General features: G+C 40.5%; 56 protein-coding genes (2 of these 56 running past the window's edge). 30 read left to right on the top strand and 26 right to left on the bottom strand.

Translation table 11 applies throughout. The annotated features are described in order from the left end of the window. Positions 1–245, bottom strand: the start of a protein-coding gene (locus B9A58_RS04845; RefSeq protein ID WP_084371285.1) for a DinB family protein. The gene continues 271 nt to the left of window position 1, outside the view; the window shows 245 of its 516 coding nt (coding positions 1–245); it begins with the start codon at positions 243–245; its stop codon lies beyond the left edge, outside the window. A gap of 484 nt (positions 246–729) precedes the next feature. Here B9A58_RS04845 and B9A58_RS04840 point away from each other — a divergent pair, with 484 nt between their 5' ends. The 3 genes from B9A58_RS04840 to B9A58_RS04830 are packed head-to-tail and all read left to right on the top strand — an operon-like array spanning position 730 to position 4040. Next, positions 730–1611 (top strand): UDP-2,3-diacylglucosamine diphosphatase, encoded by an 882-nt coding sequence (locus B9A58_RS04840; protein WP_084371284.1) that lies wholly within the window; start codon positions 730–732, stop codon positions 1609–1611. Between the two features lie 11 nt (positions 1612–1622). Further along, entirely contained in the window at positions 1623–2675 is a 1053-nt protein-coding gene (locus tag B9A58_RS04835) for a glycosyltransferase family protein (RefSeq protein ID WP_084371283.1), read from the top strand. Between the two features lie 3 nt (positions 2676–2678). Next, complete coding sequence (locus B9A58_RS04830) at positions 2679–4040, top strand: GH1 family beta-glucosidase (RefSeq protein WP_084371282.1); 1362 nt, start codon at positions 2679–2681, stop codon at positions 4038–4040. Between the two features lie 86 nt (positions 4041–4126). Here B9A58_RS04830 and B9A58_RS04825 read toward each other — a convergent pair whose 3' ends face one another. The 3 genes from B9A58_RS04825 to B9A58_RS04815 are packed head-to-tail and all read right to left on the bottom strand — an operon-like array spanning position 4127 to position 5531. Then, the gene (locus B9A58_RS04825) at positions 4127–4660 is read right to left on the bottom strand and encodes a hypothetical protein (RefSeq protein ID WP_084371281.1); all 534 of its coding nucleotides are present in this window, start codon (positions 4658–4660) and stop codon (positions 4127–4129) included. A gap of 17 nt (positions 4661–4677) precedes the next feature. Next, positions 4678–4965, bottom strand: a complete 288-nt coding sequence (locus B9A58_RS04820) for a winged helix-turn-helix domain-containing protein (RefSeq protein WP_084371280.1) — start codon at positions 4963–4965, stop codon at positions 4678–4680. After that, positions 4962–5531, bottom strand: a complete 570-nt coding sequence (locus B9A58_RS04815) for a hypothetical protein (RefSeq protein ID WP_084371279.1) — start codon at positions 5529–5531, stop codon at positions 4962–4964. Before B9A58_RS04815 ends, B9A58_RS04820 begins: the two co-directional genes overlap by 4 nt. Before the next feature lie 381 nt (positions 5532–5912). Between B9A58_RS04815 and B9A58_RS04810 the strand changes: the two genes are divergently transcribed. Continuing rightward, complete coding sequence (locus B9A58_RS04810; protein WP_084371278.1) at positions 5913–6569, top strand: hypothetical protein; 657 nt, start codon at positions 5913–5915, stop codon at positions 6567–6569. A 152-nt stretch (positions 6570–6721) separates the two neighbouring features. Here the strand turns inward: B9A58_RS04810 and B9A58_RS04805 are convergent, their stop codons facing one another. Beyond that, positions 6722–8506, bottom strand: coding sequence for an acyl-CoA dehydrogenase family protein (locus B9A58_RS04805; RefSeq protein WP_084371277.1), 1785 nt, complete (start codon positions 8504–8506; stop codon positions 6722–6724). Positions 8507–8797: 291 nt separating this feature from the next. Here B9A58_RS04805 and B9A58_RS04800 point away from each other — a divergent pair, with 291 nt between their 5' ends. From B9A58_RS04800 to B9A58_RS04790, 3 genes are read left to right on the top strand one after another with little or no spacing between them, the layout of a single operon-like run. After that, positions 8798–9178 carry a c-type cytochrome gene (locus B9A58_RS04800; RefSeq protein WP_084371276.1) on the top strand — a complete coding sequence of 127 codons (381 nt, stop codon included), beginning with the start codon at positions 8798–8800 and terminating at the stop codon, positions 9176–9178. A 1-nt stretch (position 9179) separates the two neighbouring features. Beyond that, positions 9180–9644 carry a (2Fe-2S)-binding protein gene (locus tag B9A58_RS04795; protein ID WP_084371275.1) on the top strand — a complete coding sequence of 155 codons (465 nt, stop codon included), beginning with the start codon at positions 9180–9182 and terminating at the stop codon, positions 9642–9644. Continuing rightward, entirely contained in the window at positions 9641–11860 is a 2220-nt protein-coding gene (locus tag B9A58_RS04790) for a xanthine dehydrogenase family protein molybdopterin-binding subunit (protein WP_084371274.1), read from the top strand. Before B9A58_RS04795 ends, B9A58_RS04790 begins: the two co-directional genes overlap by 4 nt. Before the next feature lie 45 nt (positions 11861–11905). On the opposite strand, the gene B9A58_RS04785 is transcribed toward B9A58_RS04790, so the two are convergent. The 4 genes from B9A58_RS04785 to B9A58_RS04770 all read right to left on the bottom strand — a co-directional run bounded on the left by B9A58_RS04785 (position 11906) and on the right by B9A58_RS04770 (position 16936). Then, on the bottom strand, positions 11906–13138 hold the full coding sequence (locus B9A58_RS04785; protein WP_084371273.1) for a GAF domain-containing sensor histidine kinase: 1233 nt from the start codon (positions 13136–13138) through the stop codon (positions 11906–11908). A gap of 292 nt (positions 13139–13430) precedes the next feature. Beyond that, entirely contained in the window at positions 13431–13922 is a 492-nt protein-coding gene (locus tag B9A58_RS04780) for an MOSC domain-containing protein (RefSeq protein ID WP_084371272.1), read from the bottom strand. Between the two features lie 86 nt (positions 13923–14008). After that, complete coding sequence (locus B9A58_RS04775) at positions 14009–16363, bottom strand: ABC transporter permease (RefSeq protein WP_084371271.1); 2355 nt, start codon at positions 16361–16363, stop codon at positions 14009–14011. 99 nt (positions 16364–16462) lie between these two features. Further along, positions 16463–16936, bottom strand: coding sequence for a hypothetical protein (locus B9A58_RS04770; protein ID WP_084371270.1), 474 nt, complete (start codon positions 16934–16936; stop codon positions 16463–16465). 371 nt (positions 16937–17307) lie between these two features. Here B9A58_RS04770 and B9A58_RS04765 point away from each other — a divergent pair, with 371 nt between their 5' ends. From B9A58_RS04765 to B9A58_RS04755, 3 genes are all read left to right on the top strand, one after another. Beyond that, a complete protein-coding gene (locus tag B9A58_RS04765) occupies positions 17308–18009 on the top strand; it encodes a sulfite exporter TauE/SafE family protein (RefSeq protein ID WP_221407810.1) in 702 nt (233 codons plus the stop codon). Positions 18010–18080: 71 nt separating this feature from the next. After that, positions 18081–19592 (top strand): M28 family peptidase, encoded by a 1512-nt coding sequence (locus B9A58_RS04760; protein WP_084371268.1) that lies wholly within the window; start codon positions 18081–18083, stop codon positions 19590–19592. A 126-nt stretch (positions 19593–19718) separates the two neighbouring features. Further along, a complete protein-coding gene (locus B9A58_RS04755) occupies positions 19719–20267 on the top strand; it encodes a hypothetical protein (RefSeq protein WP_084371267.1) in 549 nt (182 codons plus the stop codon). An 8-nt stretch (positions 20268–20275) separates the two neighbouring features. Here B9A58_RS04755 and B9A58_RS04750 read toward each other — a convergent pair whose 3' ends face one another. Next, positions 20276–22621 (bottom strand): family 20 glycosylhydrolase, encoded by a 2346-nt coding sequence (locus B9A58_RS04750; protein ID WP_084371266.1) that lies wholly within the window; start codon positions 22619–22621, stop codon positions 20276–20278. Positions 22622–22810: 189 nt separating this feature from the next. Here B9A58_RS04750 and B9A58_RS04745 point away from each other — a divergent pair, with 189 nt between their 5' ends. Then, on the top strand, positions 22811–23929 hold the full coding sequence (locus B9A58_RS04745) for a DegT/DnrJ/EryC1/StrS family aminotransferase (RefSeq protein WP_245826987.1): 1119 nt from the start codon (positions 22811–22813) through the stop codon (positions 23927–23929). A gap of 177 nt (positions 23930–24106) precedes the next feature. After that, positions 24107–25588, top strand: coding sequence for a hypothetical protein (locus tag B9A58_RS04735; RefSeq protein ID WP_139793743.1), 1482 nt, complete (start codon positions 24107–24109; stop codon positions 25586–25588). Positions 25589–25736: 148 nt separating this feature from the next. Here B9A58_RS04735 and B9A58_RS04730 read toward each other — a convergent pair whose 3' ends face one another. Beyond that, on the bottom strand, positions 25737–26858 hold the full coding sequence (locus tag B9A58_RS04730; RefSeq protein WP_084371262.1) for a hypothetical protein: 1122 nt from the start codon (positions 26856–26858) through the stop codon (positions 25737–25739). A 166-nt stretch (positions 26859–27024) separates the two neighbouring features. On the opposite strand from B9A58_RS04730, the gene B9A58_RS04725 reads away from it, so the two are divergent. The 7 genes from B9A58_RS04725 to B9A58_RS04695 all read left to right on the top strand — a co-directional run bounded on the left by B9A58_RS04725 (position 27025) and on the right by B9A58_RS04695 (position 33396). Beyond that, positions 27025–27792, top strand: coding sequence for a LiaF transmembrane domain-containing protein (locus B9A58_RS04725; RefSeq protein ID WP_084371261.1), 768 nt, complete (start codon positions 27025–27027; stop codon positions 27790–27792). Positions 27793–27904: 112 nt separating this feature from the next. Beyond that, positions 27905–28615 carry a LiaF transmembrane domain-containing protein gene (locus B9A58_RS04720; RefSeq protein ID WP_084371260.1) on the top strand — a complete coding sequence of 237 codons (711 nt, stop codon included), beginning with the start codon at positions 27905–27907 and terminating at the stop codon, positions 28613–28615. Positions 28616–28623: 8 nt separating this feature from the next. Continuing rightward, complete coding sequence (locus tag B9A58_RS04715) at positions 28624–29682, top strand: sensor histidine kinase (RefSeq protein WP_084371259.1); 1059 nt, start codon at positions 28624–28626, stop codon at positions 29680–29682. A gap of 6 nt (positions 29683–29688) precedes the next feature. Further along, positions 29689–30432: a LytR/AlgR family response regulator transcription factor gene (locus tag B9A58_RS04710; RefSeq protein WP_084371258.1), complete on the top strand. Its 744-nt coding sequence runs from the start codon at positions 29689–29691 to the stop codon at positions 30430–30432. 32 nt (positions 30433–30464) lie between these two features. Continuing rightward, positions 30465–30875, top strand: coding sequence for a VOC family protein (locus tag B9A58_RS04705; RefSeq protein ID WP_084371257.1), 411 nt, complete (start codon positions 30465–30467; stop codon positions 30873–30875). Between the two features lie 42 nt (positions 30876–30917). Then, entirely contained in the window at positions 30918–31955 is a 1038-nt protein-coding gene (locus tag B9A58_RS04700) for a serine hydrolase domain-containing protein (RefSeq protein WP_084371256.1), read from the top strand. 148 nt (positions 31956–32103) lie between these two features. Beyond that, the gene (locus B9A58_RS04695; RefSeq protein ID WP_084371255.1) at positions 32104–33396 is read left to right on the top strand and encodes a YCF48-related protein; all 1293 of its coding nucleotides are present in this window, start codon (positions 32104–32106) and stop codon (positions 33394–33396) included. Between the two features lie 130 nt (positions 33397–33526). On the opposite strand, the gene B9A58_RS04690 is transcribed toward B9A58_RS04695, so the two are convergent. Then, positions 33527–34624 carry an alpha/beta hydrolase family protein gene (locus B9A58_RS04690; RefSeq protein WP_084371254.1) on the bottom strand — a complete coding sequence of 366 codons (1098 nt, stop codon included), beginning with the start codon at positions 34622–34624 and terminating at the stop codon, positions 33527–33529. 103 nt (positions 34625–34727) lie between these two features. On the opposite strand from B9A58_RS04690, the gene B9A58_RS04685 reads away from it, so the two are divergent. Beyond that, the gene (locus B9A58_RS04685) at positions 34728–35294 is read left to right on the top strand and encodes a winged helix-turn-helix domain-containing protein (protein WP_084371253.1); all 567 of its coding nucleotides are present in this window, start codon (positions 34728–34730) and stop codon (positions 35292–35294) included. A 122-nt stretch (positions 35295–35416) separates the two neighbouring features. On the opposite strand, the gene B9A58_RS04680 is transcribed toward B9A58_RS04685, so the two are convergent. Next, positions 35417–36307, bottom strand: a complete 891-nt coding sequence (locus B9A58_RS04680) for a DMT family transporter (RefSeq protein ID WP_084371252.1) — start codon at positions 36305–36307, stop codon at positions 35417–35419. Positions 36308–36400: 93 nt separating this feature from the next. On the opposite strand from B9A58_RS04680, the gene B9A58_RS04675 reads away from it, so the two are divergent. The 3 genes from B9A58_RS04675 to B9A58_RS04665 are packed head-to-tail and all read left to right on the top strand — an operon-like array spanning position 36401 to position 37538. Then, complete coding sequence (locus tag B9A58_RS04675; RefSeq protein WP_084371251.1) at positions 36401–36742, top strand: ArsR/SmtB family transcription factor; 342 nt, start codon at positions 36401–36403, stop codon at positions 36740–36742. Beyond that, complete coding sequence (locus tag B9A58_RS04670) at positions 36723–37187, top strand: SRPBCC family protein (RefSeq protein ID WP_221407809.1); 465 nt, start codon at positions 36723–36725, stop codon at positions 37185–37187. Before B9A58_RS04675 ends, B9A58_RS04670 begins: the two co-directional genes overlap by 20 nt. A 24-nt stretch (positions 37188–37211) precedes the next feature. Continuing rightward, positions 37212–37538: a hypothetical protein gene (locus tag B9A58_RS04665; protein WP_084371250.1), complete on the top strand. Its 327-nt coding sequence runs from the start codon at positions 37212–37214 to the stop codon at positions 37536–37538. Between the two features lie 63 nt (positions 37539–37601). Here the strand turns inward: B9A58_RS04665 and B9A58_RS04660 are convergent, their stop codons facing one another. The 7 genes from B9A58_RS04660 to queD form a co-directional block, all read right to left on the bottom strand. After that, positions 37602–38546 carry a type IV pili methyl-accepting chemotaxis transducer N-terminal domain-containing protein gene (locus B9A58_RS04660; protein ID WP_084371249.1) on the bottom strand — a complete coding sequence of 315 codons (945 nt, stop codon included), beginning with the start codon at positions 38544–38546 and terminating at the stop codon, positions 37602–37604. Between the two features lie 128 nt (positions 38547–38674). Next, on the bottom strand, positions 38675–39955 hold the full coding sequence (locus B9A58_RS04655; protein WP_084371248.1) for an alginate export family protein: 1281 nt from the start codon (positions 39953–39955) through the stop codon (positions 38675–38677). 405 nt (positions 39956–40360) lie between these two features. Then, positions 40361–40624, bottom strand: coding sequence for a hypothetical protein (locus B9A58_RS04650; RefSeq protein ID WP_139793742.1), 264 nt, complete (start codon positions 40622–40624; stop codon positions 40361–40363). A gap of 234 nt (positions 40625–40858) precedes the next feature. Then, entirely contained in the window at positions 40859–41566 is a 708-nt protein-coding gene (locus tag B9A58_RS04645) for a Crp/Fnr family transcriptional regulator (RefSeq protein WP_084371246.1), read from the bottom strand. A 120-nt stretch (positions 41567–41686) separates the two neighbouring features. Beyond that, positions 41687–41914 (bottom strand): ferredoxin, encoded by a 228-nt coding sequence (locus tag B9A58_RS04640; protein WP_084371245.1) that lies wholly within the window; start codon positions 41912–41914, stop codon positions 41687–41689. 2 nt (positions 41915–41916) lie between these two features. After that, positions 41917–43158, bottom strand: coding sequence for a peptidase U32 family protein (locus tag B9A58_RS04635; protein WP_084371244.1), 1242 nt, complete (start codon positions 43156–43158; stop codon positions 41917–41919). 8 nt (positions 43159–43166) lie between these two features. Next, positions 43167–43523, bottom strand: a complete 357-nt coding sequence (queD, locus tag B9A58_RS04630) for a 6-carboxytetrahydropterin synthase QueD (RefSeq protein ID WP_084371243.1) — start codon at positions 43521–43523, stop codon at positions 43167–43169. 228 nt (positions 43524–43751) lie between these two features. On the opposite strand from queD, the gene B9A58_RS04625 reads away from it, so the two are divergent. Continuing rightward, the gene (locus B9A58_RS04625) at positions 43752–44228 is read left to right on the top strand and encodes a hypothetical protein (protein WP_139793741.1); all 477 of its coding nucleotides are present in this window, start codon (positions 43752–43754) and stop codon (positions 44226–44228) included. A 110-nt stretch (positions 44229–44338) separates the two neighbouring features. Here the strand turns inward: B9A58_RS04625 and B9A58_RS04620 are convergent, their stop codons facing one another. Continuing rightward, a complete protein-coding gene (locus B9A58_RS04620; RefSeq protein WP_084371241.1) occupies positions 44339–45244 on the bottom strand; it encodes a LysR family transcriptional regulator in 906 nt (301 codons plus the stop codon). Between the two features lie 114 nt (positions 45245–45358). Here B9A58_RS04620 and B9A58_RS04615 point away from each other — a divergent pair, with 114 nt between their 5' ends. After that, positions 45359–46108 (top strand): SDR family oxidoreductase, encoded by a 750-nt coding sequence (locus B9A58_RS04615; protein ID WP_084371240.1) that lies wholly within the window; start codon positions 45359–45361, stop codon positions 46106–46108. A 61-nt stretch (positions 46109–46169) separates the two neighbouring features. Here the strand turns inward: B9A58_RS04615 and B9A58_RS04610 are convergent, their stop codons facing one another. The 3 genes from B9A58_RS04610 to B9A58_RS04600 form a co-directional block, all read right to left on the bottom strand. Further along, positions 46170–47420: a hypothetical protein gene (locus B9A58_RS04610; RefSeq protein ID WP_084371239.1), complete on the bottom strand. Its 1251-nt coding sequence runs from the start codon at positions 47418–47420 to the stop codon at positions 46170–46172. A gap of 155 nt (positions 47421–47575) precedes the next feature. After that, positions 47576–47866 carry a DUF1801 domain-containing protein gene (locus B9A58_RS04605; protein WP_245826985.1) on the bottom strand — a complete coding sequence of 97 codons (291 nt, stop codon included), beginning with the start codon at positions 47864–47866 and terminating at the stop codon, positions 47576–47578. A 63-nt stretch (positions 47867–47929) separates the two neighbouring features. Continuing rightward, a complete protein-coding gene (locus tag B9A58_RS04600; RefSeq protein ID WP_176214674.1) occupies positions 47930–49903 on the bottom strand; it encodes a PAS domain-containing sensor histidine kinase in 1974 nt (657 codons plus the stop codon). Positions 49904–50069: 166 nt separating this feature from the next. Between B9A58_RS04600 and B9A58_RS04595 the strand changes: the two genes are divergently transcribed. Together B9A58_RS04595 and B9A58_RS04590 are read left to right on the top strand one after the other, a co-directional pair. Then, on the top strand, positions 50070–50960 hold the full coding sequence (locus B9A58_RS04595; protein ID WP_084371236.1) for a DMT family transporter: 891 nt from the start codon (positions 50070–50072) through the stop codon (positions 50958–50960). A 196-nt stretch (positions 50961–51156) separates the two neighbouring features. Then, entirely contained in the window at positions 51157–52341 is a 1185-nt protein-coding gene (locus B9A58_RS04590; protein WP_084371235.1) for a PAS domain-containing sensor histidine kinase, read from the top strand. Here B9A58_RS04590 and B9A58_RS04585 read toward each other — a convergent pair. Together B9A58_RS04585 and B9A58_RS04580 are read right to left on the bottom strand one after the other, a co-directional pair. Further along, positions 52334–53119, bottom strand: coding sequence for a hypothetical protein (locus B9A58_RS04585; RefSeq protein WP_084371234.1), 786 nt, complete (start codon positions 53117–53119; stop codon positions 52334–52336). The two genes, B9A58_RS04590 and B9A58_RS04585, sit on opposite strands and share 8 nt — an antisense overlap. A gap of 68 nt (positions 53120–53187) precedes the next feature. Next, positions 53188–54702: a lipopolysaccharide biosynthesis protein gene (locus B9A58_RS04580; protein ID WP_176214673.1), complete on the bottom strand. Its 1515-nt coding sequence runs from the start codon at positions 54700–54702 to the stop codon at positions 53188–53190. 81 nt (positions 54703–54783) lie between these two features. On the opposite strand from B9A58_RS04580, the gene polX reads away from it, so the two are divergent. The 3 genes from polX to mgrA form a co-directional block, all read left to right on the top strand. Then, positions 54784–56481, top strand: a complete 1698-nt coding sequence (gene polX / locus B9A58_RS04575) for a DNA polymerase/3'-5' exonuclease PolX (protein WP_084371232.1) — start codon at positions 54784–54786, stop codon at positions 56479–56481. A 104-nt stretch (positions 56482–56585) separates the two neighbouring features. Continuing rightward, positions 56586–57092 (top strand): SixA phosphatase family protein, encoded by a 507-nt coding sequence (locus tag B9A58_RS04570; RefSeq protein ID WP_084371231.1) that lies wholly within the window; start codon positions 56586–56588, stop codon positions 57090–57092. Positions 57093–57207: 115 nt separating this feature from the next. Continuing rightward, positions 57208–57671, top strand: partial view of an L-glyceraldehyde 3-phosphate reductase gene (mgrA, locus tag B9A58_RS04565; RefSeq protein ID WP_084371230.1) — the 5' portion only. It continues 529 nt past the right edge of the window; the window shows 464 of its 993 coding nt (coding positions 1–464); it begins with the start codon at positions 57208–57210; the stop codon falls past the right edge of the window.

The following is a 57671-nucleotide window of genomic DNA, read 5'->3' as shown; positions in this document are numbered from 1 at the left end:
ATGCCAGCCTTAATTTGTTTGATGCGCTCCAGCCAAAGGGGCTCCAGATCGCCAAGATGGCCGATCTGTTTTTTGATGGACCATTTGTGATTGGCAGTGGATTGCAAATAGGCGCTGCCGCTATTGTGGAGCTTGTGCTCTATTCTAAGTCCAGTACCTTCTAATCTTTCGATAATGTCTAATAGGAGTGAGCTGTCTGTGATGGTTTCGAATTTTCTATCAAACCATTTGGTTCTTGTTATCATAAGTTCGCAGTTGTACTCCTGTTCTAATCGTAAGAACCACAGATTTGGTTTCAGGAATTGTGGTTTAAATCTTATGAATGGTCTTCATCACTGGGTTTCAATTCGCGTGATCTACCAGAGGAAAGAGTTGCTGCCCTTGATTATCCGAAAGGGATTACCTAAATAAACCAGACAATAACGTGCTCATCTCTTAATAATAGGCCCTTGTTTCGTAAAATTACGATAATACAGACCTCAAATACTTAATAAAAGGTTAGTCCTCTGACAATCAGTAGATAATACCCATAGGCTTTATTTGCAAAAAGCAGATGATGATCACAACACAACTAAAACCGAGCCTGTCCTTGTCCAATCCCAAGCTGTCTTTCAATTTTAAAAGACCAAAGACAAGAGTTTTTAACGCGATGCAGCATTTCGTAGAGGTGCTGACCCTAAACCTCCTTCTAAACTTAATTAGACCATTACACTCTCCATTCAAAACCAAATGAAGAGCAGCAAGCCTCGAAAAAGAAAAGTAGATATTCTGGTGCTATCGGATATCCACTTAGGTACCTATGGCTGTCGCGCCAAGGAGCTGCTCAACTATCTGCGTAGTGTCTCTCCCAAGCAGGTTATCCTCAATGGTGACATCATAGACATCTGGCAATTCAGCAAGCGCTATTGGCCCAAGAGCCACATGAAAGTGGTGAGCCACCTATTCAAATGGATGTCGAAAGGTGTAAAAATGCATTACATCACAGGCAACCATGATGAAATGCTCCGCAAGTTTGAAGGATTCAAAGTGGGTTCGTTTCGATTGCAAAACAAGCTAGTATTGGAGTTGGAAGGCGAAAAGGTATGGGTATTTCATGGCGACGTGTTCGACGTGACTATGCAGCATTCCCGCTGGCTGACCAAACTCGGCGCGATTGGATATGATACGTTGATCCTGATCAATCAAGTGGTCAATACGATCAGCGAGTTTTTTGGAAAGGGTAGAATCTCTTTGTCCAAAAAAGTGAAAAATAGTGTAAAAGGCGCTGTGAAATTCATCAATAAGTTTGAAGAAACGGCGACAACTATAGCCGCTGAAAATGGATACAAATACGTGATGTGTGGACATATTCACCATCCTGAAATCAAGGAATACGAAACGGAACACGGCCGTGTGACATATTTGAATTCTGGGGATTGGATTGAGAATCTGTCCGCCTTGGAATACAAAAAGGGAGAGTGGTCGATCTACAAATACACGGATGAGGAATTTGAGAAAATCGAAACCCAGTCAGAAGAAATATATGAAGCAGACTATCACTCAGACTTTTCTCCAAAAGAACTCTATGGTAAGATGCTTCAGGAAATGCTCATTGTAGCACCTAAAAATTAATCAATCAGATCATGAAAATACTTTACGCGATACAAGGAACAGGTAATGGCCACTTGAGCCGTGCCAAAGACGTAATTCCTGCTTTGATGAAACGGGCACATGTAGATATACTGATCAGTGGTGTACAGGCTGATATCGACTTGCCCTTTCCGGTAAAGTACGCCTACAAAGGCCTCAGTTTCATTTTTGGTAAAGGCGGAGGCGTGGATATGCTAGCCACTTACAAAGCCAATCGGGTAAGACGTGTTTGGAATGAAATCAAAAACTGTCCTGTAAAAGACTACGACTTGGTGATCAACGACTTCGAGCCTATTTCGGCCTGGGCTTGCCGATTAAAGGGTGTAAAATGCATTGGCTTAAGCCACCAAAGTGCTTTGCGCTCTAAGAAGGTACCAGTACCTTCTCATAGTGATCCCATGGGTTGGGCTGTGCTTAAATTCTACGCCCCATGCAATAGCTACTACAGTTTTCATTTCAAGAAATATGACGATCAGATTTTTACGCCAATTATTCGAACAGAGATTCGTGAGCAGGAAATGTCTGACGAAGGGCATTATACAGTTTACCTACCTGCCTATGGAGATAATAAGCTCATCAAATTTTTGTCTCAGGTGAAACGAGCCGAATGGCAAGTATTTTCCAAACACACTAAAACGGCCTATAATGTAGGCAATGTAAAAATAGAACCTATAGACGCAGAGAAATTTGGTAGGAGCATGGCGTCAGCTACGGGCGTGCTTTGTGGTGCTGGTTTTGAGACGCCAGCAGAGGCACTCTACCTTAGTAAGAAACTGTTGGTAATCCCAATGAAGCGTCAATATGAGCAGCACTTTAATGCAGAAGGCTTGAAAGACCTGGGCGTGCCTGTCGTGAAAAAGCTCAATAAGAAAAATGTAAAAAACATTCGGAAGTGGGTGAAATCGGATCAGCATGTGTCGATTCACTTTCCGGATGAAACTCAGTTCATCGTGGACAAAGTATTGGAAGAGCACATCCAATCACAGCTGGCACCAGCGATCACCAAATCCAGCTTTTTCTCTTTTTTAAAATTGAAATTATCATAACGAGTGGGATATTCTAAGTTTGATTTTGGCGAGGACTTTCAATGGGGAGTCTCTACCGCCGCGTACCAAATCGAAGGAGCACACAATATACATGGCAAAGGGGTATCCATTTGGGATAAATTTGTGCAAAACAGTTCGAAGATTAAGGACGGTTCACATGCGGATGTCGGCTGCAATTTCTATGAACATTTCGAAAAAGATCTTGATATAATCAGGGAATTGCACATTCCAAATTATAGATTTTCTATTGCCTGGTCTCGGATTTTACCGAATGGTATAGGCGAGGTAAATCAGAAAGGCATTGATTTTTATAACCGATTGATTGATGGCTGTCTGGAAAGAAATATCACCCCTTGGGTCACTTTGTATCACTGGGATTTGCCTCAGGCTCTGGAGGATCAAGGGGGCTGGACCAATCGTGAAATATTGAATTGGTTTGAAGAGTTTACCACACTGTGCGCTAGAAGCTTTGGAGATAGAGTAGTCAATTGGATGATCCTTAATGAGCCTATGGTATTTACAGGAGCGGGGTATTTCTTGGGCTATCACGCGCCAGGTAGAAAGGGTATGAGCAATTTTTTGTCGGCGATGCACCATGCCACACTTTGTCAGAGTTTGGGTGCTCGAATTTTGAGAAACGAATTGGAGGACGCTAAAATCGGTACCACCTTTTCTTGTTCGCATATCGACCCTATGACCAATGATGAAAAAGATGTAGCAGCGGCCAATCGTTTTGATGCCTTGCTCAATCGTTTGTTTATAGAGCCAGCACTTGGTTTGGGATATCCATTAGACGATTTGCCAATCGCCAAACGAGTAGAAAAATACATGATGCCACACGACGAAAGTCGCATGCATTTTGATTTTGATTTTATTGGTGTGCAGAATTATACCAGAGAGGTTGTGAAATCCAATTGGATGATTCCATACATGAAGGGTCAGATTGTGAATGCTGATGAGCGTAATGTCCCGTTGACTACCATGAATTGGGAAGTGTACCCCAAATCAATCTACAATGTACTCAAGAAGTTTGATGCTTACGAAGGAGTAAAGGAACTCATCGTCACAGAAAATGGAGTAGCTTTTCCTGAAACAGTTGTTGAAGGACGGATAAAAGATTTGGATAGAGTGCAGTTCATCCAGCAATATCTCCATCAGGTGTTAAAAGCGCAGCGTGAGGGAGTGAATGTAACTGGCTACTTTCTGTGGACACTGCTTGACAATTTTGAATGGGCAGAGGGCTATACTCAACGTTTTGGCCTTATCCATACTGACTTCGATACGCAAGAGCGAATCATCAAGGATTCTGGACATTGGTACAAACGATTCTTGCAGTCGGCTAAGGTGAGGAATTTGGTGGTATAAGAATGAGGCAAGCGTTGCAAACGCGCCAGTATATGTTGGTTATTTCATAGGTCAGGGTTCAAACCCTGACCTATGAATTGATAGGATTAACTTACCTTTTTCAACTTCATCTCAAAAAACTGCTGCCAATTTTCACCTTTGTCCATGGAGCGTTCGCCGATTTCTATCCATTCATCATCCTTGATGGTTAATGAATAACGCATAGTAGCAGGCCCTGCCTCAATCCACCAAACCACGCTGTTGGCGTCCTTGATTTCCAGTTTGGCTTGGGTACTCATGCCTTTGGCAATAAACGAATTCATTTGATACTGCTGAGTGAATGGATTGAAGGAAATAATCCCAAGAGCATTGTGAACAACTTTTTCGCTTCCGTCTCCCATGATTTTAGTACCACGACCTTCAGCCATGATAACCGTGCCGTCTAGTTGGTATTGAAGATTCTCTTTGACTTTGGAGGATTCTTTACCAGCTGGAGTATTCATGTAGCCAGTGCCTTCCCAGGTGCCGATCATCATATCGAGCGCGGCAATCTTCTGTTTGGCTAATTCTGAGAAATCAGGTTGAGCTACCAAACCTAATGGCAATAGACTAAGGGCGAGAACTAAGGTTTTAATTTTCATGATTTTGGTGTTTATGGTTATTCTATATAATTTTTTAGTGCCTGCACATAGGCTTCAAAAGCTGAAATGCCTGCTTTGGAAATCTTACAAGTAGTTAGGGGCTTCTTTCCTTTAAAACTCTTAGCCACTGTGATGTATCCTGCAGTAGAAAGTTTGTCGATCTGCACGCTGAGATTGCCTGCTGTGGCACCTGTTTTTTCCTTGATAAAAGTAAAATCAGCAGATTCCAGACTGATGAGCAAGCTCATCACTGCCAGTCTGAGTTGAGAATGCAATAGCGGATCGAGTGGACTGAACCCTTTCATTTTTCTGCGGATTTCAGTAGATATCCTGGGATTAGGTACCCGGCCAATATGCCTATCGCACCTACCAGGTATTGATCTGTCATGGGTAGACTGAAGCAAATAATGGCAGCCAGCCAAAGCGCAAATGCCCCTAAAATGAGCGGTCTGAATTTTAGCATTTGTCCAGACAAGTAGGTGCCAGCTCCTGCCAGCATCATGATAATGGCCGAGTGATTAAAATTGATCTTGGACATAAACAGGAGAGAAAGCACCATACATATTCCCATGGCGACCCAAACCTCTCCATAAAGTCGTGAAAAGTGGGTTTTTATGTTGGTCTTGCTTTTCTGGCGCGAACCATACCAGGCGGCCACTATAGCTGCGGGCAAAGTCAATGTCCAGAAAATAAATGGATATTCAAATGAAGTGAATTTTTCAAGGATATAATGTCCAAGGTTGGCGGTCATCACCACCCATCCCCACAACAAGAAGTAAAAACTTCCGCTTTGTTCATAGTTGTTTTTCGCTGCTGAAATCATCTCGTTAATGATTTTTAGACTTTCTGTATGTGATAGTTCTTCTTTCATAGCATGAATATAAACTAGTTTATATTATAAACCAAAAATAAATATTGATTCCAAAAGGTTGCGCAGGGTATGGGTTTTTAAAGATTGATGTGGGAGACAATTCCTGAAAGTACAATCAAGTCTTTTCGGAATGACCTAATGCGACAGAAAATAAAACAGCGTCATTACCTGATATAATGAAGGAGTATTCGGATAATCTGTAGGCGTAGGGCTAGCATCTTGTCAGAAGGAGCAGATTGCCTGGACTGCGGACCTATGGGTTGATCAAAACCCCAATCGTCTGACTATGCGATCCGTGACAGTCATTGCGTTAATTATTCCAACCATCAATCAAAGTGTCCTACATAATGTTTAGTTTAGAATCTTGAGCTTATTAATGAGATGAAGAATTTTAGCCTAGCCTTTATAATTTTAGTTGCTTGCCAACCTCTACAAAAAGAAGACTTGGTAGGCCTTTGGGAACTAGAAACTGCGCTAAGAGATAAAATGGTGGTGTCAGATGACGCCACGTATTTACAAATTCACTCTAATGGAAGCTATTCTGTTTCACGAACGACCGGGGATATGAGTGGAGTGTATCAGTTGGGGGAAACCAAGATTTATTTTCAAGGCGCAGATACAAAAGGCTGGTTTAATTCGCCTTGGAAAGCGCAGCGAGTAAAAGACCATCTGCTGTTGGCTGGGAGGGATGAAATGAATAGGAGAATAGAACTAAAATTCATGAAGGTAGAGCAAATTCCTGCATTTACCGAATTTGAAAAACAAGTGGTTGGTAAGTGGGAGATGTTTCTCATGATGAAAGATGGTATTCCAGAGAAAATACCAACAACTTTCATGACCATTGATGATACTGGCAGTTATATCATTTCAGATACTACTGGTATTCGAGATCAAGGCCAATCTGTCATCAATACCCGTCATCACAAGGTGATTTTCGAAAGAGATGATACCCATTGGGATGTTTGGTTTTGGGGCAAAGAACTACGACTACTCAATAAAGAAATGGACATCCAGTATCATCTGAAGCGGGTGGGGTGACATTGCTTAGAGAACTGTCATATCGTAATGCAATGAAGATATCTTGTCAGTCGATCAACCGCCTACAAGGAAAATGCAGAAGGGTTAGCAAAGAGGATTTCTCTGTAAAGTCGAAATGACACTTTTTATTAAATATTGCTTTTGGTTGATTATCAAAACATCTCCTCACCCATATTGATTGTCACTTCTGAATCACTACAAATGGTTTTTTGCAATCCTTTGCATCTGGACATTTCATACTTGAAGAAATAGTCCAACGTATTCAATTTGCCAGCTTTGAAAGTTTCGTCAGATTGATTCAAAGCCGCCAAACCCATTTTTAACCATTGCCAGCCGATCACAATCGTGCTGAACAGATCCATAAAGAGGGTGGCGTCAGCGAGGTATTTCTCGTGATTGCCTTTCATAGCAAAAGGAACCAAATGCCCTAAACAGGATTGAATGAGTTGTGAGCTTTCTCCTAGTGTTATGGCGTAACCTTTTAATTCTTCTTTTTCCATTGCTGCCAAAATTGTATTTTCCATTTCTTTTGCCAGCAACTGCAAGGCCTCACCCTTATTCATTGTCACTTTTCTACCCAGCAGGTCGAGTGATTGGATGCCCGTCGTACCTTCATAAATCGAAATGATTCTAATATCTCTTAGGTATTGCTGGAGGATGAAATCCATCATGTAGCCGTAGCCACCAAGTATTTGTAAACCAGTATCCACGGCATCTTTACCAGCCTCAGAGGGGTAAGTTTTAGCCACGGGATTGAGAATTTCTGTGAGTTGATGGTACTTGTTTTTTTCAGCACTAGACGTTGTAGCGTATTTGTCCAAGTAATAGGAACATTGTAATACTAAACTCAAACAGCCTTCTACTGTTGCCTTTTGATGCAGGAGCATGCGCTTCACATCAGGGTGATTGATGATGAGTGTTTGTTCTGCTGTTGGGTCTTTCTTGCCAGAACTTTGGAGTTTTCGGCCTTGTGGCCGTTCCTTGGCATACTCTAAAGAAGCATAATAGGCTGCGGAGGCAATACCCGTGCCCATTCGACCTGTGGCGATTCGAGCTTCATTCATCAATTGAAACATATAACTCAATCCATGGTTGGCATCGCCAATGAGGTAACCAGCACTCTCGCCACCATCCCCAAAGCTCAGGTGATTTGTACAATAACCTCTTTGGCCCAACTTCACAAATTCACCAACCACATCTACGTGGTTGTACTCTCCTTTTGAGCCGTCGTCATTCACGTGATACTGTGGAACCACAAACAGAGAAATGCCCTTGGTACCAGCGGGTGCACCTTCTATTCGCGCCAATACCAAATGGATGAAATTATCAGCAAATTGATGATCACTAGCTGAGATAAATATCTTTTGCCCTTTGATGGAATAAGAACCATTGTCAAGTGGTTTGGCAGAAGCTGTAATGTCAGACAGTGAACTTCCAGCTTGTGGCTCTGTCAGGCACATGGTACCGCCCCACTGCATACTGAGCATATTGGGCACATATTTTTGCTTCAGTGCTTCCGATCCGAAGGTCAGAATCACATTGGCTGCGCCAGCCGTAAGTCCCAAGTAGCCCGTCACATGATTATTAGCGGCTTCCATGATGAAATACAACGCATTGACAACGAGCATTGGCATTTGCAAACCACCGCCTTCTTCATTCATGGCAGCACTGACTAAGCCCATTTCTCCTGCTTTTTTCAATATGGGGCCAAACTGCTCATGCACGTGAACGCGGCCATTCTTGAAAACTGAAGGTTTTTCATCCATTTCCTGGATGTAAGGAAAGAGGGCTGTGTCGCTAAAATCTTTGACTGCATCTAGCAGTAAATCAATAGAGGCCTTGTCATAGGCGGCATATCGTTCTGATTTTAGTAATTCATCCAGATGATGCACGTCAGACAAAAGGAAGGAAAGCGTTTGCGGATCGTAGTATTTCATTATTGACAGGGGTTAAAGCCTTAAATTAATGCTGTTTTGCAACAATTCCTTTGTGTGGGAATAATTTATCAAGAGAAGGTTTTTAGTTTCATCAGATCTAATTATTTGAATCACTAAAAAAATCTATCATGTTATGCTAGTTCGTCATTTCAAAAAAATGAAGATATAGTATTTCCCACCTTATGAAGCCTAATTTATCCACCTGTCATTGATCGTCCTAATTCTGTCGTACGTAGGGAGTGGTTTTACTTCGTCTGTATTTTGCGTTACCTTTTTTTAAAAGAACTCAACATGAAACCAAAACTGACGAACGCAATCTTTCTTGTGGCGCTGATTATATCCAGTGCCTGTAGTCGAATGACAGATGAGCAGCAATTGGAGTGGGCCAGAGGCCAGGAAGTATATATAGCTAATTGCTTGAGTTGTCATGGTGCAGACGGCAAAGGTTTAGGCGGAACCTATCCCAGCTTGACAAGAACAGAAATCACACCTGACTTTACTGCCCGTACCAGATATCTGATAGAAAATGGATCTCCCAATGCGGGTGGGATGTGGCCCATTTCTATTTCTAAAAAGGAGACAGTAGAAGTCATCAACTATATCCAAAACGCTTGGGGCAACAAGGCTGACTTCGAAACACTACAATCTTCAACCCAATTATCAACGAACTAACATGGCAACCCATCAACTCAACATCAATGGAAAGCAAATGACTGTAGAAGCAGATGCGGATACTCCCTTGCTTTGGATCATTAGAGATCAGCTCAAATTATACGGAACTAAATACGGTTGTGGAATCGCGCAATGTGGCGCCTGCACGGTACACATAGATGGAACACCAGTTCGTTCATGTGTGGTGCCTATCGAACGTATACAAAACAGAGATGTGGTAACCATAGAAGGTCTTTCTGAAAATGGAGACCATCCCGTGCAAGAGGCCTGGAAGGAAATAGATGTGCCACAGTGCGGCTATTGCCAAACTGGCCAAATGATGTCTGCAGCTGCTCTGCTTGAGCGAATTCCCCAGCCAACTGATGAAGAAATCCATCGGGCTATGAAAGGCAACATTTGCAGATGTGGCACTTACCCAAGAATTATGAAGGCTATCAAGTCAGCAGCTAAAATACAAGAGGCATGAAAACGAATAGAAGGGATTTTTTGAAAGTGACCTCATTAGCAGGGGGAGGTTTGATGCTGGCCATTTCCATACCAAGTATGGCGAATTTGATACAAGGAGAAAGAGAATCTGGCTTGGCTGAACTGAATCATTTTCTAAGTATTGACCTGAAAGGTAATATCGTTTTTCAGCTAACTGCTCATGAAATGGGTCAAGGATCTGGGACAGGTTTACCCATGATTTTGGCTGAAGAGTTAGGAGCAGACTGGTCAAAAGTGAAAGTAGAACGAGCTGGATATGACAAAAAATTCATTGGCGTTATTCGAGAGACCACTGGAGGGAGTGGCACGATACAAGATCAATGGGATTTGATGAGGCGCATGGGTGCTACGGCGAGAGAAATGCTCAAATCTGCTGCTGCAGATCGTTGGCAGGTGGCTGAAGGTCAGTTGACAGTTGATAACGGATTCGTTTGGGAGACTGGCACAGATAGGAAATTGAGCTTTGGAGAATTGGCAGAAGCGGCTTCGAAATTAGAGGCACCAGAAAATGTGGAGTTCAAGAAATCAAGCGATTTTAAGATTGTAGGTAAACCCATTAGGAATTTGATAACTAATCAAGTAGCCGTAGGAAAAGGCAACTATGGTATCAATGTAGATTTGCCCGATATGGTATATGCTTCTATCGAAAAGTGCCCAGTTTACAAGGGCAAGCTCAAGTTTTTTGACGACTCAAAAACACGACAAGTAAATGGAGTGATACAAGTGTTTGCCATGCCATCACTCGAACCAGCTGAGGATATGAATCACATTCAGGAGGGTGTGGTCGTGGTAGCAACTTCGACTTGGGCTGCATTCAAGGGGCGAAAGGCACTGAAGGTAGAATGGGACTTGGGAGAGAATGTGTCAAATAGTAATCAAAAAATAGAGGAAGAATTTTCTAAGGCAGGAAATCAATTTGAAAACCCCGTTTATACCCAGGGTAACTACGAAAAATTGAAGCGTGAGGAAGGCTATCGTGAAATTGAAGCTACTTATATCAATCCACATCAGACGCATGCTTTGATGGAGCCCATGAATGCCACAGCGCATTTCAACGGGGACACATGCCAGATTTGGGTAGGCACCCAAAATGCAAGTAGTGTGGTGCTAAACGTGGCCAAAGCAGTCGATATTCCTGAAGACAAAATAGAAGTGTACACACAGAATTCTGGCGGGTCATTTGGGAGAAGGTATTATCCAGACACGTCTATTGAAGTGGCATACATTTCTAAGCAAATCAAAAAGCCTGTAAAGCTGACTTGGAGTCGGGAAGATGGCATTCAACATGACTATTTCCATCCTTATCAGGAATCAAGATTTAGTGCTTTACTCAAAGAAGATCAGTTCGCAGGCATGCAAGTCAAGCTGATCAAAACAGTGGATTATGGCTCTGGAGATCACCTATGGGAGCAGCCTTATTACGTAGAACATTTGGACACTTATTTGAATGCTGTAGATGGACTGGTTCATCAAGGGGCTTGGCGGAGTGTTCAGGTGCATTCCAGCTCCATGGGCAAGGAATGTTTTATAGATGAGGTAGCTCATGAATTAGGTAAGGATCCTGTTGAGCTTAGGAAGCAATTATTGGCACGAGAAATTGGGGACGTAAAATTCAACAGGCCAAATCGGCCTGAGCAGAAGGGCTTTGATGAGATAGTCAAGGAATATAGAATACAGATTAGAGAGAAGTATCTCAGCGTATTAAATTATTTGGACAAAGAAAAGTTATGGGCAAGTGCCCAGGCTCCTGGCGTAGGCAGGGGCTTTGCTATGGAGGACTTTTTTGCCAATACCGTTTGTGCTCATATAGTTGAGGTGGAAAAGAATGATTCTGATTGGGGCATTAGGATCAAAAAAATTACTAGTGTTTTAGATTGTGGGATTGTGGTGAATCCTCACTTAGGTAGAGGACAGGTAGAAGGCAGTATTATCTATGCCCTGTCTGCTTTGAAATATGGCGGAATTGAGATCAAAAAGGGTGTTGTTCAGCAGAGCAATTTTCATAACAACAAGTTGCTTCGTATAGATGAGGTGCCTGAGATTGAGGTGCATTTTGTGCCTAGTGAAGAGCCACCAACAGGATTGGGAGAACCAGCCACTCCACCATTGGCTCCAGCCGTACTCAATGCCATATTTGATGCGACTGGCCGACGCATTAGAAAACTCCCAGTTACAAGAGAAGATATTTATGTTTAGTGACTGATGTTAGTTTGGATTAGCGACAACTGATTTTTGTTGTCGCTAATCTTTTTCCACTTTAAGTGGAACTGATACAGTGAAGGCTGTTCCTTCATTGAGTTCACTTTCTACAACGATGCTTCCATTAAGGATTTTGCAATTCTCCATAACGATGTACAGACCTAATCCAGATGAGTGTTCATTGGCTGTGGGTTGAGGAGTCAGTCGTTGAAATCTTCCAAAAAGTTTGGTTTGATCTTCTTGGCTTATGCCTGGGCCTTCATCTTTTACTCTATAGTGCAGCTGATCATTTTTCTGAAATACACTCAATTCAACGTTCGAGTTCGGCTCCGAAAATTTAATGGCATTGGATATCAAATTATTCAATGTGCTGCAAAGCAACTTTCTATCAGATTCTATATTGTTAGATTTTTCAGTCGTTTTAAGGGTCATTTTGATACCTTTTTGTTGCGCACTTACAGCAAATTGATCTAGGGCAGATTTAGCAATATCCACACCATTGAGAGGGGCTGGTTTAAATTCTACTAACCCTTGATCCAGCTGGTTAATCTGCTGAAGATCAGCGATCAGCCCAAAAGCCTGATTGAGCGAATCTTTCATCATGTCAGCAATCGCGCGATCGTCAGTCATGGCTTTGGATATATCGAGCAAACCACTCAAGTTGTTTAGGGGTGATTTAAGATCATGGATGAGCATAGCACTGAATTTCTCACGTTCGTCTAGCAGTGTACGCAATTGTTCGTTTTTCTTACTTAGTTTTTTTTCATATTCCAATCGGGTGATGTGCTGGCTGAGCCATTGACCTAGGTATAGTACAAAATCTCTGTCAAATTGATTGAAATAAACTTTTCTAGGGCTGGGTGATGAAAAATTCAGTGTGCCATATTTCGCGCCATTTACCATAATTGGGACTCCAATGTATGCCTCTAACTTTGAATTTTTATAACACGGGTGTCCCTCATGCTCGGATATTCCGATGTGATTGAGGTCTACCAAACGGCTACTGGCAAAGGTGAGGCTGCAATAGGTGTCACTCAACTCAAATTCCTGACCTTTTACTATACCTACACCTTCTGGCGAATACACTTCCTTTACTTCATAAAAACCGTTTTTAATTTGACTAACGATCCCAATATCCATCTCCACAAGTTCGGTCGCTCGCTTTAGTACCTTGTCGAGCTGGTAGGACTGGTCAGAGGATAACTCAGTAAAAAGATCAAAGATTTGCTGCATTCTTTCTTTGGCCTTGTTCTCCTTATGTTTCGTAATCGTCATAATCTTCAATTGGTCATAATTAATTAAACTCAGGAATAATCTAATGGATGGAATTCAAAAGTAGTTTTGATGAAAGATAAAAAAACGATTGCTCGACGAACTACAGTGTTTGCTCGGTGATTAATTTAGGGCACTTCACTCTGCTGTATAAATTTATAACAAAACGTGGAATAGTTATAAAATAGTATCAGATGAATATCATCTGGTGAAGAGACAAACCGGAATTGAAGAATGTTGAACTTGTTTCCGAGTGTTGAATGCAGGTATTAATCAGAATGGGTAAAAGAGATATTTAAACCAGAGATATGGCATCTCCAATCTTTATTCCCCCACCATTTATAACTCGGGCAGTGATGCCTCCATGGCCTCTCATGGCGTTATAGCCACCAGGTCCGAGGTTTTCCTCCATGCGATTGCATGGTGCACAGATTCCAGATGTTTCTAAAATTGCATTTCCAATTTTGAACTTCTGAGATTTCAACGACAACAGGTTGATACCTGATACCACAATATTTCTACGGGTAAGCCACGGGTCAATTGATGCTTTGCCAAGAATCTTGGCTACTACTTCTAAATGCTCTTGTTGTATCAGGGTGACTTGTCTTTTTCCTGATAGACTGCCTTTGAAGTGATCACCTTCTAAACCTGTTTTTTCCTTTGCTTCTACTTGTTCTACTGCTATAGGTAAGGCCTTGCGTTCTTTTCGAATACCTATCCACTCTACTTTTCCCTCTTGAGGAATAGACCGGAGTAGTTGCTTCATTACAGGTTCATCGTAGGACATTGGCTTTCAATTTCAACAAATATAAGATGGAATAAAAAAACGACTGCCAAAAGCAGCCGTTCAATATAACCATCAATCAAAAATCTTTATTCATCTCGCAAACATTCAGCTGGATTGACATGAGCTGCTCTCAATGCCTGAGACCCCACAGTGAGCCAGGCAATGAGCAGAGATAAGCAGCCAGCACCAATGAAAAACCAAGCCTCTAGGCTAATGCGGAAAGCAAATTGATCTAACCAATCACTGATCAAATAATAGCTTATGGGAAGTGCCAGCAGAATGGATAAGCCAACCAGTTTGGTAAAATCTGAAGAAAGTAGGTAGACAATATTCATGACACTGGAACCTAGCACTTTTCTGATTCCAATCTCTTTTTGTCTGCGTTCTGCAGTGAAGCTTGCCAAACCAAATAACCCTAGACAAGATATGGCAATGGCCATTCCAGCAAAATACCTGGATAAAGTAGATACACGTTGTTCGGCGGCATAGTGAGCTTTATAAGTTTCGTCCATGAATTCAAATTCAAAGGCAAATCCAGCGTTGAAATCTTCATAAAATGTCTTGAGCTCTGCCAGGGTTTGCTTTTCTATACCAGCCTGAATTCGTGCCATGATATGCCAGGTATTCTCAGGAGCCAGTATAAAAAACAGAGGCTTTACTTCATTGTGGAGAGACTGAAAGTGGAAGTCTTTGACCACTCCAATTATTTCCATTTTATTTTCTTCCCAAAGAGTGATCGTCTGTCCAATGGGGTTTTCCAGGTTCATGGCTTTGATTGCCGCCTCGTTAAAAATGATTTTAGTAGTATCTGTACTAAATGCTCTGGAGAAAGGTCGCCCTTCTTTGAACTCCATGCCAAGGGTTTCAAATATGCCATAATTGGTTCTTACGTTTTCAAAAAGAATGTTGGCATCTGGGTCTTTGCCTTCCCATTCTAATCCAGAAGTGTTGTTGTTTCTGTTCAAAAGTGTATGCCCCGTACTGGTTGCTGATACGATGCCAGGAATGGATTTGAGTTGGGTAAGAAAAGTCTCAACGTTTTTTTCCACTTTACCCTCTTGAGAAAAATAGATCATGTTGTCTTTGTTATAACCGAGACTTTTGGATTGCACATAATCAATCTGTTTGTAAATAACCAGTACGGAAACTATGAGAATTATCGAAAGTGTAAATTGAAAAACCACCAGCCCCTTTCTAGCCCATAGTTCTGCCAAAGTGCCCTTCATATCTCCCTTTAGTACCTTCACTATAGTAAAACTTGATAAATAAATGGCAGGGTAACTTCCTGAAATGATGCCTGTGAAAATGGTTAGGCCAAAAAATACGGATAGGATGTTGAGGCCAAAGGCTGTTGATATTTCCTTTCCAGTGATGTCATTGAACTGGGGCAAGAATAAATAGACGATCACTATGGATGTTACAAATGAAATCAAAGACATGATCAAGGACTCTGTCATGTACTGGGTGATGATGGTTGATTTTGGCGCGCCTACGGCCTTTTTTATACCTACTTCTTTGGCACGGCGAGATGCTCTTGCTGTGGATAGGTTCATAAAGTTGATGCACGCAATCAATAATATAAAAACTGCAATGATGGAAAACAATTTGACATATTCTATACGTCCTCCTGTCAGGTGTCCGTTTTCGTATCTGCCATAGAGGTAGTTGTCAGAGTATTTTTTCAAAAACAAGGAGACATTTGAACCTTCGTTTTTTGTTTTCACAAACTCGGCGATTTTGTTGGTCACCTCGTCAGCTTCCACGCCAGGATTGATGGTCACATAAGTTCGTGGCCCGTTGTTGCCCCAGCGAGTGACCCATTCATTGGCCTCTTTGAATTTCTCAAATGGAATGACAAAGTCGAATATCGTGCTAGACGAAGCAGGCATCTTCTTGTAGATACCTGAGATCAGAAAGGATTCATCATGATTGAGTTGAAGCGATTTGCCAATAAGCTCTTCAGTTGTTCCAAAAATTTTAAGTGCAAGTGCATCCGAGATTACAATTTTATTTTTGTCTAAGAGGACTTGATCTGTATCACCTTCGAGCAAATCGTAGGAGAAAATATTAAAAAAATCAGAACCAGTGTACCAGCCTTCGGCTTTGAGGTTCTTATCCTCATAGGTAAGTGTCATTTTGTTTACCCAAGTCGTGGTCGCCGCATATTCTATATCTGGAAATTCCTCTTTCAAAGCTTCGGCTAGTATGCCTGGAGTAGACCAGGTAGTCATTATGTTTTCGGCATACTGTTGATGCTCCATCACCTGAAAGAGGCGTTCATCATTGGCATGGTACTTATCTGTATTGACCTCATCCAACACCCACAAATAGATGAGCATGGTACAAGCTAACCCAGTAGAAAGTCCAAAAAGATTAATAAAAAAGGAACTTTTAAATCTCTTGAAGTTCCTGATGGTCAGGATAAGATTGTGCTTGAACATGAGTTGAGTTTTTGGTTATATCTAGACTATAGATTACCACTACACTCAAATAGTTGCAATGATGGCTGTGATTTTATATAAAAGGGGAAATGAAGATGATTACATCATCTCATAATCAGCTGGCTTGTCTATCATGTCAAGTGACAGCCACTGGGCTTCAGCCTTGCTTACTTTCTTAATTCCAAAAACTCCACCAGAAGCTTCTGCCACCACCTTTGCAATGTCAAGTAAAAATTGGTGTACTTGTTTGGCTACTTCTGGGTCTACTTTAGGCAATATTGAATTAAGCTGTCTGAGATAGGAGGTGATCGTGTGTTGTCTTGTATCCAAATCTGTAGGTAAATCAGAGATATAGTTTTTGAAAATATCTTCAAATTTGTTAGCTACATCCTCAAAATATTCACCCAACATGTCATATCTATGTTTGGCTGTAGTAGCATAATGGATGGCTTCTGCAATTTCATCCTTATCTACATCGTCGTCAGCACCTGCAACAAGCATAGCCACCATGGCGGGAGCATTCATTACAATTTCTATTTCATCGTCTCTGAGGGTTCGGAATACATTTGTCATAGCTGAATTGTTTTATTTGCTTTTGCTTAAATGATAAAAGTGCAATTTGGTGTTAGTTTGTTCTGTTAGGTCAGCTAGTTATAGAGTGGCGCAAACTGAAGATTTGTACTAAGACTATCTTACAATAATATGCCATTAGGTAAAAATAGTAATTCTTAATAAAGATTAGGACAGAGCCATGGTTTTCCTGAAAAGTTCAGTTATACTTAAAACTTCATCTTGGAATAGTTATATTTTCATAAAGGGACATTATTTTTTGTCTTCTGGTGTACTAACAATAATCGGATCTAGCCAGTTATCTTCGCCACAAAAATACTCCAGTGGTTTCACTCTTTTCTTACGATTTAACCTATGTTTCATTAGTCACTTTTATGCTGATAGGCATACTTGTAGGTATGTCAAAGACTGGCGTACATGGCGTGGGAATGATCGCCGTCCCATTGTTGGCAGCTACATTTGGAGGCAAGGCGTCTAGCGGGCTGATGTTGCCATTGCTTATCATGGCTGACGTATTTGGCGTAAGTTACTATCATCGCCATGCAGAGTGGAAGTATTTAATCAAACTATTTCCATGGGCAATAGTAGGTGTGCTTTTGGGGACTTGGACTGGCAACTATATAGATGATCAGCTTTTTCGAACCATCATGGGCACCATTATTTTTGCCAGCCTGGGCATCATGGTTTGGTTGGAGAAAGTGAGCAAAGACAAAATACCAGATTACTGGTGGTTTGCTATGATTCTGGGAATTGCAGCTGGATTCACCACTATGGTAGGCAATCTGGCAGGTAGCACAATGGCGCTTTATCTACTTTCTATGCGCATGCCAAAGAACGAATTTATAGGTACAGCAGCTTGGTTCTTCTTGGCCGTCAATTGGTTCAAGGTGCCTTTTCATATTTGGAGTTGGCAAACGATCACACTAAACTCCCTTCTTCTCGACCTGACGGCTTTACCTATGATTGCCCTTGGGGCCTATTTAGGAATTAAAGTCATTAAAAAGGTTTCAGATCAGAACTTTAGATGGTTTGTCATGATTATGACTGCATTGGCTGCCGTTTTTATGGTGTTTTAACCATTGGTATAAAAATTGATTCAGACGTCAAGTCGTTTTTTATCTTCGCGTAATTATTAAATATTGACTTTATGAGAAAGATACTTTTGGGTTTGCTAACCTTAGGAGCGCTGAATATTCAGGCTCAAAAATCCGAATTAGCTGTAAAATATGGAAATAGCATAACAGAAGCAGGGCTGATGGATCAACTTAATATCCTGGCTTCTGATGCTTTAGAAGGTCGGGAAACGGGTGAGAGAGGCCAAAAAATGGCTGCAGCACTTTTGAGTGACCATTTTCAAAAGCTGGGGCTAAAGGCGCCTGTCAAGCAAGGTGATCAGATGAGCTATTACCAAAATGTGCCTTTGATTTCAACAAAGATCAGAAAAGCTGATTTAATCATAGGAAAGAATAAATACGAAGTGTTCGACAAGATCATATTTGTAGGTAGTGGTGTAACCAATGGAGAGGTGTCTGCTGATGTGGTATTTGTAGGTGACGGGGCTGAAGAACGCTATGAAGGATTGGACGTGCAGGGCAAAGTGGTGCTTATGATTACACCCAATAGCTATCAAAAAGCAGTGAGGCTTTCTCGGATAGCAGCAGAAAAGGGGGCGAAATTGGCCTTAGCTGTACGGACTGAAAAGGACGAAATACTTGAGGAATTGATTTCTAGCTATAGAGGGTATTATGAGTCTGGCAGAATGACTGTGGATACGGGTATAGAAGAGCCCAAATTTGTTGGGTTGTATTTTGTAGCACCTAGTTTGATGAAAGACCTTACGGGTAAAACTTATGAGAAACTAGTTGAGATCAAAGATGCTGGGTCAGTATCTGATCTGAAAAAAGTAAAAGCAAAGCCGGTGTCTTTTGATGTGGCAAAAGACATTAAAAGAATAAACTCGGAGAATGTAATGGGCTATTTGGAAGGCTCTGACCTGAAAGACGAATTGGTAGTAGTTACTTCTCACTATGATCATTTAGGTAGACGAGGGGATAAGATATTCAATGGTGCAGACGATGACGGCTCAGGTACTGCTGGTGTTATGGAAATGGCGGAGGCTTTTGCCACGGCCAAGGCTGATGGCAATGGGCCTAGAAGAAGTATGCTCTTTTTAGCTTTTACAGGTGAGGAAAAAGGATTGTTAGGTTCTGAGTACTATGCCGATCATCCCGTATTTGCATTAGAAAACACTGTGACCAATTTGAATATGGACATGATCGGAAGAAATGATAATGAAAACTATAAAGGTAAAGATTATGTATGCCTGGTAGGTTCGGATAAGCTTTCTACTCAACTACATGAAATTAGCGAACAAGCCAATGCCACTTATACGAATTTGGAATTGAACTATGTATATAATGATGAAAATCATCCCGAGCAGATCTATTACAGATCGGATCACTGGAATTTTGCCAAGAATAGGATCCCTGTGATTTTCTACACCACTGGCTCTCATGACGATTACCATCAAGAAACAGACACTGTAGAGAAAATCGAAAGAGACGTATATCTGAAAAGGACACGACTGGTATTCTATACAGCCTGGGAGTTGGTGAATAGAGACAAGCGGCCAGCACTTGACGAGCAAATGGAAAACTAGTAACGAAAAAGCCGATGAATATTCATCGGCTTTTTTGTGGACTTAAAGTGCAGATACTCGATCAAGGAATGATTAGTTTAGTGGGATTCAAATGAGTCACCTTTTTTAAAGATTAAAAATACCAATATGAAAAATCTGCTAGCTATACTTTTGATCCTGACTACAGGAGCAGCTTCTGCCCAAATGGGAGATATTTTTCCAGATATGGAGGGAGAAAGTTTGCGATACGATACAGTAAATATTCCTTCTGATTTGAAAGGGAAATATAGTTTGATTGCATTGGCCTTTTCGAAAAAATCAGAAAAAGACCTTGGTTCATGGTTCAATCCTATGTACAATCAATTTTTGGTTGAGCCCGACCCTAATGCTCTTTTTAGCTTCGAATATGACATGGAGCTGTACATTATTCCCATGTTTACTGGAGCGAAGCGAGCGGCTTACAAGAGCACGATGAAAAAGGTGCAAGAGACGGTAGCGCCAGAACTTCAGCATTTGGTTTTGTTTTACAAAGGGACATTGAGGCAGTACAAACAAGCTCTGAATTTTGATGGAAACGACGTGCCCTATTTCTATGTGCTGGATACTGAAGGAAAGATCATCTACCACACTTCGGGCAAATACACCCGCAATAAAATGCAAGAAATTATTGATGCTTTAGAACCAGCAGCAAAATAGCCAACAACCTACTGATTGCTCGTCAGTAGGTTGTTTTTTGAGTCTCTGAATAGCATGTCAGAGGCAACAGTCCTAAAGTCTTCCTGAGTGGACTTTCTGATTTGAACTTCTACTGTATTCCAGTCAGAAGCCCAGCCTCTAAATACATTATTCAGGTAAATCACCTTAAGTTTGTGCAGGCCTTTGGCTAGCGCTTTTGATCCGTCATTCTGAGAGAATCGTTTCACGAATCCGTCGTTGTCCACCACGAGTACATCATCGATCCATACCTGATCTTGATTGCTGGAGAAGAAATAGACTCCATCTTCTGGGATGTCGATATAGCCCTCAATAATTTCTGCTCTAAACCGCTCTTCGTCTATGACAAATCCCCAATAAAGCGTCGAGTTGGCTTGGCTCAAAGAGTCTAAAGATTTTTCACTCCACTGTGCTACACCCTCAAGATCTTCTGTACTTAGAAATTTACCATAAGCAGTTTTAGCTATTAATCCGGGCCTGACTGGCTTTGTGCCAAGTGCAGGTGCAAGGGTTTGCTTTTCCACTTTGATGGCTCGGGATTTGCTCATTTTTCCTTGTGGCAAAACAGACGCAATTTTCACAGTAACATCCGATTCGAATACCAAAGGTTCAGTATAAACAGGCGATGATAATTTTGGTTCAGACCCATCTAGGGTATAAACCATTCGTGCAACAGGACGTGGTGTACTAAACGCCAAAACAGCACTGTCTATAAATGCGACTTGAGAAGTAGGCCCTTCGGGCAATGGGATGTAATAATTTACATCATGCCCGTCCAATCTCACCATTTGATTGTTGAGTCTTTGCTCAAAATCTTTGTAATCCTTTTGTTCCTTGGCTGTCCAGGTCAATTCTGCGAGTGCCAGTGCTCGTGGATACATTCTGTACTCGGACAATTCTTCTTGGTATATGTATTCTGACCAAAGTGTCGTTTGGGCACCCAGTACGTGATGTGCTTTTGATGAATCAATATCCGCAGGAATGGGTTCGTAATTGTACACTTTTTTGATCGGTAAGAAACCACCAATAGTCACAGGATCAATTTTATAGTCGCCCTCATACTTGTCGAGGTACATCCAAGCACCTGGAGCCATCACCACGTCATTGCCAGCATTAGCAGCAGCTATACCACCTTCTTCACCTCTCCAGGACATCACATTGGCCGAATCAGAGATGCCACCTTCCAGTATTTCATCCCAGCCGATCATTTTCTTGTCATGCTGCATGAGCACGTTTTCCATCCGACTCATGAAATAACTCTGCAATTCATGCTCGTCATGCAGACCTTCCTTCTTGATTCTGGCCTGGCATCGAGGACAGGTTTCCCATCTATCCTTTGGTGACTCATCACCTCCCATGTGATAATATTCGTATGGAAACAATGGGATAATTTCTTCAATGACATCTTCGAGAAAAGTAAAGACCTCATCCTTTCCAGCACAAAACACATCAGTTTCTACTCCCCAGATGATTCGAGGGGTGTATGTGCCTTCATTACATGAAAGTTCTGGGTAAGCAGACAATGCGGCCAGGGCATGACCTGGCATTTCTATCTCTGGAATGACATCTATGTATCGCGCAGCAGCATAGGCCACTACTTCTTTGATTTCTTCTTGGGTATAAAATCCTTCGTGCGTTGAGCCATCAGCTTCTGTTCGGGTGGCACCCACTGAGGTAAGTTTGGGGTATTTTTTGATCTCTATTCTCCAGCCCTGATCTTCAGTCAAGTGCCAATGAAATTTGTTGATTTTGAAAATAGAGAGTATGTCAATATGCTTTTTGACTTCTTCCAACGAAATAAAATGACGGCAAACATCAAGATGGAATCCTCGCCATGAAAATCTGGGTTTGTCTTTTATGCTTACAGCCGGAAGTGTCCAATCCATGTTTTGTACAAGGGTTTCGGATTCTACTTCTGCGGGCAATAGTTGCATCAAAGTACTCAACCCATAGAAGATGCCTTTTGGCGATGAGGCTTTAATAGTCACGCCCTGATTGGATGCGTCCAGTGTGTAGCCTTCTTCTGAGTGGATAGGTTCTAGTTGGAGTGAAATGAAATTGTTGTCTGCTGCTTCTTTTTGTACTTTGAGCTCAAGACCTGTTGATCTTTTCAATTTAAGTGCAAAAAAGTCTGCCACTTGCTTTAGCTCTTCATTCTCCTCTATTACAAATACTGTGGAATGATCCAGAGCGTACTGACCTTCATTTCTTATAAGCTCCTGAGGTTTAGGAGTAATATTTATCCCTTGATTGTATGTGGCAGGTGTATATTTTTCTTGACAAGAAATAATAATAAAGGCGAGCAGGCCAAGGCTCAAAATGTTTCTAATCTTCATTCTCACTTGTATTCGTATGTTTTTTTGACACTATAAGGCTAAAAACAAATCAAGAGTTGATGAATTTATTTAGCTGAATGGGGGTGGATTGGAGCTAAGAGGGGTTTAGGGCATAAACTGTCCCCTTGACGGGTGTCTGAATTAAGAAAACACATAAAATGAAACCCATTAATGATAATTTGAATAATCTTGTGTCAAATCATATATGATTGCCCTATGCATGTGCCTTTTGTAGAATTAAAATCTCAGTACCAATTGATCAAATCAGAAATAGATGAGGCAATGGCGAATGTGATAGCAGAAGGACACTATGTGGGTGGGGCAGTAGTGTCGAGATTCGAAAGTGATTTTGCCAAGTATGTGGGAGTCAATTATTGTATTTCTTGTGGCAACGGGACGGATGCGCTAGAGATAGCACTACAAGCGCTCGAAATAGGATCTGGAGACGAAGTGATCGTGCCAGCCATGTCATGGATATCTACTGCTGAGGTAGTAAGCACGGTAGGTGCAAAGCCCATTTTTGCAGATATTCTGCCCGACTGTTATACCATAGATCCTACGGATATTGTACAGAAAATTACTGCAAAAACCAAAGCAATTATACCTGTTCATTTTTATGGTAGACCTGCACAAATGGACGAAATAACAGATGTGGCTAAGAATCACAATTTAAAAATTGTAGAAGATTGTGCACAGGCTCATGGTGCCAAATACAATGGAAAGTCAGTAGGGACTTTTGGTGATTTAGGCACTTTTAGCTTTTACCCTAGCAAGAACCTAGGAGCTTTTGGTGATGCTGGGGGTATAGTAACCAATGATGATTCACTGGCGAAGAGTTGTAGGCTGATAGGCAATCATGGACAGGAGCAAAAACATCATCACCTGCGCGAAGGGCGAAACAGTCGAATGGATGCACTTCAAGCTGCCGTATTGCAGGTAAAACTAAAATATTTGGAAGAATGGACAGCAGCACGCACGTCAAAGGCCAAATATTACAATGAGCAATTGGCTGGTCTGCCAGTAGAGCTTCCTGTTTTAGCTGAGCATCACAGGCATGTATTTCATGTCTATGCCATACAGGTAAATGATCGTGATCAGCTAAAAAGAAAGCTGGCCGAAAGGGGAGTAGACACCCAAATTCACAACCCTCTGTCCTTACCAGAATTGCTACCATACCAGCAATTTGACGCAAATGATTTCCCTGTGGCCAAAGCCATGGCGGCCAAAACGCTATCACTCCCCATCTATCCTGAGATTACACAAAAACAGCAGGATCATGTGGTGGCCATGTTGAAGGAGCTGCTGTAGATTTGAGGCAGATTCAAATTTTGCTAGGGCATAATTCGTTAAGGACTACAGAGATCTATACCCATGTAGCAGTGAAGGGTCTGAATAAAATAAAAATCCATTAGATTTGAAAAAACACTGAGCGTATATCACGCACTGGTGCGTGATATACGGTCGTTAGATTCAATAAGTATACATATGAGATGTTTATTCCTATTTCTTGTCCTTTTAAACTTTGAATCAACTTATTCTCAGGATTTAGTGCTTAATGACTACAGTAATCATATAATTATTAGTGACAGTACTTTAACAGGTATTTCTCTTTCGGGATCGAAAAATGTCAAAATAAAAATTCAAAATAGTACACTAACTAGTGTGTATATCGCCAACAGCCAAGTTGAACAATTGGAAATAGTTAATTCCAAAATCAACAGTGTATCAATTTGGGACAATACGTTTAGTAATCCAATGATCATTTCAAATGATTCAATTTTTGAGTCATTAATCATAAACAATAATACTTTAGCCCAAGATGCTAAAACCATTAAGAGAACACATACTATCAGCGGCAATGAGCTTTTTCAGGTAGAAATAAAACAAAATGAACTGGGATTTAAAATTGATAATAACGTTTTTCGGGATAAAAAGCTTTTTGATTGTGAGAACTCTCCAGAATTTGATTTCGAAACTCATTTTTCATACTTCCCTCAATTTAAATTCACTTCATTTGGAACGGAATACGAGTTGCTACTTAGAGGCAACAAATTCCTAAATGACACCCTTGTTAACAGTATAAATTTTTGTGGCATATATGGTGCATTTCTTGAATTAGAAATTTTAAACAATAAGTTTGATGGAGTGCTAGACCTTTACGATGTAGAAGTTCAAAAATTAAAGGTCACTGGGAATCAGTTGAATTACATGTCCTTGGAGGATCTTAGATTTTCTGAAACATTAAACTTAATACCATGGGATCAGCTAGATGGCAATAGATTGTGTTTAACAAGGTTTACCGATGATTATTGCAATTTGTCAGATGGGTTTGAATTTGGGGGAGAGTTTGTTGATCCAACCAATATTGATGAGCAGGCAGCACAGCGCGATGGTTATTTACAACTTTACGGATGCCGAAATGTGAAAGAAGCTTCATCGTATTATTATTTTGAACTTTTAGTAAGTACTTATCAAAAGCTATATGAGATTTATAAAAGTAGAGGAGATTTGGAATCAGCCAATGGCGTATACGTGGAGATGAAAAATCTACAAACTTTACGCTATGAAGCGTTATTCCTAAACCACAAATCATTTAGAAATTTTTTTCGCTGGAAGTTGTATCAACTATTGAAAGTATATACTCAACATGGAACTGATCCTGCTCTAGCAATTACGATTACTTTTTATGTCATTTTCGGATTCGCTTTTCTTTATTTGTTTTTTCCTTCGGATTGGGATGATGGTGCTACTGAAGTCAGAGAAACAAAACGTTCCCAAAAGATACTAGCAGGAATACATCGAATAATAAATTCGCTGGCATTAAGTTTGAATGCATTCGTAACTTTAGGATTTGGTAAAATCCCAACTAGGGGTCTTGCAAAGTACCTAGCAATCCTAGAAGGATTTATTGGATGGTTTTTGCTTTCAATATTTAGTGTCGCCCTAATCAATCAAGTTCTCACATAATAGAATCTAACAAACACTAAAATGAATATGCCAAGTGAGCTATCTGAAAGGACATTGCCAACCAGACACCTAGGAGTTTCTAGCAACTGCGGTGCATACTCATTTTAGTTGGACGATATCTATGGTAAAAACAAGCTTGGGACATGTTTTAATCCAATTCTTCCCTCATAAGCTCCATCTTAAATGACCAGCTCTTATCCGGGATGGCACCTTCAATGGTTTGTTTGTTGGGTTGGTTCGCTTTCCATGAAAATGCTTTGAGGTTGCCTGAACTCGTCACATCCAATGTGTCTTTTTTAGTAAAAACTACTTCGTCGCTCATTTGTTCAGAGAAGAAGGTCTTATGGCTTTCTCCCATGCGATCATTGAGCGTGTAGAATATCCATTGATCCGAGGCAGTCAGATAGCCTACGAAAATAATTTCCTTTTGTGTCTTTCCTTCCTTGTAGTTGATCTGATAGCCTAAAGCAGCACAGTTGCTCAGAAATGGTTTTAGGACGCGCTCTACTTTGTACTTGCTCTTTTGCTTGCCATCTTTATAACTAATCTCACCACTCCAGGTGCCAAGATAGGGCTGGAGAGGTGCCAGTATGCTGTCACTACAGTTGTATTTATCACCCAACGTATACCATTGTTTGCTGTCGTCCTGTAGTGAGGTGAAATCTGGAATTTTTGTTCCTTCAGCTATGCTTAGTGTAGCCCAGGTTTCCATGCTATCTAGTGATATGCTGCTTTCCCATCTGAAAGACTCTGGGTGAGTGTCTGAGAAAGTATATCTATTGATATAGGAAGTGCCAATTGGATGTCCACGAAAAGGCCTTGTGGTTATTCCGTTTTTGTACAATTGGATTCTTTTGTGATGATGAGTGCCTTGAAGTGAGGAGAAGTTGGTGCTGTTTTTTCCAGGCCAACTCTGAAACATGACCCATTTCTGAAGATTATCGTCAAAATAGCGAATGCTGAACCCTGCTGTTTTGCTGTTATTGACTACTGAGTCTTCGTAGGCCATTTCAATAAGCGCTTTGCCATCTAGTGCCGCAAAGACGCGATGCTGGCTGATGTTGGTGGGTTGATACGCATCACCACCTGCCCATCTTTGCCAAGTTACGTCCCAGTTGCCTAGCCAAAAGTCAAATTCATTATGCTGTTTATCTAATCGTTTGCTGTACACTTGATCAAACCCTTTGGGTCCTAAGGGTTGAGCTATGCTATGATGGCTTGAAATGAAAAGTATGCTCATTAAAGAAGCAATAAGGCGAAGAGTACTCATGATCGTGGGTTTGTTTGATTCAAAACAAACCTTAATTTAAAATCCCTTAGGGAATAATACGGACGAAATCCGGTTTCGCCGATATTATACCCGGATTTACCGATTCGCTATATGCCTGGATACAAATGCGACGTAAAATTGTGTCATAATCAATAACTCATATACCATGTCACGACGCACATCACAAAAATCACCAGCTAGCAGTTCTCGGTCAGGGATACTTGGTCTTATTCTCATCGCATTGGGTTCCTTATTTCTACTCGACAATTTGGATCTGATTCCTTACGAAATCTCTTATTACTTATTCAATTGGAAAGGCATCATGATCATGATAGGCGCAGTATTTCTTTCTACAAAAGAAAACAAAAGCCCAGGCATTATCCTGATGGCTGTCGGGGGCTTCTTCATCATGTCTGATGTCTTATCTTATGAATTCAATTGGCATTGGTATGATACACGAAAGCTTTTTTGGCCAGTTCTTCTCATAGTAATTGGTCTGGTTATTCTCAGCAGAAAAAGCAAAAGCCCGTTAGTTTCCGCGCATGTTTTTACTGCAGATAGCAATGATAAAGAAGTGCCCAATGACTCAGACCATATCAATGTGACAGCTGTGCTTGGTGGTGGTGATATGGCGATCACTTCAGACAAATTTCGAGGAGGTAAAGTAACCACTGTCATGGGCGGAGGTACTTATGATTTAAGTAAATGTGGCTTGGCAGAAGGTACGCAAGAAATAGATGTGCTGATATTGATGGGTGGAGCTAATTTTATCGTTCCCTCAGATTGGAATGTTCGCCTGGAGGTTACCTCCATTTTTGGAGGCTATAGCGACAGTAGAAAATTGTCGGCCGAAGTAAAGACGGATGCAACCAAGGAATTACTTATCAAAGGAACCGTGCTATTTGGTGGTGGAGAAGTCAAAAACTTCGTCTAAAAATATAAACTCAGAATAACCAAACACTCAATCACCCAGGTGCTCATTGCACGCTGGGTGTTTTTTAAAAATCGAACAACTCGCCGTATCTTGTAGATCAGAATTCAAACACATGAGACATTATAAACTCGAAGATAGATCCAACCTTATAGGCTTAGCTCTGGTCATTATTGGCGGAATATTCCTATTGGTCAATTTTGATATTCTGCCCGTAGTTGTTGAAAACTTAGCGTTCAATTGGAAAGGGATTGTCTTGGTCGTTGGAATTGTTTTATACGCCACTAAATCAAACAAACTACCAGGTTTGTTTATGATTATTGGGGCCATGTATTTCATCATAGCTACCTACGTTTGGCAGGAGTACCACATCAACATTGGTTTGAGTAGGATCTTTTGGCCTGGTCTTATGATTGCTGCGGGTATTTTATTGTTGAATAAAAGGAAAATTGAATTCAAGCGAAAAGTATCTGGTCAGTCTTTTGATTATCTGAATGACTCGAACATCATGGGTGGTGGAGAAGTGAAAGTCAGGTCTGAACAATTCAAAGGTGGTCAAACCAGTGCTGTATTTGGAGGAGCTAGTTATGATATGACAGGCTCCAAATTGGCTGAGGGCAATCACACTCTGGAAGTATTGGCAGTTTTCGGAGGGTTCACATTTATCGTCCCATCGGACTGGGAAATTCAATTGGATGTCACAGCTATATTTGGGGCTTTGGCAGACAAACGGAAATTCGTAAAACCTCCCGAATCTGGAACTAACAAGCGACTACGAATCAAAGGGTTTGTTTTGTTTGGAGGAGGAGAGATTAAAAACTACTGAGCCAACCCATGATCAACCCTATTCTAAAAAACAGAGAGCACATACTCGTATACGGACTGTTTTGGCTCTTACTTATCATTATCCACACCATGCTTTTGCATTGGGGACAGCAAGTGATTTGGTCTCCTGCGCTTGTAGAAGCTATTGTTTATGGTTGTGGTTTTGCTTTGGTTGGATTGAGTATCTGGTTTGTCGTAAGGTTCACGGGACTCACTGACGGAAATCTATGGAATGCTATCATGAGTCATCTGGCGGCCGGAGGCCTGCTTATTTTTATATGGCTGGCTACAAGCTATTTTATCACAGGCTATTTATTGGAATATCCAACTTCTATTCGGCAGGCATCTATTGTTGATGTTTGGTGGCGCGTGGCTTTAGGTGCCATCTATTACCTCTTGGTTGCTTTGATCTATTATCTTCTGATTTTTTATCAAAATTATAAAGAAAAACAGATCCGTGAGATTGAGATGGAATCCACATTAAAGGAAACTGAGCTCAGCATGCTCAAAGCGCAAATCAATCCCCATTTTATATTCAATAGTCTCAACTCCATCAGCTCATTGACGCTCACCAGACCAGAAGATGCACACGAAATGATTGTAAAACTGTCTTCCTTTCTGCGATATACGATTGGACATTCTGAGACAGAACTGGTATCACTTAGCCAGGAAATAGAGACGATTCAACTTTATTTAGAAATAGAGAAATTGAGGTTTGGGAAAAAACTAGAGGTGAACTTTGAAGGTGCTGACGTCATTCCTGAATCAGCCAAATTGCCCAACTTAATTCTACAGCCGCTCATAGAAAATGCCATCAAGTATGGTGTTTATGAAAGTACCTCTGCCAGTACCATTGAAGTTCATATTGCCTATAGTGATAGGCATTTGCAAATAGAAATCACTAACAGCACGGAAGACGATTCGGTCGCTCACAAGGGTAAAGGCATAGGTTTGAAAAACGTGCGAGGCAGGCTGCAATTGATCTATGAAAGCGCAGATTTGCTGCAGACACATAAGAAAGAAAATGAATTCAAAGTACAACTGACCATTCCTCAACTAGACCAATAGTAAACCATGAGTGCTTATAAAGTAATTATTATAGACGACGAACCTCCAGCTAGAGAAGTGATCAAACATTTTCTCAAAGATCATGAAGATTTTGAATTGGCAGGTGAAGCAGAGAATGGTTTTGACGGCCTCAAACTCATTCAAGCTCAAAATCCAGATTTGATCTTTCTGGACATTCAAATGCCTAAATTGACGGGATTTGAGTTGCTGGAACTCATAGATCAGCCACCTACAATTATTTTCTCCACAGCCTACGATCAGTATGCCTTAAAGGCCTTTGAACTGCATGCAGCAGATTACTTACTCAAGCCCTATAATAGGGAGCGGTTTGAAGATGGTTTGGCCAAAGCCAAAACTTTGATCAGCCAAACTACTGCTCCTTTAGCTACAGAATCACTGGTGCGAGAGTACTTGCAAGAACCCGCACATCGACTGGTAGTGAAAGATGGTACAAAAATCGACATCATCCCCACAGACGAAATTATCCGAATTGCCGCACAGGACGACTATTCAGAGATCATCACTGCTAAAGGCAAGCACCTCAAAAAACAAACCATGAAACATCTGGAACAGGTGCTGGATCCCAAGAAGTTTGTAAGGGTACATCGTTCATCCATAGTGCAAGTATCACAAATCGGAAAGATCGATAAATACGGCAAAGAGACCCACCTCGCCCAACTCAAAAATGGAGATGAAGTGGTGGTAAGCGCCACTGGTTATACCAAGTTGAAGGAACTGTTGGGGTGGTGAACTATTGCTATTTCAAATAAAAGATCAAAAAAATGAACCCATTTCATTACGCATTTAAAGTAAAAGACCTTGAATCCACACGGAAGTTTTATGTGGAGATTCTAGGTTGCAAAGAAGGACGATCCACTGCATCATGGGTTGACTTTGATTTTTTTGGAAATCAATTGTCAGCGCATGTAAGTGATAATTTTCCAGTGTTGGATTATTGTGGGAAAGTTGATGGTGTCAGTGTGCCTATTCCTCATTTTGGCTGTTTGATTGGTGTAGAAGAATTCCAGTTCATCCGTCAAAAATTCGAAATCGAACAAATAGAATTTGTAGTCAAACCTCAAACACGATATCAGGGAAAAACTGGTGAGCAACTTACTATGTTTGTGTTTGATTTTAGCGGGAACCCTTTAGAATTCAAAGCGTTTTCGGATGCTCGTGAAGTATTTCAATAAGATTAAAAACCTATACAATCCTTTACTATATTGCTACCCTCAATGAGATTGACTAAAAAACAAATACTCAGAATCATACTCGCCATTGGTACGCCTGTCTCCCTGTTTTATGTGCCATGGATCTTGGTTTGGGCTTGGATTCTACCACTGCCAGATACCATAGAAGCACAACTTGAAGAGGCGATTGATCATAGGTTTGAAGGGATGGTTGTCTATGTAGATCAGACGGGCGAAGCCCCTGGGTTTTATGCAGCAGGTTGGCACGACAGAGAAAAGGGAATTTCGGCAGATCCACACGCTTTGTTCAAAATTGCGAGTATCAGTAAGCTCTACGATGCCGTGGCTATAACCAAATTGGTAAGCGAGGGCCGTCTGTCTTTGGACAAAACGGTAGCTGACTACTTACCAGAGCTAGAAGGGAGAATTGAAAACGCTGACCAAATCACCTTGCGATTGATGATTCAGCATCGAAGCGGAATGCCCAATTTTACGAACGCTCCAAACTATTGGTCGGCCCCACCAGCGTCTTATGAGGAAAACCTCGCATTGATTTTGGATATACCAGCTAACTTTAAGCCTGGAGAGGATTATGAATATTGTAACACGAATTACTTGTTGCTCAACAAGATCATGGATCAAGAATTGGGTTACGACAACTTCCAGTTCATACAAGAAGAAATTTTAATTCCTCTAAATCTAAAAAACACATTCAGCTCACTATCTGAAGTGAATTTAGATCGTGTCATGAGTGGCTATCATCTGGGACATCCTTATGATTTAAAGTCTGACGAACGTGGTATGTTGGCCACTGCAGAAGATGTAGGGATTTTCCTAAGGGCATTAAACGATGGATCATTGTTTGAAGGGGAAGAAAAAAAAATCTATTCCTCCATTTATGAATATGAACATGGCGGCTGGGTGCCTGGTTACCAGAGCTTTGCCAATTATCACGAAGAAATTGATGCTGTGATGATTCAGTTCTACAGCACAACAGATCCTAAATTGTACTTGTGGAATGTGTCAGAAATTATAAATAATCGCTTGATGAAAATCCTGAGAAAGAATAATCATGAACCTTAGTCAGTGAAAGAATTAGTTGTTGTAATTGGATGACCTCAAGCTTTTGTAAGACTGGACATGCATAAAACTTTTAATAAAACCCAGCTGATTCCTTTATTCTGATAGAATTGGCTAGATTTAACTTCACATTTCTTTTTTACGTCATATCATGTACAAGTACTTTCTTATCGCCATTCTCGCATTCCCTTACTTCAGCTTGGCTCAGTGGAAGACAACAGATATTCCACTGGCGTCTAGATATGACGATGTATTCTTTCTGGACAAAACCAACGGATGGGCTGTCAACTCGATAAAAGAAGTCTACAAAACCACAGATGGCGGAGCGACATGGTCGCTGAATTTTAAAGCTAATAGCTACTTACGAAGTATAGAATTTTCAACAGAGCAAATCGGATATCTTGGTTCTCTATTTACGAGTATTTATCGAACTATTGATGGTGGTGAGACTTGGCAGGACATTTCAGACCGCATACCATTTGATTTCGCAGAAGGTGGTGTGCCAGGTGCCTGTGGTTTATCCGCTCCTTCGGCTAATACCATATATATGTGCGGTATTTATTCTTCGGAGGCTCCTCCGTTTGTGTCAAAATCCTACGATGCGGGTGAAACCTGGACTACTTATGACATGAGTGCCTACGCCACGTGTCTGGTAGACATTTTTTTCATAGATGATATGGAAGGTTTCGTCACCGGATGTGATGATCGTGAGTCTGCGAAAAATGGGGGCATCATCCTTCATACTACTGATGGTGGTGAAAGCTGGGAAAACGTCCATGAAACAAAAAATGAGGGAGATTATGTTTGGAAAATCCAAACACCTGATACAGTAAATTTCTTTGGTGCTGTGGCGTCAAACCCGGGAACACCAAATATAACTTTTGCTAAATCCACGGATAAAGGACTTACGTGGACATCCAAAATTGTTCGGTCGGGCTGGGATCATATACAGGCCATAGGATTTAAAGATGCTCAAACTGGATGGACCGGAGGATCGTCTCAAGAAAGAACAGTTCTTTTCGAAACGCATGATGGAGGTGATAGTTGGGAGGATGTATCTGTAGAAGACCAGTCTGGATTTAATAGATTTTTCATGATTGATGGTTCTACCCTTTTCTTAACTGGCAGACAGGTGTATAAATATGAAAACGATGCGAATGATGAGATACTGCTAAACATCGAGAAGGAAATACATCAGCTGTCAGTTTATCCCAATCCCACGAGAAATCAGATTAACATTGAGCTCAATATTGGGCAATACACCCGAACTCATCTCAACCTATTTGATACTGAAGGTAAACATTTGAAGGAAATTCGGACTGCCATACTTGGAGAGGGACTCCACCAGATTTCGTTTTCGGTTGAGGACTTAGCGCCAGGTTTATACTACGTGGCTCTACATACGAATGAAGGGCTCAATTATGTGAAATTGATCAAAGAATAAAGATTCAATTAGGATCCATTTTGAAAACTTTACTCTCCTGCCCTGTAAGGATAAAACAAAACTTGATAAGAAGGTACACTAGCTCTGTAGGATACTAATGGAATAATATATCTTTTTCAGTAAAATTTATTCATTGGTATACCTTACAAATACCTTCAAACAATAGCCAGTTTCTAATTGTTGTCATGAGTCTGTCAGATATTTTCATTTTGCCGAATTCATGTTTTTCCATTCGTTTATTGTTGGAGCGTAGAAAAAAATGATCTTCATCAGAAAGAACAACAATTTTATAATGTTTGTTTCCGGCTTCTGACAGTGCTTGATTTATAGGAATAAGATTTAGTTCTACGCTAGTTTGTATATCATTTTCGCCAAAAACAACCAGATAAGGCTTTTCTATTTTTCGTATAAAATCCGTCACATTCGTATTATAAAAATACTGATACCATTTGCCTCTATACTCATCCAAAAGCTGATCTATAAATTTATATGTAATTCGTTTGTCATCCTTATTTAAACCATGTGCTACTAAAAACCTTGTCCCCAAATCATAATAAATAGAATCATTTTTAACGGTACCATCTTTTATCATGGTTATGTAGTCTTCCCAAACAATTTCAATAGCTTCTGAAATTTCTTCAGATATCCCCAACCTTTTTCTATTTAATCTATTTTGCGCTCTGGTAATATCAGCTCCTGAAACTCCAACGGATCCAAAAGTAATGATCCAATCAACACCCGATACTTCAGTAGCTAATATAGGTGCAATTATACTTCCCTCACTATGACCAATTAACCCTACATTACCTGTATCAACTGCGTGATGATGGTTCAAATAGTTGTACGCCAATTTGAAGTCATTTACCAGATCATGTGTCGTGTAATTCCCTTCAGATTTCGATATATCTCCTTTGGATTTGCCAAAACCACGCTTATCCATTCTTAAAACAACCATATCCAATTTCAATAAAGAGTCTGCTATTTGCTTAAAGATTGGCGACCCGGAGATTTCCATGTCTCGGGTATGTGGTCCATTACCCCAAATTAAAATAGCCGAAGGAAATCGTCCGGATTTATTCGGGTAGTCAATTTGTCCTGCTAGTTGTATTCCGTCTGATGTTTCTAGTGTAAATTCTTCTGTAAGTGTTTTTTGTGCATAAGAGCTATGTATCTCAAATATTAACAGGATTAACAATGACAGTAATGATAGGTGAACAGATTTCATCATGGAAGTTTTAAAAGTTTCAAATAAATTTATGGGAAGAAATATTTGAATGATGCAATTGACTATCCTATAAAAGTCCTTTTTATATTCCTTTAAATTTTAGGCCATGAACATTGTTAAACTGAACTCACATCTTGAGATAAATGGCTCTACCGATGAGCTGATAATCAAAGAAGAAGGAATAAAAAATGTGATAAAAGTTGAAAATCAAGTAATGAAGATTTTGCTGCTTTTAATTGAATATGATGGAAAACTTGTTGAGAAGGGAACTTTTATTCGGGAAATTTGGGACGGCAATAAATTAAGTGGTGAGAAGGCATTAACAAAAAATATTTTCAAAATACGGAATATCCTAAAGACTAACAAAATTGAAAATGTTGCTTTAGAAACCATTCCCAAAAAAGGATATCGTTTAGTAGTTGTGGATGACCCAATTAATAGTCGCGAAAGTGGTCGGGTCAGATATGTTATTGCAGTTGGCCTTATTTTTATAGGGGTGGTAGGATTCTTTTTTTTCAAAAAAGAATCAGAAAGACCTAAACTGCATTACTTCAATATTGATGAAATAGGAAATGATTCAATTATTTATCTTGGAAACGAAAAATTGCAAATCATAAAAAATGATAGCTTGATAGAAGTGTCGAATGTGACAAAATCAAAGAGCCAAGATTAACCGCAATATGGGAAAGTGTATTTTCCAAATCCGATGTCAAAATTTTTTTCTAAGATTGATCTAACTATTTAGCTTGAGATAATAGTTTTAGTCCTTGGCTATACCCATTCGTTGGATACGCCCTACCTCTTTTTCGATTGCCCAAACAGTAATAACCCTAAAACAATCACCAATCCACCAATCAGCTGCGATGCATGAACTTCTTCTTTGAAGGGTACGGCTAATAGCACTGTAAATAACGGGATCAAATTGCCATAAAGTGCTGTGGTAGTTGCTCCCAGTTTGACTACGGCATGATAAAAAGCCACATAGCCCACACCCGTACCTAATATGCCCATAAAGCCCACACTTGCCCAAAACGGCCATTCGTCTGGGACAGGGCTGGATAGCAGTTCTGGTGTAGACACAGCTGCAAACATCAATAAACCTATGATTACACTGATGGTTGTCATCAAGATACTATTGATGCCCGACAAGTATTTGTCTACAAGGATTTGCGAAAGCGAAAAGACCAGTGCCATGCCCAAGATATACAAGTCTCCCGTTTCTAATTTCATGGCTATCAGTCTGGTGAAATCACCTTTCACCAGTAGAATGATCACTCCTGTGATGCTTATGGTCATGGCGAACAACTGGATAGGAGAGAATCGTCTGTTCAGAAAAAAGAAAGCCAAGATAGCTGTCATGATTGGGCTTGTGGCAAGTATCAATGATCCACTTACGGCACTTGCAGTCTGTAGTCCTTTATTGAAAAAGTAAATGGTTAGGAATATACCAAAGAATGAAACCAGGCAAATCAGCCCAAAAGTTTTGAGAGAAATTCTAATATTGGATAGTCCCTTGCCATACTGAACTACGAGCACCCCTATAAGTATGATCACACCAAAAAGAAACCGCCAAAAGGCCACGGCCATGGGAGAATAATGTACCAAAGCGATTTTGGTTATGTGGAAATTGACCGCCCAAAAAAGCATGGTCAGTATAAGCAGTAGTAGTGTGATCGAGCGATTCATACAGCTATGATAGGTCAATTTTTCGTTTTTCTGAAAATAATATTTGTGTAACCAATTAGTTACATATATATTTGTAACCAAACGGTTACTTTAATGACTAGACGAGACATATTTCAAGCGATTGCTGATCCTGTAAGAAGGGATATTATAGAGTTACTCGCTGAGGATTCGTTGACGGTAAATGCTGTAGCGGAAAAATTCGAAGTGAGCCGACCAGCGATTTCCAAGCATCTGAAGATTCTCAAAGAATGTGGAGTCATTGATTTTGAGCAAAAAGGGCGGGAGCGTTTTTGTATGATTCAGCCCAAGACATTGATTCCAGCCTTTCTTTGGATGGAACAATACCGTAATCTATGGGATGAGAAACTCGATTCTTTCGAAAAGTATCTTAATAAACTTCAAACTAAAAATCTAGATGATGAGCAAAACAAATGATGCGGATAGTCGCACACTTACGTTGGAAAGAGTATTTAATGCACCTATATCCTTGGCATGGGAGGCCTGGACCAACCCTGAGCATCTGGCGCAATGGTGGGGGCCAGAAGGCATGGAGACCAAGGTTAATAAACACGATTTTCGAGTTGGAGGGGAGTGGGAATACGCGATGACTATGCCCGATGGTCAGGTGTTTATGGCTGAAGGTGTGTACACAGAAATTGTAGAATTCGAAAAAATTTGTTCAACAGCTAATTTCAAACCCATGACGGAAGGGGTTGAAATTCAGGCCTATTTTGAAGCAAAGGGAGAGCAAACCAAATTTACATTCAAGTGTGTACATGAAACTGAAGCGTATTGTAAGCAGCAAGAAGAAATGGGCTTTTACAATGGTTGGGGGTCTGTATTCAATAGGTTAGCCGATTTTTTGAAATCGAAAATGTAGGGAATATTAACTATCTTAATATCAATGATTGATCCAGATAGAATAGCACGGTACGAACGATTGGTTGCTTCCAATTCAAATTTTGAACTAAAGGGGAAAAATATGCTATTCACCTCTGTCAATGGCTATATGTTTTCTCAACTGAATAAAGCTGGTGAGTTAGGAATCCGATTGTCAAAAGAAGACGGTGAAGAATTTATCAAAACGTATCAATCATCACTTTTTAAATCTTATGGTGCTGTGATGAGGGGTTATGTGGTCCTACCGGATTCGATGCTGGACAATACGGCTCTTGCGGCTAAATTCCTTCAGAAGAGCTATGAATTCGTGCTTTCATTGCCACCTAAATAAAGAAATAAAGTGAGGCTATAAGTCTATGGTATACCTCACCTTCACTAACCACGGCTGGTTCAATCATGCGATTTTCTTTATTCTCTTGAGTTCTTTTTCTAATCTTTCAATTCTGCTTTCATAGGTATTGTTCAGTTCACTAATTTCAGTATAGTTAATGATCTCTTCACTGAGCTTCTTTTCATATTCATTCTTAGTTTGTTTGATACGTTTACGCAGGTTGTTGTTCACTGTTGAAAGTGCGTCAATTTTCTCATTGGCTTCAGCTATGATATCGTCAGCTAATTCTTTCTCTTGATGAGTCTGTCCCAAGGCTGAAATGGACTGTTGCACGTAATCGTTGAACTCTGAAATGACATGGTCCTTGCGTTTGGATGTTTTCACCATAGGACGAAAGATGAAAATGGCTTCTAATAAGATCAAGAGCAATGTGCCAGCCAGCAAGTAATATTCCGATGTGGACAATTTTTCCACTTTGGCTGTAGCAATCCGATCATATTCGAACGTGATGTCATTCATCAGTTTGAGGAAGTCTTTTTCTTGGTCAGCAATCACCTGAATGGCTTCTTCCATTTTTGCAGGAATATCGCCCTCGCTTACCTGATTGTAATTGTACAAGTCAAGATCGGAAACCGCTTCATTGATCGATAAAAAATAGGGCTGTATTTGTGTGAATAACCGCTCTAGAAATACAGATTCGTTCATTTCGCTGACATCTAAACGCTCATTACCGAATTTGAGCTCCTTATGAGAATCAGTCCAAAGTCTGGCTGCATCTGTCAGTTCAGATTTAGTTCTGTTGAATTCTTCTTTGGTTTTACTCAATGGAAGCTTCAAAGCAGCTTTGCTGATTTTCTGACTGAGCATTCGCTGTCGGCCTGAGATGTTGATAATTCTTGAATCCGTTTTACTGTCAGAAATGGTACGTTGGATGAGAATTTGACTTGCCACGATGGCCAGGGTCAGCACACCCAAAAACATCAAATATTGAATCGTTAGTTTTTTCATATCAATGGTTTAAAAAGAAATATTAAATTCATGAAGCTTCTACTGTCGTTAGACCGAAGAAAGCTATGATTTGCGTAAAGAGTGTAGTTAACTTATTCATGTTGATTTAGATTTTAATTGCTGGTGGATTATAGAAACTTAGGTTTGATGATCAGTTGAGCCCATGCCCAGTTGTTAAGAGAGTTGGACTCTGCTGTGTTCTTGATGATATCCATGCTGTCTGAAGCGAACATTTGTGAATAACCCAATTTGAAGGTGCCTACTTTACCTAAAGGAGTAACATAGACTATGTCCAGTTCAGTGCCCAGAGAAGCGCTAGCTTCCGTGATCCCATCTGCTTCATAGATGGTGCTGGCCGTTAAAAAATGGTGAAAGTGTCCAAGAATGGCTCCTTTCCCAATTTTGAATTTTGTCTTCAAGTACAAGTCTTGCAATCCTGAATTGCTATTGCCATTACCTACATAGAAGTAGTCCATAAAACCATAAAAGGCATGGTTTGTCCCGAACAGGGGAGCAAAGGTTGTGTTTTTGCCGCTTTCTACATCCTGACCAGAAAGATGATCATATCCTATAGTCAGTGGCGTAGCGCTGGTTGTGAGGGTAGCTGATACGGAAAACATGTAGGCACTCAAGTCGCTCAGGGCAATTTTACCTCCTTGGTAGAAAAATTCGCCATTAAGTTTGATGTCACCTACCTTTCTCATGGTCATCAAGCCATAAGTCTGTCTATTAGCAACTGAATCTTCTAAGCCATATTGTCTGGCATCATTAATCAGATAAGCAGATAAGCTGCCTTTTTCATATTTTTTATTGAGGTAAGCGAATTCCATGTGTTTGTAGTTGCCTGTGGCGTGGTATGGGCCGTTTCCAGTAAATGATGGATAGTAGGTGCCAGTAAGCCTCACTGGCTCTGCACCTGTCACAGGGTTTTGATTGTAGGCTATTCCCGCATGTACTTTGAGTCCAAGTGAATCTTCATACATGAATAGCGCGGCGTCGTGTCTGAGACCTTGCATGGCCCATTCTAGTCCGCCGAACATTCTTTGGTTGTCATACGAAATGATCTGACGACCAAATTTCACAGAAACTTTGTTTGTCATGTAGTATCTGGCCCAGGCTTCTGAGATACCAAATGAGCCGCCGTAGGTTTTGTCTACTATTCCGTCTGCTCCCCACATTCTGATGTCTTGTAGTGCTATGTTCACTTCATATTCGTCCGCTTTGTAGTTGGCATATAGTCTGGTTCTTTGTTCTGTGAAGAACGCTGGGTCAAGGCTTTCTGTCATCGGTTTTTTAAATCCATTTCTGAATTCAGATCTGGCATTGACCTCTCCGCTCATAGAAAATTGAGCTTGAGCTGAGGTGATGGTTATGATAATGGTGGATAAAGCCAGCATTAGTTTTTTCATGATTCTTATAGTTTAGTACTTAAATGATTGTTTTGGCTGGGTTAACAATGTTTGCGTACTATTACGTAATTGTATGGCAAACCTAGTCGGGCGCCGTGAGTGATGAAATGGTAAATGACAGTCTTAGAATCTTTTTTATTCGGCTTTTATTTCTGCGAAAACGCAGGGTTGTAATAGACTATTTTTGAAAAATACGTAATTAAGAATTGTAAACTAAGTAGTTGAATAGCTGTATTCACGTATTTACGAGTGGTTTGCACATAAAACAAAAAAGTAGGCATAACCTCCCTTTGGTGTTAGAAGGAAGATGGCATCTACTGAGTTGTGAAAAATTAATTACTTAGTTGGACTGAAAGATTTGGTCTTGACGAAGTTAAATGTTGAGTTGATCTACAACATTAAAAATCAATTTTTAGCGACATCAAAATTTTGCTTCATGTTAGGAGAGGCTTCGTCACTCATTTTCTGAACCAAGCTGTGCATCCATCCTAGCCGAACTACAGATAATACCAACATGAGCAGCCAGTAGCTAGACCACGAGCCCAATGCCTGACAATAGGTGGTCAAAGATGATTGAGCAAAATGAAACAGCGGAGTCTTTCGAGTCCCTGGCATGCCATCTACTGCTTCGACTTTGTTTGGGAAGTAGTCTGAGATGTACTTGTACACGGCCACTTTTCAAATACCCTAATTAGAGCCCAGCAGAATTGCCAGCCTGGAGAATACCCAAGGATTGGCTTGGTAATAAATATGCGTCGCCCCTTCAGCTAATAGCTGTTTTTTTGCGACCTGATCTGTGATAGCTACTATGGGCTCCTGCCAGATTTCTTTGAGTGGCCAGAAGTGGAATTCATCTTCGGCGTTTTCTAATTTGAATGTTTTGGCTTCTCTCTCAGAATTTAATTAACTGTCTAAGAAGAAATTATGCTCAGAAATTTCTTTTTTGAGTAAGTCGATATCTACGATGCCAATCTTCTTGCCTGATGCGCGTAGTAAGTTCTCTTTTTTCAAAGCAGATATTACGCGAATGACTTGCTCGTCTGTGGTTCCAGCAAAATCAGCGATCTCTTTTCTGGACAGTTGGATGTTTAGAAAATCATTGCTTTGTCCAAATTTTCGGTAGATATAGAGAATGGCGTCTATTACTTTTTCGCGCACGGTCATCTGTGCAAATTTCTTGACCTTGGTTTCACTTCTATTGAGTTCATCTGCATAAAACAGCATAAAATCATAAGTCAGATTAGGTGCGTGATGTAGCATGTCTTGCATCAATTCATTCGGAAAATTGCATAATATCGTATCTTCCAGTGCTACTGCATTGATTTGATAGGATTCGCCCATGCCAAATCCGCGATGACCAATGATTTCTCCATCTTTAGCGAATCTTACGATCTGCTCTCTACCCTGGAAGCCTGTTTTGGCTACTTTCGCTTTTCCTTTATTTACGAAGTATAGGCCATGAACTGGCGCCCCCTCTAAGATGAATTGTTGGCCTTTTTTACATTGTATCGTGTGTTTCTTGCTTAAGTACTGCTCAACATCTTTGTCATGACTATTCTTCTTAATGATACAGTCTTGATTCTTACAAGTGATACAAATTGCTCCTTCCATAATTGATAAAATACGTAATACTACGTACAAATATATGCAAACTACGTAAAATTCAAAATAGCATGACAGATATTTATCTGCGAAAAGGCAATTGTGATGATTAGAAGGTGATTTGAAGAACTACTTACCGTCTATCTTGATGATGTTGACAGGGCAACTAACAGCTGCTCTTTTATTTGCTTCTAGTTCATGTTCGTGGATGTCTACCTGGTAGATCCCTTTTTTCTCCTTGCCACCAACCAAAGTACACCTGCCGTCTTTTTTGGAAATTCTCCAGCGGTCAGGTGCTATTTCTACACAGGCGTTGCAGCCAATGCAGCGATCACGATATTGAGTGATCTTGTGCATGATCAGGCCGGTACTACTTTGTAAAGTTTGTCCGAGGGGCGAATCATTTCATCTATTTTGATAGAGAAACTGTCTCCCTTTTTCACTTGGTCTACAGATTGATCAGCGACTCTCATTTCTTCAATCTTGGCTTTTACAATACCAGTAGTAGGGCCAGTGATCATAATTTCATCGCCTTTTTCCAGTGCGTGGGTTTCCATAAGGAACTCGCCAACACCCAACTTGTTGAAGTATTTCACGCCTTTCCCAAGAAAGATTTTTTTAGTGGTGGCTTTAGATCCATGGACTTCACTCCATTCACCCATTTTTCTGCCCAGATAGTATCCATCCCAGAAGCCACGGTTATAGACTCTTTCTAGCTCAGTTTTCCAGTGATCAAACTTATCTTGAGTATATGTGCCTTCGTTGATAGCATCTCCTGCATCTCTATAGCACTTGGTGGTGGTGTAAACGTAGTCAGCGGCCCGTCCTCGTCCTTCAATCTTAAATACAGACACACCTGCGTCTACTACTTTGTCCATAAAGTCTATGGTACACAAGTCAGCAGCACTCATGATATATTCGTTGTCAATTTTGAGTTCGTTGCCTTGCTCATCTTTGACGGTGTATTCTCTTCTGCAATTTTGTACACAAGCTCCCCTGTTGGCAGAAGCCATATCAGAGTGAAGGCTCAAATAGCATTTGCCAGAAACTGCCATGCATAGTGCGCCATGAGCAAAAACCTCAATTCTCACTAATTCACCAGCTGGACCAGTGATGTTTCTTTTCTTAATTTCCCTAGTAATGTCTGCCACTTGCATCAAGCTCAGCTCACGAGCCATCACCATCACGTCCGCATACATGGCGTAGAATTCTACGGTTTCGATGTTGCTGATATTGGCTTGAGTAGAGATGTGAACAGGAAAACCAATTTTCTTGGCATAGTTCATAACTGAATGGTCAGCGGCAATGATAGCTGATATACCACTCTCTTTGGCTGCATCTACAATCGAACGCATGAGACTCATGTCATGATCGTACATCACGGTGTTGAGTGTGATGTATGACTTCATATTGTTTTCCGAACAGATGTCAGCTATTTTTCTAAGGTCTTCGAGTGTAAAATTGTTTGAAGACCGAGCACGCATGTTGAGTTGCTCTACTCCAAAGTAGATGGAGTTGGCTCCACCCTTGATGGCTGCATGCAAGCTTTCGTAAGAGCCTGCTGGTGCCATAATTTCGATATCGTGTCTTTTTGCTTCCATTGTCGTCTTTATTTTCCTTCGTAGATGGCTCCTGAGGTAGGAGTTTCATTCAACTCTAACTTACTCAAAAGAGGGAGTTTAGGTTGTATTTGTTCCCAAATCCAAACAACTATGCGTTCGGCCGTAGGATTCTCCAATCCCTTGATACTATTCAGTAACTGATGGTCGATGCGTTCGATTACTGGTTTTACTACGTCCTTTAGTTCTTTGAAATCCATCACCCATTGGAGTTCGGTATCCAAATCACCTTCTAGATAAACCGTAAGATTGTAGGTGTGACCATGCATATTTTTGCACTTATGCCCTTCCGGTACATTCGGAAGAAAATGAGCTGAATCAAATGCGAACTTTTTGTAAATAACCATCTTACCTGCTGTTTAATCCGCGAAGTTAGCTGATTTTCTTTCAACGCTGAAAATAGAGGTGCAAAATCCTGCAACACTGAGAAATCCGCCTTAATTTAATTTCCCGTTTGGGGAATTTATTTCTCATTTTAAGTCGGGTGTGTGGATTCAAGATGCTCTTATGCACATGTTGCACATGCTTTCCGTTTTGGAATGAATTTGGCAACCCATGAGCCAAACCCTTACGTCATGAAACATTCAATAATAAACAAACTAGATCTAGTGGCCCCGACCTATTCTACGAAGCAGCTCAATCGTTCGAAGAAGATAATTTCTAAGATGGAATTATTCAAAAGGAAACTCTTGAGAGGTTTTGAGCTGAGCCTCTTTCAAAAAAGAGGTAATGGTACTAAAACTGTAATGGAAAAAACTGGACGGCTTAATGATTTGTCAGGTGTGTATGTTGTCTCTTCCTCTACGGGCAAACTATTGATTTTGGGTTCTGCAAAAAAGGTGCTGGCTGATATTCAAAGATTGACAAGAGCTAAAAGAGTGAAAGATAAGGAGGTGCTTAAAAAGGTGGCTAACTACTATGGGTTCACAAATTACAAAATGGGTGAGAAGCTGTTGTTGGCCATGACGGTCAACTGGCTAGAGGTAACTGACGAAACTTTCAAGTTGATGCTGAAAAGAGCAATGATCCCTCATGTGAAGTTTGTGTTATAATAGCGGAAGAAGATGACGCAGAATGATAGATGCCCCAAAAGACAGCACAGTCAATCAATAAAAGTAACCGTGCTTGTATCTAACTGTACCTAAGGGTAAAGGGAAAGCGTCTAAGCAGGCGTATGTTGATTAATTTTCTTCAAAATTTTTAATACCTCCTCAGTCACTTTTGATTTGGTTTTTTTCTTGTTGGCAATGAGATACAGCTCCCTGTAGGGTATTTTTTTCAGCTGGCATGTTTGTAACGTTCCTTCATTTACAAAATGTTCTACTACAGTATCAAATGCAATAGATAGGCCAGAACCTCTGGTTTGCTGAAACAAGGTTTCGAATTCGTTGGGGATGACATAGTTGGGGACGATAGCAGGTCTTTTCTTGTCAAATACATTGAGCCAATAGACTTTGATAAAACTCGAATTGTGATCATGTGCATACCATTTATACTGTGCCAGCCAATCCTGAGCCATTTGATGACTCTTTTTGTATAATTTTTCTAATTCACTAAAATCAATTTCTGGCGTGCCTACCAGTACCACATTTTGAGCTGTTAGGTGATGACAATAGGTATCGAATGTATTTTGCTCCTCTGGTACAATAGCATAGAGCAAATTGCCTTCTTCTACGTCACGAATGAGCTGTTGCCTGGTGCCAAAAGTAAGATGGACATATTCGCCCAACTCTAATATTCTTTGGCAAAAGGCAGTTTTGTACAAATGAGGGGATACTCCAATGGTTAAAATATTTTTAAGGCTAGCGTCGGATTTGATGATGTTGTGCTCAACGCCCTCAAGTGCTTCAATTGACCCTGATATCATGGTGTTGAGCATGCGTCCTACATCAGTTTCTATCACTCCTTTAGACTTGCGTTCAAAGAGTTTTTTGCCCATTCTGGATTCCAAGGCCGAAATCTGCTGGCTTACAGTTGGTTGACTTACGCTGAGCATTTCTGCTGCCTGACTCAGGGACTTAGTTTTATAGACGGCACGAAAAGTTCTAAGCCATTCCAGATTAATCATGCTATAAATATTTTAATATCACAGATTCAAATTTACGATAAATATTTATAGCTACTTTTTTTTTGCTTCCGTTTTCTACACTTCAACTTTTAAAAAAACTAAAACAATAATCAAATGTCAGAAGTAAAAATTAACCCTGAAGGAAAAGTAGCATTGGTAAGTGGAGGTAATAGAGGGATTGGCAAAGCAATCGTGGTAGAATTACTCGAAAGAGGAGCGAGCAAAGTGTATGCAGGTGCTAGAAATCCGGAAACCTTGGTGGTGCTGAAAGAAAAGTATGGAGACCGTTTGGTGCCATTAAAATTAGATGTCACGGATAAAGACTCAGTGGCAGAAGCTGTGAAAACTGCTAGTGACGTGGATATTTTGATCAATAATGCTGGTGTGCTAAAATTCGATAGCATATTAGGAAAAGATGCTGGCGAAAATTTAGCTTTTCAGATATCAGTGAACGTGCAAGGTGTAATCAGCTTAACCAATGCATTCGTTAATGAATTGAAGCAAAGAGAAGTAGCAGCTATTGCTAATGTATCATCTTTGGCCGGGCTAGCCAATATGCCAGTGATTGGAACTTACTCCGTTACTAAAGCGGCTGTTCATAGTATTACGCAGGGTTACCGAGCAGAATTAGCTGAAACCAATGTTCTGGTATCAGGTGTCTATCCTGGAGCAATTGATACGGATATGACTAAGGATATGGAAATGGGCAAGGATACACCAGAGAATGTGGCTAAGGCAGTGGTAGATGGATTGATTGCTGGACTGGAAGACATCTATCCAGATGTAATGTCTGAGCAATTGGGCGCTGGCTATGGCACAAGCCCAAAAACAATAGAAAAAGAGTTTGCCAAGTATATTGGCTAAGCATCAAGTAGTTTGAGTTGGTTTTGAATCCCAACGGCGCAGCCGTCGGGATTTTTTTGTTTTATTCTGCTGGCCGTCTCGCAATCGCCACTTCTTCTTTAAACCAGCAATCCACAATCACGGATTGCCCCACTTCATAGCTATTGAAATGAATTTCTTCCATAGTAGGAAACTGGGCTTCAGCCAGAGCCATATTTTTTTCATCACTAGCCATTTTGAATTTGTCATAAGCCGCAATAAATACGGCCCGGCGAGCCACAATATCTTTTTCGCCTACGCACTCATTAAAGCTGGACATGTAGAGATTGCCAATCAGCTTGTAAGCCTCCCTGTTGTTCGATTTAGCAATGGACTGTTTGGCATATTTATGAGCTTCCTGTTTCTTTTGATCTAGTGTCATGGTCTTAGCCAATTCCAAATAAACATCTCCTTCTTCAGTAGGGTTTTTGGCTTGCTGAAGCGCAATGCCCAAATACTTTTTGGCATCACCTAACCGCTTGTCAATGATGGACTTTTTGGCAGCGTATATGGCTAATTTGTATTCAGGATCTTTTTCCAAAACGACGGACAATGCTTGCTGCGCTTTGCTGTTTACTTCACAGTCCATCTTGAAGACCATATTCAAGTAGCGTTTGGCATTGTCCAGACCGCTTACATCTTTGCCATATATTTCTTCCACTTTGGTGCAATCCAAATCTATAGCTTCCAGCAGCATTTGGTCTATTTTTTCCATATAGCCTTTTTCATCACCTTGGGCATTTATTTCCCTGGAAATATTATCGTAATTCGAAAGGACCAATGATTCGTCGAATGCTTGTTTATACTTTTTTGCCCGACGCATCACATCAAAGTAGGCGAGCATGTTGGATTGGGAGACACCTGTAATCTTCTCATCAAAGCGAGCTTGAAATAGAGAAGCTAAGCTGTCGTATTTGGCGGGTTGACTGATCCAATAACGGTAAATAGAAGAGAGGTATTGATTTTGTACCTGATCGTCATTGCCGAAAATTGACAGTCGCTTCGCATATAAACCAAGTGCTTTCTGCTGATAGGCTCTGATAGCTTCCTTGTCATCAGTTTCCTTCATCAGATATTCATAAACCTTCACCCCTTTGATGTAATATTTCTCCTCTTCTTCGGGGCTGTTTTTGATGATAAATTCTAAATTGGTTTCAGCCTTTTTCCAGTCTTTCAGATAGTAATAATCCTGAAACATGAGTTTGCAATCTTCTAATGTGGGCTGATGTTGCTGTGCCCATGCAACTGTAGATAAAAATAAGGTTACTGTGAGGGTTGAAATCCATTGAGTCATTTGAGTCTTTTTTTTGATTTTAAGAAGAGTTGCAATTATTGTGCTAAAACTACAAATTAGCTATTAAGGCTGTGTGACGTTAATTTTATTGTTTAGTGGTGTACGATTATGTACAGTTTGTAATGGAGGTGTACAGCTTTTGTGAAAAATGATACTTAGCCTGTATACAATGCTACTGCCAGTAAGAGCACTTCTTGAATGATTTCAATCTCCAAGTCAGCATTTGGATCAACAGGCAATATTTTCATTTTGCTTCTGTCGCCTTGTTGTAGTGCGGGGTGATCAATTTGTCGACCTTCTACTATCAACAAGTAGGGGTGTCCAGATTTCTTGTCAGTCCAGATATAACAAAAGGCTTTGTTTTTGTAGAGGTAGCAGGGCATGCCATACTTCTTGGTCTCTTTAATTTCCACGTCGAATTTCAGTACGATTGTTCTGAGAGCCAAAAGGCAACTTTTAACGGGTTCGGACTTTTCTAAATAAAATGAAGATAAATCTGGATGCATAGATCAATTTTGAAAATGCAGCTTGAAAGTCGTTCCTTGATTCACCTTACTTTCGACCTCTATTTGTCCACCCATGGCTTCAAGATGTCTTTTGGTCATGAATAGACCCAGACCCTGACCGTCTGATGTGTCGTGTAGACGTGTGCCTAACTTAAACATCTTTTCATGATACTTATTCAGATCTATTCCGAGCCCTTGATCCTTGATAAAAACGGTAGTGCCTGCACTTTCTTGACTAGCGTAGATGTCCAGTTTTTTTGATTGATCTGTTATCCCGTATTTCAGTGCATTAGTGATCAGGTTGTGAAAAATGCTATCTAGATAAGCAGGAAACGCTTTGATCACATGAAAATCGTCAATATTGACATGCAGATCTACTTCTTTCTTTTTGATGATTTGATTTGTAAGTTTTAGCACCCTTTGTACAGCTTCAGACAAGTTGCAATCTACTTTTTCAAGTACATCATTTCCATTTTCGAAGTTGATCAATTGGTTGATATTGGTAATCGAGTTGTCCAGCTTTTGTGTGGTTGTCTTCAGCATGTCTAGATAGTCTTCATTGTCTGGAACTACTTGAATCATCTGCGAAAGGCCGATCATATTAGCCACTGAGGCTCTCATATTGTGAGAAGTGATATATGAAAATTCTTTCAAGCGTTTGTTTTGGTCTTTTGTCCTGGAGAGCAACTTGGCCAATTCTGTTTCTTTTTCACTTCTTATTTTAATATTCACCAGCATATTTGAGAATATCCTCAGCAAGGCTATTTCTTTTTCTGTGTAGGTATGATGATTCTTCACAGAATCGAACCCTACGAGCCCCACATACTTGCCATCTTGTATCAAGGGCACAGTTAAAATGCTCTTTATCTCTTGTTCTATCGTGATATCCTTAGAGGGACCTTCTGGCATGAGTGAGGTGTCTGGGATATAGACGTGTCTGCTGTCTGGATAAGTTAGCTCAGGGATTGTATGAAGTGGTAATCCTTGAAGTTTGTCTATAAAAGGTGTGACTTCTTCTGAACACCACTCGAAGGTGTTATCTATGGTTTGTTCTTCTGGATTATAGTCAAAAATATAGGCTCGATCCGCATCAACAAAATCACCTAACTCTTCGAGTGATTTTTGGATAATGGATTCAACTTGATCCAGAGGGGCATTGATGTATTGAGTTGAAATTTTCATCAAAAGCTTTTGCAAGTCTGCCTGTGCATGCAAGGCATGTTCCACTTGTTTTTCTTTGGTGATGTCTCTGACAGTCGCTTGTAAAAACTGTCTTTCACTAAAATTCACCCGAGTCAACAATACAGTAGCTGGGAAGCTTTCTCCGTTCATGCGCTGGTGTGTCCATTCGAAATAGTGGGACCCATTTGTCATAGCCGTTTGGATCATGCGTTTAGCTTTTTCTGAAGAGAGTTCACCATCTGGTTGGACTTCAGGGGAAACTTGCCAGGGCCCCATTGAAGTCCATTCGGCCATATCCCGAACCTTGAACATTTCGAGAATGCGCTCATTGCCAGTGGTAAATTTCCAAGAAGGAGGCTCCAAAGTCATTATCGCATCTTTTGAAGTGACGAATAGGCGTCTGTACATTTCATTGGCCTCTACACGTTCTTCTTCGTGTTTGGTTTTTTCAGTTATGTCCACGACCAATGCAGAGAAACCATAAATCTCTTCGTTCTTCAAAAGTGGCGCATACATGATGTCGTAATATCTGATGATTTTACCAGATTCAAATGGACGAGTGACTGTGAAACTTTCTCCGGCTAGTGCACGATCAAAATGCGATTTTGCGAGGGATTTAGAAGATGGTGCTTTAAACAAATCCAATATGCAATCACCTTTTTTTGCCTCCTGTCCATACATCTGTTTGAGCAACTTGACACCACTTTTATTGATAGTGAGAATTTTGTATGATGTGTCTAATGCTATGACTATCAGTGTATCATATCCATCAAGTATTTGCTCTTGGAGATTCATTTTCTCAGCTGGTATTGGGTTAAGCCGTTTAAATATAGGCGAAGACATAGAGAGGTACAAACCTAATTTCCTAACGAATCAAATCTATCACATTTTCTCATCACTGAGATTAGCATTATTCATCAAGTAGTTTTGTTTAGCTTACGCTAATTGCAGAACATTGATCATGAATAAGAATCTTTGGCTATTTATCATTCCAGCGCTGATCTGGGGATCTACCTGGTTTACTATCAAATTTCAATTGGGCATTGTGGATCCTTTAGTGTCTGTGGTTTATCGCTATTTGCTAGCAGGTACGCTTATGCTTTCCTTTTGTTTTTTGACTAAAAAGAAAATGAGCTTTTCTTTTAGAGATCATGGGTTTATGGCCTTGCAGGGCTTTCTGCTGTTTGGAGTTAACTATTGGTTGGTTTATGAAGCAGAAGTCTATCTGGCTAGTGGACTAATTGCTGTGGCTTATTCAACCCTAGTATTTTTGAATTCTGGTTTTGGTGCCATATTCTTAAAGCGTCCAATAAATAAAAGCATACTGATGGCTGCCTTATTTGGTTTGTCAGGTACCATTCTCATTTTCAGTAATGAATTTTTGGGATTGACCTTTTCACAGGAGACTATTGTTGGTACCACTATTACTGTTCTTTCAGTTGTCATAGCTTCACTTGGAAATATCACGTCTGCAAGAAATTCAGCTAATAATATTCCTGTCATTCAAGCCAATGCCTACGGCATGTTGTATGGAGGTATTTGGATGGGACTTTTAGCTCTGATATTGGATAGACCATTTAGTTTTGATCCATCAACTTCTTATATCATCTCCTTGTTATACTTGACAGTTTTCGGATCTATTATAGCGTTCGGCACCTATCTTACTCTGATCAGTCGAGTGGGTGCAGATAAAGCCGCCTATGCGTTGGTCATCATTCCTGTGATCGCCATTGGTATTTCGTCAATTTTTGAAAGCTATCAAATGACCTTGTATGCAGCCCTAGGTGTAGTTCTTATCTTGATTGGAAATGTTCTAGCCATTCGCCAAAAAAAGAAAGAGCCAGCGCTATAGCTTCATGTGAGCATGGAGACATTGTATTTGATCAAATAATGTGTTAACTTAAAAACAGACAGTGGATATCATCTTTTCAAGACGTTTACTTATTGTCTCACTTCCAGCTATATGATTGAATCTCCAGTCTAACCTTCATTACAGCAGCACCCTTAAAGGTATTATTTGCCTAACCTCATAGAGAAAAATTAGTGATATGGGGAAATATGAGATTTTTGATGAAATGATTGAAGGCGTCCAAGTCATTGATCAGGATTGGCGCTATGTGTATGCCAATGACGCAGTGGCCAAACACGCCAAATTATCCAAGGGCGATTTGGTAGGAGCCACCATGATGGAAAAATTTCCTGGTATTGAAAAAACGCCTCTTTTTAGGCTATTGGGGAAATGCATGCAGAACAAGCAGTCAGATACATGGCTTAATGAATTTGACTTTCCAGACAAATCAAAAGGTTATTTCGAGTTGAGAATACGTCCAATTGAAGATGGATTATTAATTCTATCGTTTGATATCACAGCACAGAAGCGAGCAGATGAAATTATTAGAAAGTCTAATGAGCAGTTGGAGAAATTAGTAGAGGTTAGGACAAAGGAAATTTTAGATCAGAAAATTTTGATTGAAGCCCAGACTGAGTATTTGAGAGACCTCAACAAGGCCAAGGATAAATTCTTTAATATCATAGCTCACGATCTCAGAAGTCCGCTTACCTCACTCAAAGGACTCGCGTCAATAATGATAGAGGGAATAGATCATTTAGCAGCAGAGGATGTAAAGACGTTAAGCCTGGGTTTGCAAACCACTGTAGATAATACGATCAATCTGACGGATAACTTGATCGAGTGGGCAAGGATACAGATACAAGAGTTTGAAACGCGAAAGGAGAAAGTTGATCTAGATCAAATTATAAACACTGTCTGGCATTTGTATAAGGATCAAGCTGAAAAGAAAAACATCACACTGAAGTATTCAGCAGGCCAAAATAATTTAGTGATTGGAGACAAAAATCAAATCACATTCATTATTAGAAATCTAGTGAACAATGCCATAAAATTCACCCCAAAAGGAGGGGAGGTGCAAATGGAGATTTCGAAGATTAAAAATGAAAAGATTGCTATTCATGTGGTAGACAATGGCGTGGGATTGACGAAGGAGGCCATATCAGATTTGCTGACCCAGATGGAGAAGGAAAGTACAATAGGTACTGCTGGAGAAAAAGGAACAGGCATGGGACTCAAGTTGTGTTTTGAGTTTGCTAAGCTCAATGGAGGTCAAATTCATATTGAAAGCACGCCTAATAAGAAGACAATATTCAGCTTGGAGCTGAAGGTAAATCACGCCAAGACCAACCCGTCTAAAGAGAAAAGTCGGCTAGTTACCTAATCTCAATCGCATCACAAGTACCCACAAAAGGAACACCTGTCTGTTCAAAAGCATAGGTGATCAAACCTACATATACCTCAGTGTCATAAGTAGGTGCAACTCCTGGCAATTCCCCAGTTCCATTGTACAACGTCCAATCATCACTTCCCGAAGTCAGATTTGGCACTTGCCAATAAACTGTGATGGTCTGGTCTTCGTTTCCCACTATTCTGATATCAGCGCGACCATCAGGGACGGTGTTGGCACCAATGTCGTTGACATTGGAACTGCCATTATTGGTGTTTTTTCCTTCGATAGTAAACCCAGTTGACCCACGGTGACCGACCACTACATGACTAGAACTAGCTGTGGCCAAGTCAGGTACATGTACCTGCACCCCACAAAAATTGTATGGATCATTGACTGAGGGAGGTGCTGTTTGAGAATCTTCTTGGGTTCCAATCCCGATATTTCTAGCTATAAATTCAAAAGGAAAACTCAGTTTTTTTGCATCAAGTCTGCCTTGATCTTCATGGTAGTGCAAAGTGATATTGTCTAAATTGGTGGTAAGGTTTGCATGGTAGCGTCCATCCTTTCTCGACACATCAGGTAGAGCAGATTCATTGTTGGTAATATAGTCTATAAGTGCTCCGTCGCCTTCAAAGCTATCAGCTAATGGATCCGAATCTGTTGTTTCATCGTCAGTGTCAGAATTATTATTGGGTGCTGGGTCGTCACTGCTACAAGCGAATACAAACGAAAGAAGGATGAGCATTAAGAGTGGGTTAATTTTTTTCATACTGTTGAAACGTTACTTTTTGCTGTTGAATTTAATAATGATCTTAGTTTTCGATGAATGATTTTGAATTATCGACCTCTAAACTTCTCCGCAAGATGGGTCAATCCTCCATTGATTTCTTTTGAGATTTTAAAGAAATAAATGGCGCAGCAATAGATCAAACCAATAACAATGGATCGAACAACCAAGTCCAGTATCGTATTTTCAAAAATAGGAATGACAAAACCTATGACTAATACAATCACGCCAATGACCAATAATTTTCCATTTGCCCATGTAAATGGGGTAAATCCCAATTTCACCTTGATGAATATCATTTTAATAATTCCAAAAACGAATAGTGCCAAAAATGAGGCAAATGCAGCCCCAGATATACCATAAGCTGGAATTAGAACCAGATTGAGACAGATCATCAAAATGGCTAGAATGGCAATGGTGATGACATTGAATTTGTAGTATTTGGACATGGATATGATTGGGCTACTATTGGCGAAAGTCATTTCCATGACTTTGGACAGACCAATGAAATAAACAACATATCTGCCATCCGCAAACGTCTCACCATTGGACATAAGCGAAAATAGGTTGTCCAGATTGCAGACTAACCCAATGAAAAACAAACCACCCACTATCATTTGATTAATTGAGGTCTGCTTATAAATTTTTTCCACTGCGGCTAGGTCTTGATTTTCTAAAGAATCGGAGACGAGTGGCGTGGTGATTTGTGCAATTACTCGACGCGACAATTCGATCATAACTGCAAAGTAGAAGACGGTAGAATAAATGCCATTTGCGCTCAAACCGAGTTCAGAAGAGATCATCAGCTGATCAATGTTGAGAACAATATTATTACTGCCAGCACCTATCATTACAAAAAGTGAATACATTCCAATTCGCTTAAGCAATGGCTTGTCCATGACATCTAGCTTAGCACTGAATTTGAGCTGACCCAGTTTGAAAAGGTAAGCCAACATCATCATCAGCATGGATCCGTACATGATAATGAGACTATAAACAAGTTGGTGAAAGGAAATAAACTGTAAAAAATAAAGAGAAACCCCAATCGTAAGCATGAGCCTTAGAGCCACCTCTTTGATAATATTTTGGACTATAATCTTCAAGAATAAGCGCCCGTATATTTCAAACAAGCTATAGAGGGAAAGTATAAGTACCAAAGCCACGACGACAAGAAAATAGTCAGAAAGCAGTGCAGAATGGGTACTGAAGTAGGCTGTGATCTGAGCCTCAAAGATGAATAGTATGCCACAGGCCAGAATGAATCCAGCTAAAACAACCCATACACAAAACGTGATCAGTTGGCTGAGACCCTCTGGTTTTTTGTTGAACTCTGGCGCAAATTTGAGTAGTGTACTCCCTATGCCAAGCTGTGAAAAAGAGACAATTAAAAAAGCTGAGGAGGGGATCACTCTCAATAAACCAATCTGCTCAGTTGATAAAAAAAGTGGAAATAGAATGATCGTGTTCACAAAGCCTATACCTGCACCTAGATAGGTGAAAAAGGCCGAAATACTACTTTGTTTGATAACTACTCCCAACCGTTTTATGAGCTTTGGTTCGCGCAATGATAACTTATAAACGGTAATTTGGTATTTAATTCTTTTGCAATTTGTAAGTTTATATTTCAATTCTAAAAGACGACTGACGTGACGAACACTGAAATAAAATCCAAACTCAAGCTAGCCTCCAAATTGATGGAACTTCATGGCGATAATCCTTTCAAGATACGCGGATACCAAACTGCTGCAGACACCATCAGTGACTTGGATGTAGAGATGGTCACCATGTCAGTAGATGACATTCCAAAAATAGACGGAATAGGGAAGGGCATGGCTGCCAATATTACACAGTTATTGGAGCGTGGATCATTTGATGGTATGGATCAGTTGATGATGGATACGCCAGAAGGGGTGGTCGAGATGTTCAAGATCTCTGGCTTTGGAGCCAAAAAAATTGCTGTACTCTGGAGAGAAGGAGGAGCAGAAACGTTAGATGATTTGTTGCAGCTGTGCCAGCAGGGGAAAGTGGCTAAGCTCAAGGGTTTTGCAGAAAAATCTCAAGAGACGTTAACGAATGCTGTGCAGTTTGCGATCAGTTGCAGAGGGTTTGAGCGATATGCCAATGTGGAGCCTTTCATGATCAATATTTTAGCTGCCTTTGAAAAGCATCCATCTATCACATTATTTTCAGAAACAGGTGATCTTCGTCGTAGAATGGAAGTCATTGGTTGTTTGGAGTTCCTTGTGGCTTCAGATGAATTTGAAACCACACGAACTGTAATTAATGCTATAGAAGGGTTTACTGAAAATGAAAAACTCTCAGGGCCCTACTCTTGGAGTGGAATGTATGACAAATGCGATATTCCTGTTAAAATAAGATTTTCTGCGACTGATCAGTTTTACAATATTTTGGTGGAAACCACAGCCAATCCTAAACATTTGAATATGCCGATTGACGGGGACAAGAATCTGAAAAAGATCGTCAGAGAAAAGGCTTATGCTTCTGAATCAGCAGTTTATGAAGCAGCTGGGTTATCTCCTATGGTGCCTGAGTTGAGAGAAGGGGAGTTTGAAATAGAATGGGCTAAGCAAAACAAATTGCCAAAGCTGGTGGAGATGGATGACCTGAAGGGAATTCTGCATAACCACTCTACCTATAGTGATGGAAAGCACACATTGCGCCAAATGGCAGAGCACTGTCGTGAGCTGGGCTATGAATATCTCGGGATTTCTGATCATAGCCAGACGGCTGTATATGCAAACGGGCTGCAGGACTTCAGAGTCAAAAAACAGCAGGAGGAAATTGAAAAACTCAATGAAGAGTTGGCACCTTTTAAGATATTTTCAGGTATAGAATCAGATATATTGGCGGATGGCTCACTCGATTATTCGGATGATGTGCTGGCAAGTTTTGATTTTATCGTGGCCTCTGTGCATTCAGGTCTCACTATGGATATCACCAAAGCAACCCATAGATTGCTAACGGCCATCAATAACCCACATACCACTATTCTAGGTCACATGACTGGACGATTGATTCTTGAAAGAGAAGGGTATCCTGTGGATCACAAAGCCATCATAGATGCTTGTGCGGAAAAAGGTGTGATTATCGAAATCAATGCCAGCCCGTACCGCTTGGATATGGATTGGCGATGGGTGCATTATGCACTCGAAAAGGGAGTTATGCTTAGTATCAATCCTGATGCGCATAAAATGGAAGGGTACAAGGATATGTACTATGGACTGCTTGCAGGACGTAAAGGCGGATTGACGAAAGAGATGTGCTTGAATGCAATGACTCTGGAGGAGATAGCAAAATATTTTGAAGGAAGGAGGAAACGTTGATTAAATCAATGTTGCATTTCGACATAGGGAAATCTTAACAAGACCAGTTACCGCAAACAAGATCTCTCCTATCGTCGAGATGACAAACTAATTATGAATCTGAAATGAAAACCCTATACCTTGTCCGTCATGCCAAGTCGAGTTGGAAAGACACCAGCTTGCGGGATAGGGATCGGCCATTGAACAAACGAGGCAAAAGAGATGCGCCAAGAATGGCAGAATTTTTAAAAGAAAAAATGGCTTGTCCTGATACATTTATAAGTAGCCCATCCAGAAGAACACAAGATACAGCCGTCAATTTTTTGCATGCATTTGGTCTTTTGAAGAGTGACCTGAAATTGGAGGAGGGTTTGTTTCATGGTGATGAACGAGACATTGAAAGTGTTATTCATTCTCTAAGCAATGACCATCAATCTGCCGTACTTTTCATTCATAACCCAGGTATTACTGATTATGCCAATGAACTAACCAATGAAGATATTTTTAATATCCCGACCAGTGGTGTTGTTGGTATCCAGTTGGAAACAGACGATTGGAAACAAATAAACCAATGTCGAGCCAAAAAGCTTTTTTATTATTATCCGAAAGGGCTAGATTTACCTACCCTTTAGCACGTAGGTGCTTCCATTCCCAAAACTAAATGTGAATTATGCTTATACAGTCTCTACTGGGAGGTTGCTTGAAAGCTATCGCGCGAATTGTATTTCTAACACAAAAAAAGAATTTATGGCTTACGAACCAGCAGCAGATCGATATGACACGATGAAATATCGCAGATGTGGGACATCAGGGTTGTTGTTGCCTGCTATTTCATTAGGGTTATGGCACAACTTTGGTCATGTCGACGAGTATGAAAATGGATGTAAAATGATCCAGTACGCTTTTGATCGAGGTATTACTCACTTTGATTTGGCAAACAACTATGGTCCGCCTCCAGGGTCGGCCGAGGAGAATTTCGGGAAAATGCTGAAGCAGGATTTGATGCTATTTCGAGATGAAATGATTATTTCTACCAAGGCTGGTTACCACATGTGGGAAGGCCCGTATGGCGAATGGGGGAGTAGAAAATACATCTTGTCTAGTCTGGATCAATCACTGAAAAGAATGGGATTGGACTACGTGGATATTTTCTATCATCACAGACCAGATCCAAATACGCCAATCGAAGAATCTGCTCTGGCATTAGATCA

Source organism: Reichenbachiella faecimaris (genome assembly GCF_900176375.1).
GTDB classification, from domain to species: Bacteria; Bacteroidota; Bacteroidia; order Cytophagales; family Cyclobacteriaceae; genus Reichenbachiella; species Reichenbachiella faecimaris.
This window is presented reverse-complemented; position numbering and strand designations above follow the sequence as displayed.

Bases quoted from the DNA above. Each gene is read 5' to 3' on its own strand.
- B9A58_RS04625 (WP_139793741.1), top strand. From the start codon at position 43,752: ATGAAACATTCAATAATAAACAAACTAGATCTAGTGGCCCCGACCTAT.
- B9A58_RS04715 (WP_084371259.1), top strand. From the start codon at position 28,624: ATGATCAACCCTATTCTAAAAAACAGAGAGCACATACTCGTATACGGA.
- B9A58_RS04695 (WP_084371255.1), top strand. From the start codon at position 32,104: ATGTACAAGTACTTTCTTATCGCCATTCTCGCATTCCCTTACTTCAGC.
- B9A58_RS04800 (WP_084371276.1), top strand. From the start codon at position 8,798: ATGAAACCAAAACTGACGAACGCAATCTTTCTTGTGGCGCTGATTATA.
- B9A58_RS04685 (WP_084371253.1), top strand. From the start codon at position 34,728: ATGAACATTGTTAAACTGAACTCACATCTTGAGATAAATGGCTCTACC.
- B9A58_RS04770 (WP_084371270.1), bottom strand. From the start codon at position 16,936: ATGACAAATGTATTCCGAACCCTCAGAGACGATGAAATAGAAATTGTA.
- B9A58_RS04600 (WP_176214674.1), bottom strand. From the start codon at position 49,903: ATGAATCTCCAAGAGCAAATACTTGATGGATATGATACACTGATAGTC.
- queD (WP_084371243.1), bottom strand. From the start codon at position 43,523: ATGGTTATTTACAAAAAGTTCGCATTTGATTCAGCTCATTTTCTTCCG.
- B9A58_RS04835 (WP_084371283.1), top strand. From the start codon at position 1,623: ATGAAAATACTTTACGCGATACAAGGAACAGGTAATGGCCACTTGAGC.
- B9A58_RS04570 (WP_084371231.1), top strand. From the start codon at position 56,586: ATGAAAACCCTATACCTTGTCCGTCATGCCAAGTCGAGTTGGAAAGAC.
- B9A58_RS04665 (WP_084371250.1), top strand. From the start codon at position 37,212: ATGATTGATCCAGATAGAATAGCACGGTACGAACGATTGGTTGCTTCC.
- B9A58_RS04585 (WP_084371234.1), bottom strand. From the start codon at position 53,119: ATGAAAAAAATTAACCCACTCTTAATGCTCATCCTTCTTTCGTTTGTA.
- B9A58_RS04670 (WP_221407809.1), top strand. From the start codon at position 36,723: ATGATGAGCAAAACAAATGATGCGGATAGTCGCACACTTACGTTGGAA.
- B9A58_RS04595 (WP_084371236.1), top strand. From the start codon at position 50,070: ATGAATAAGAATCTTTGGCTATTTATCATTCCAGCGCTGATCTGGGGA.
- B9A58_RS04795 (WP_084371275.1), top strand. From the start codon at position 9,180: ATGGCAACCCATCAACTCAACATCAATGGAAAGCAAATGACTGTAGAA.
- B9A58_RS04785 (WP_084371273.1), bottom strand. From the start codon at position 13,138: ATGACGATTACGAAACATAAGGAGAACAAGGCCAAAGAAAGAATGCAG.
- B9A58_RS04675 (WP_084371251.1), top strand. From the start codon at position 36,401: ATGACTAGACGAGACATATTTCAAGCGATTGCTGATCCTGTAAGAAGG.
- B9A58_RS04730 (WP_084371262.1), bottom strand. From the start codon at position 26,858: ATGAGTACTCTTCGCCTTATTGCTTCTTTAATGAGCATACTTTTCATT.
- B9A58_RS04780 (WP_084371272.1), bottom strand. From the start codon at position 13,922: ATGTCCTACGATGAACCTGTAATGAAGCAACTACTCCGGTCTATTCCT.
- B9A58_RS04635 (WP_084371244.1), bottom strand. From the start codon at position 43,158: ATGGAAGCAAAAAGACACGATATCGAAATTATGGCACCAGCAGGCTCT.
- B9A58_RS04750 (WP_084371266.1), bottom strand. From the start codon at position 22,621: ATGAAGATTAGAAACATTTTGAGCCTTGGCCTGCTCGCCTTTATTATT.
- B9A58_RS04710 (WP_084371258.1), top strand. From the start codon at position 29,689: ATGAGTGCTTATAAAGTAATTATTATAGACGACGAACCTCCAGCTAGA.
- B9A58_RS04825 (WP_084371281.1), bottom strand. From the start codon at position 4,660: ATGAAAATTAAAACCTTAGTTCTCGCCCTTAGTCTATTGCCATTAGGT.
- B9A58_RS04615 (WP_084371240.1), top strand. From the start codon at position 45,359: ATGTCAGAAGTAAAAATTAACCCTGAAGGAAAAGTAGCATTGGTAAGT.
- B9A58_RS04820 (WP_084371280.1), bottom strand. From the start codon at position 4,965: ATGAAAGGGTTCAGTCCACTCGATCCGCTATTGCATTCTCAACTCAGA.
- B9A58_RS04735 (WP_139793743.1), top strand. From the start codon at position 24,107: ATGAGATGTTTATTCCTATTTCTTGTCCTTTTAAACTTTGAATCAACT.
- B9A58_RS04610 (WP_084371239.1), bottom strand. From the start codon at position 47,420: ATGACTCAATGGATTTCAACCCTCACAGTAACCTTATTTTTATCTACA.
- B9A58_RS04725 (WP_084371261.1), top strand. From the start codon at position 27,025: ATGTCACGACGCACATCACAAAAATCACCAGCTAGCAGTTCTCGGTCA.
- B9A58_RS04760 (WP_084371268.1), top strand. From the start codon at position 18,081: ATGAGAAAGATACTTTTGGGTTTGCTAACCTTAGGAGCGCTGAATATT.
- B9A58_RS04620 (WP_084371241.1), bottom strand. From the start codon at position 45,244: ATGATTAATCTGGAATGGCTTAGAACTTTTCGTGCCGTCTATAAAACT.
- B9A58_RS04840 (WP_084371284.1), top strand. From the start codon at position 730: ATGAAGAGCAGCAAGCCTCGAAAAAGAAAAGTAGATATTCTGGTGCTA.
- B9A58_RS04590 (WP_084371235.1), top strand. From the start codon at position 51,157: ATGGGGAAATATGAGATTTTTGATGAAATGATTGAAGGCGTCCAAGTC.
- B9A58_RS04705 (WP_084371257.1), top strand. From the start codon at position 30,465: ATGAACCCATTTCATTACGCATTTAAAGTAAAAGACCTTGAATCCACA.
- B9A58_RS04640 (WP_084371245.1), bottom strand. From the start codon at position 41,914: ATGCACAAGATCACTCAATATCGTGATCGCTGCATTGGCTGCAACGCC.
- B9A58_RS04790 (WP_084371274.1), top strand. From the start codon at position 9,641: ATGAAAACGAATAGAAGGGATTTTTTGAAAGTGACCTCATTAGCAGGG.
- B9A58_RS04720 (WP_084371260.1), top strand. From the start codon at position 27,905: ATGAGACATTATAAACTCGAAGATAGATCCAACCTTATAGGCTTAGCT.
- B9A58_RS04765 (WP_221407810.1), top strand. From the start codon at position 17,308: ATGCTGATAGGCATACTTGTAGGTATGTCAAAGACTGGCGTACATGGC.
- B9A58_RS04680 (WP_084371252.1), bottom strand. From the start codon at position 36,307: ATGAATCGCTCGATCACACTACTACTGCTTATACTGACCATGCTTTTT.
- B9A58_RS04815 (WP_084371279.1), bottom strand. From the start codon at position 5,531: ATGAAAGAAGAACTATCACATACAGAAAGTCTAAAAATCATTAACGAG.
- B9A58_RS04775 (WP_084371271.1), bottom strand. From the start codon at position 16,363: ATGTTCAAGCACAATCTTATCCTGACCATCAGGAACTTCAAGAGATTT.
- B9A58_RS04690 (WP_084371254.1), bottom strand. From the start codon at position 34,624: ATGATGAAATCTGTTCACCTATCATTACTGTCATTGTTAATCCTGTTA.
- B9A58_RS04660 (WP_084371249.1), bottom strand. From the start codon at position 38,546: ATGAAAAAACTAACGATTCAATATTTGATGTTTTTGGGTGTGCTGACC.
- B9A58_RS04755 (WP_084371267.1), top strand. From the start codon at position 19,719: ATGAAAAATCTGCTAGCTATACTTTTGATCCTGACTACAGGAGCAGCT.
- B9A58_RS04810 (WP_084371278.1), top strand. From the start codon at position 5,913: ATGAAGAATTTTAGCCTAGCCTTTATAATTTTAGTTGCTTGCCAACCT.
- B9A58_RS04645 (WP_084371246.1), bottom strand. From the start codon at position 41,566: ATGGAAGGAGCAATTTGTATCACTTGTAAGAATCAAGACTGTATCATT.
- B9A58_RS04655 (WP_084371248.1), bottom strand. From the start codon at position 39,955: ATGAAAAAACTAATGCTGGCTTTATCCACCATTATCATAACCATCACC.
- B9A58_RS04700 (WP_084371256.1), top strand. From the start codon at position 30,918: ATGAGATTGACTAAAAAACAAATACTCAGAATCATACTCGCCATTGGT.
- B9A58_RS04805 (WP_084371277.1), bottom strand. From the start codon at position 8,506: ATGAAATACTACGATCCGCAAACGCTTTCCTTCCTTTTGTCTGACGTG.